This window comes from Streptomyces sp. NPDC005485 (assembly GCF_040606085.1).
In the GTDB taxonomy this organism is placed as follows: domain Bacteria; phylum Actinomycetota; class Actinomycetes; order Streptomycetales; family Streptomycetaceae; genus Streptomyces.
On the sequence record NZ_JBEXDZ010000014.1, the window covers coordinates 1 to 56,881 of the forward strand.

Genomic DNA, 56,881 nt, shown 5'->3' on the forward strand with positions numbered 1-56,881 from the left:
CCGGACGCCCCCTCCGGTTCCGCCGTTTCCTCCACGAATCCGTGCCGGGCGAGTTCGCGCAGATGATAGCTGGTGGCTCCGGTGTTGAGATCTTCGTGTTCGTGGTCGTGACGCTGCTGGTGGCACTCGGCATCGCGGCGGCTCAGGGATGCCAGGGCCCGGCGCGCGGACTGGGCGGCGACGACGTACGCAAGGACGTGCGACAGACGCAGCCGGACACCCGGCAGGGACAGGGACAGCAGAAGGGTTAGGCCTGTGGGCGGCCCGTCGCCACCGCGTAGAACGCGACCGCGGCGGCCGCGCCCACGTTGAGCGAGTCGACTCCGTGGGCCATCGGGATGCGGACCCATTCGTCCGCGGCCATCAGGGCGCGGGTGGACAGGCCGTCGCCTTCCGCGCCGAGCATCAGGGCCACCCGGTCCATGCGGTGCGGGGCCGCCTCGTCGAGGGACTTCGCCTTCTCGTCGGGGGTGAGGGCGAGGAGGCAGAAGCCGGCGTCGCGGACCGCTTCCAGGCTTCTCGGCCAGGAGTCGAGACGGGCGTACGGGACCGAGAAGACGGCACCCATGGACACCTTCACGGAGCGGCGGTACAGCGGGTCCGCGCAGTCGGGCGACAGCAGGACCGCGTCCATGCCGAGGGCGGCCGCCGAGCGGAAGATCGCGCCGATGTTGGTGTGGTCGTTGACCGACTCCATGACGACGACGCGGCGGGCGGTCGCCAGGAGTTCGTCCGCGGTCGGCAGCGGCTTGCGCTGCATCGAGGCGAGCGCGCCGCGGTGCACGTGGTAGCCGGTCACGCGTTCGGCGAGCTCCGGGCTGACGGCGTACACCGGCGCCGGGAGTTCGTCGATGACGTCGCGCATGACGTCGACCCACTTGGCGGACAGCAGCATCGAGCGCATCTCGTACCCGGCGTCCTTGGCCCGTCTGATGACCTTCTCGCCCTCGGCGATGAACAGTCCCTCGGCGGGTTCGCGCTTGCGGCGCAGCTCCACGTCGGTCAGGCCCGTGTAGTCGCTCAGGCGCGGGTCGTCGGGGTCCTCAACGGTGATGAGATCGGCCACAGGGTGATACTGCCTTGTCCTGGGTGTGGTGCCAACGGCTGGGAACGGGTCGGGTTACCCGGGGTTACGCGGAAGCCGTCGGCCCTACGGTCACGACCGGACCGATGACGATGACGGCCGGGGGCCGCACGTCCTCGACGCGTACGGTTTCGGCGACCGTCGCGAGGGTGGCGTCGACCCGGCGCTGCGCGGCGGTCGTGCCCTCCTGCACCAGGGCGACGGGGGTGTCGGGCGACTTGCCGTGCGCCACCAGCGTCTCGGCGATCCTGCCGATCTTGTCGACGCCCATGAGGATCACCAGCGTGCCGGTGAGCTTCGCCAGCGACGGCCAGTCGACCAGCGAGCGTTCGTCGTCGGGCGCCACATGGCCGCTGACCACCGTGAACTCGTGGGCGACCCCGCGGTGCGTGACCGGGATGCCGGCCGCGCCCGGCACCGAGATCGAGCTGGAGATGCCGGGGACCACCGTGCAGGGGATGCCCGCCTCGGCGAGCGCGTGGATCTCCTCCATGCCGCGGCCGAAGACGAAGGGGTCACCGCCCTTGAGGCGGACCACCGACTTGCCCTGCTTGGCGTGCTCGATCAGCGCGTTGTTGATGGCTTCCTGGGCCATGAACCGGCCGTACGGGATCTTCGCCGCGTCGATCACCTCGACATGCGGCGGGAGTTCGGCGAGCAGGTCGCGCGGGCCGAGCCGGTCGGCGATGACCACGTCGGCCTCGGCGAGGAGGCGGCGACCTCGGACCGTGATCAGGTCCGGGTCACCGGGGCCGCCGCCGACCAGGGCCACGCCGGAGGTGCGGGTGCGGTGGTGCGGGGCGACCAGGGTGCCGTCGCGCAGGCCCTCGACCACGGCGTCACGGATCGCGGCGGTGTGGCGCGGGTCGCGTCCCCGGGCGTCCGTGGTGAGGACGGCGACGGTCACGCCCTCGCTGTGGCCGGTCGCGGGGGTCCAGGCGGTGGCCGCGTCGGCGTCGTCGGAGCGCACGCACCACACGCGGTGGCGCTCCGCCTCGGCGGAGGCCGCGGTGTTGGCCGCGGTGTCGGCGGTGGCGATGAGCGCGTACCAGGCCTCGGCGAGGTCTCCGTCCTCGTACGGGCGCCTGATCCAGGTGATCTCGCCCGCGTCCGACATGGCCTCGACCGAGGGAGTGGCCTGCGGGGAGACGAGGTGGACGTCCGCCCCGGCCGCGATGAGCGCCGGGAGGCGGCGTTGGGCGACCTGGCCGCCGCCGAGGACGACCACTCGGCGGCCGGTGAGGCGGAGGCCTACGGGGTAGGCGGGGTGTTCAGCCATGGAGGTGCGGCTCCTCGTACAGGCGTGCGGTGGGCGCTACGGCTCTGGAGCTGCCCTGACGTGCGGATTTTAGACGTGGATCCAGCGTACGGCGGGGGTGGGGGGCGCGCAGGAACGCCCACCCGGCCCACCCCGCGTCGCAGGGCTACTTCTCGGTGACGCCCGCCGAGTCGAACGTGGCCACCTCGTGCATCGCCCGTGCGGCGCTCTGCACGACCGGGAGGGCCAGCAGGGCGCCCGTGCCCTCGCCGAGGCGGAGGTCGAGGTCGACCAGCGGGCGCAGGCCGAGCTTGTTCAACGCCGCCACGTGGCCGGGCTCGGCGCTGCGGTGGCCCGCGATGCACGCGGCGAGGACCTCGGGGGCGATCGCGCGGGCCACGAGCGCCGCGGCGCCGGCACTCACGCCGTCCAGGATCACCGGCGTACGCAGGGACGCACCGCCGAGCAACAGGCCGACCATCGCAGCGTGCTCCAGGCCGCCGATGGCCGAGAGGACGCCGATGGGGTCGGCCGGGTCGGGCTGGTGGACCTCGATGGCGCGGCGCACGACCTCGGTCTTGCGGGCCAGCGTCTCGTCGTTGATGCCGGTGCCGCGGCCCGTCACCTCGGACGGGTCGGTGTCCGTGAAGACGGAGATCAGGGCCGCGGACGCGGTCGTGTTGGCGATGCCCATCTCGCCCGTGAGCAGCACCTTGTTGCCGGCCGCCACCAGGTCGCGGGCGGTCTCGATGCCCACCTCGATGGCCGCGACGACCTCCTCGCGGGACATCGCGGGACCGGTCGTCATGTCGGCGGTGCCAGGACGGATCTTGCGCGGCAGCAGGCCCGGCGTTGCGGGGAGGTCGGAGGCGACGCCCACGTCGATGACGCAGACCTCGGCGCCCACCTGGTTCGCGAACGCGTTGCAGACCGCTCCGCCGCCCAGGAAGTTGGCCACCATCTGGGCGGTGACCTCCTGCGGCCAGGGGGTGACGCCCTGGGCGTGCACTCCGTGGTCGCCGGCGAAGATCGCGACGGCGGCGGGCTCCGGGATCGGCGGTGGGCACTGCCGGGACAGGCCGGACAACTGCGCGGAGATGATCTCCAGCATGCCGAGGGCGCCCGCGGGCTTGGTCATCCGCTTCTGGCGCTCCCAGGCCTCACCGAGCGCCTTGGCGTCCAGCGGGCGGATGTTGGCGACCGTCTCGGCGAGCAGGTCGTGCGGCTCCTCGCCGGGCAGCGCGCGACGGCCGTACGTCTCCTCGTGGACGACCCAGGACAGCGGGCGGCGCTTGGACCAGCCCGCCTGCATCAGCTCGGGCTCCTCCGGGAACTCGTCCACGTAACCGACGCAGAGGTAGGCGACGACCTCCAGGTGCTCGGGCAGGCCGAGGGCGCGGACCATCTCGCGCTCGTCGAAGAAGCTGACCCAGCCGACGCCGAGGCCCTCGGCGCGGGCCGCCAGCCACAGGTTCTCCACGGCGAGCGCGGAGGAGTACGGGGCCATCTGCGGCTGCGTGTGGCGGCCCAGGGTGTGGCGGCCGCCGCGCGTCGGGTCGGCGGTGACGACGATGTTCACCGGGGTGTCGAGGATGGCCTCGATCTTCAGTTCCTTGAACTGCTTGGCGCGGCCCTTGGGCAGCGACAGCGCGTAGGCCTCGCGCTGGCGCTGGGCGAGTTCGTGCATCGAGCGGCGTGTGTCGGCCGAGCGGATGACGACGAAGTCCCAGGGCTGCGAGTGGCCGACGGACGGTGCCGTGTGGGCGGCCTCGAGGACGCGCAGCAGCACGTCGTGCGGGATCGGGTCGCTGCGGAAGCCGTTGCGGATGTCGCGGCGCTCGCGCATGACGCGCAGCACGGCCTCGCGCTCGGCGTCGTCGTAGCCGGGCGCCGCGGGGCCGGTGGACTCTCGTACGTCTTCCACTACGGCCGTGCTCTCTTCCTGATCGGCGCCCTGGGTGTCCAGGTCGTCCGCCTGCTGTGTGACTACGACTGCGGGTTCCGGCTCCGCGACGGGCGGTTCCGGCACGACTTGTTCGAAGTCGTCCTGGGTTGCGGCTTGGGCCTCGACCTCGGCCTCGCGGGGTGCGGGCACGGGGGCGACGGGCTGGACTTCGGCGAAGGGCTGCTCGTCGGCGGGGAGCTGGGGACTCTCCTGCGGGGCGGGCGCTTCGGGCTCGGCGTCACGTTCCGCCGTGGGTTCCGGTGCTGGTGCGGGTGCGGCGGTCTCGGCCTGGGCTTCGGTCTCGGGCTCGGCCGGGGGCTCCGGCTCGGCCAGGGGCTCCGGCTCGGCCGGGAGCTCGGGCTCCGCGTGGCCGGCGACGACGGGCGCGGACTCGGCGACCGAGGGCTCCTCCACCGGGGGCTCCTCGGGCGCGGGCTCCTCGGCTGCGGGTTGCTGCTGCTCGGCCGGGGGCTGTTCCTGCGCGGGCTGTTCCTCGGCGGGCAGCGGCGGCACGACCATGGGGTGCGGCGGGGTCGGGGCGAGGTGCGGGGTCGTCGGCACCTGGCCCTCGACGGCCACGAACTGGCCGAGCGACTGGTCCGCCGGTACCTCCAGGGGTACGCCGGCCACGCGGGCCGCGTCACCGGGGTGCTGCTCGCCGGAGGCGTGGCCCACTGCGGCATGGGGCGCTGCGGCGTGCGCGGCGACACCGACGGGCACGCCGTGCGACGGCTGGGCGGCCGCGGCCCCGGCGGGGTTCGCGAACTGCTGGGCGAACTGCTGGGCCGCCGCCGCGTCGAGCCCGGGCACCGCCTGTCCGTAGGACGAGTCGGTGGCGAACGCGGCCTGGGCCTGCGCCTGCGCGGCGTCGAACTCCTCGTCCACGTCGTGCTCGGCCTCGGCGGGGACCGGATGCGGAACCTGGGCGGCCTCGACGGGGGCCACCGTGTCCGCGAACTGGACAGCGGCATCCGGGATATGGACAGCGGCTTCGGCAGGCTGAGCCTGGACCGGGGCGGCCGGGTGGGCGAACTGCGCCGCAGCCACGGGCGCCGTCTGCGGGTCCGGCGCGAGCTGCACGTGCTGGGAGTTCTGGATGTGCTCGCCGGGCGCGAGGCGCTCGGCGTCCGCCGGGACCGCTACCGGAGCGTCGGTGTGCGCCGGCTCGTGGGCCACCGGGAACGGCACGGCGTCAGGGGCCTGCTGGGCGTGCAGGTCGAGCGACACGTGGGCGGCGTCCGGAGCCTGCGCAAGGTCCGCGGCGGCATGGGGGTCGAGAACGCCGTCCGGCTCCTCCGGCAGGTGGGCGACCTGCGGGGCCTCGGGCGCTGCGGGGAACTCCGCGGCCTGGACGGCGTCCGGCGCCTGCGGCGTCCCGGGGACCTGGACCGGCTCGGGATCCTGAACGGCCTCAGGGGCCTGCGGCATCTCGCCGACCGTGCCGGGCTCGGGGAAGGCGCCGGGCTCGGGGAACGCACCGGGCTCAGGGAACGTGCCCGCCTCGGAGCCCTGCCCCTCCTGCGGAACGACCGTTTCTGCAATCTGCCCCTCGGAGCTCACCGGCGGGGCGCCCCACGGCACGGCTCCCTGCGGCGGGATCTCGCCGAGGTGCGACACGTCGAGGTACTCGGGTCCGCTCGTCGGCGGTCCCGCGTGCCGTACGGGGGTCACCGGGGCGGCGAGGGGCGCACCCGCCGGGCCGCGGTCGGCGAGCGAACGCACCGGGCTCGCGGAACCGTCCGGCGTGGGCGGGCCGAGGTGCAGCGGGCGGCGCGGGGCCACCGGCTGCGGGGCCGGAGCCGGCATGCGGACACCGCCGAGGTCGACCGAACCGCTGTCGCGGCCCGACGCCTCGTGCGGACCGGGCTCATGGACGAGGGGCATCGGGGCCGGCGGCGGCACCTCGTTGCCCCAGGCGCCCTGCGCACCCGGCGCGCCCGGCAGGAGGAGCAGGTCGTCGTCGTCCGCGGTGGTCTCGGAGGGGTCGAGGTAGGTGTACGCGACCGGGGCGGGGGCGCCCGGCTGCTCCACCATGCCTGCGTTCTCCGGCAGTCCCTCGCCCGGGACCTGGCCGGTGTCGGTCATGCGTACCCCTCGCCCATCGGTTAGTGCTTCTACGACCAGCTCGCCCGGGACGGCGCACCGACCGCCCCGCAGTGAAGAACGAGCGTGCGTGCCCAGCGGCACGAAACGACCCGCCAACAAAGACGACAAAGCCATTAACTGGCATTGTCGCGGTCGTCCCGCCGTCGCGACACCTTGATCCGCAACGGCCCGCTGTGGACTGCGCCACGTTGCGCGTCCTCCGGTTCTGCCGTACCACACCCACCCCAAAAGGGGCGTGTTTTCCGGACATTGACCGACGAAATATCGGACACCCGGGAGCGGTACAACGATCGGCCAGCCTACCGCGCGCAGTACGACAACAGGATCACGGGGCGCGATCCGGCAAACGGCCTGTGAGCAGGAACGCGACGCTCCGCTCCTTCTCCGTCCAGGCCCTTGTATCGAGTTCGACGGACTGAATGAGCGCGCACTCGACCCGGTATCCGTGCTCGGTCAGGTTCCTGCCGATGAGCTCGGCGGCGTCACGGGTCGCGGCGTGGGTGACGATGCGCTGCGGGCGGCGGTCGGCGACGGCCGAGACCACCGCCGCTCCCCCGCCCCCGACGCGTACGACATCGGGTTCGGGAAGGTTCTCCAGGATGTGCGGAGCGGTGCCCTGGACGATCTGCATCTGGACGCCGAAGCGGCGGGCGGAGTCCTCGGTGCGGGCGCACGCCCCCGGCTGCCGGTCGACCGCGATGACGGCGGCGCCGGTGCGCGCCGCCTCGGTGGCGAAGGCGCCGCTGCCGGAGCCGATGTCCCACACGAGGTCGCCGGCGCGCGGTCCCAGGCGGGCGAGTTGGGCGGCGCGCAGCAGGTCCGTCTCGCCCTCGCCGAGCGCGCCGCCGTACGCCTCGGCGGGCAGCGCCCAGCCGCGTGGTCCGGTGCCCGGGTCGCGTCCGGCGATCCACCCGCCGCCCTCGGCCGCGGCGACGAAGCCGCCGATGACGATGACGACGTTGGGGTCGCGCCAGGTGTGGTCGGCGGCCTTGTCCGAGGTGACGACGGTGACCTGCTCGCGCGCGGTGCCCAGTTCCTCGCAGATGACGAAGGTGCGGTGGACGCCTTCGAGGAGCAGGCCGAGTTCGGCGGGGCCGGCGCCTGGTGAGGTGAGAACGGCGACTTTGGTGTGGGCGCGGCACACATTCACCGCGCGTCGCAGGGTTCGGCGGTGTGCGACAACCACCTGTGCGTCGTCCCAGGGCATCCCGGCGCGGGCGAAGGCCGCGGCCACCGAGGAGACGGCGGGCACCACTTCGACCTCCAGGCCGAACTCCGGTGCGCGCAGGGTGCGTACGACCCCGAAGAAGCCCGGGTCGCCGTCGGCGAGGACGACGGCGCTGCCCCGGTGGCCCGCGATGCGGCGGGCGGCGAGAGCGACACTGCCGAGCCGGATGCGCTCGGCGGACACGGGTACCTCGGCGAGCGCCAGGTGGTGGGCCGCGCCGGCCACCAGTGTGGCGGCGGCGAGAGCCGAGTGGGCCGCGGCCGTCAGCGGCGAGCCGTCCCAGCCGATCACCGTGACCCGGTCGGCCATCGTCCTCAGTCTCCAGAAAGGTCTTCGCAGGTCGTCGGGGGCAGCCCTTGGGCGGGCTCCGTGAGGGTACCTGGTGACACCGGGGACTGCTCGGTCGGGTGGGAGCGGTCCCTTGAATTCAGTTCCAGTCCGAGAACGACGTGAAACCACCGCTGTCGGCCAGTTCCTCGCCGACGCCGTCGAGGTCCTCGGGCAGCAGGCTCCACACGATGAAGTCGCTGCGCACGTCGACCCAGGTGCCCTCCTCGGTGCGTGCGTGCACTATGCAGGCGTTGCGCAGGACGCCCTCGCTGATGCAGCCGATCTTCTGGGCCACCTGCTGGGAGGCGGTGTTGTCGGCGGCCGTACGGATCTCGATGCGCTCGAACTTCTGGTCGCCGAAGAGCCATTGGGAGGTGGCCAGTGCGGCCTCGGAGGCGTAGCCCTCGCCGCGGGCCCAGGGGGCGATGATGTAGGAGAGTTCGGTGGCGCGGATGTGCCAGTTCGTCCTGGTGAGCTGGATGATCCCGACCAGGCGCTGGGTGAGGAACTCGGTGACCGCGAGGTCGAGGCCGCGGCCCGCGGTGCGCTCGGTGGGCGCGTACTCGGTGATCCAGCCGCGGGCGCCGTCCTCGGTGTAGGGCTGGGGGACGTCGGTCCAGGCGGCGACCTGCTCGTCGTTCATCATGGCGGCGAGCGAGGGGACGTCGTCCTCGTCGAGCGGACGCAGCACCAACCGCTCCGTGCTGATGGAGATGTTGGGGAAGGTGCTCGTCATGCGCCGCTCCGTAACCTTCGAAACATTCAGGGCCTGCGAACTGCCCAGCATGCAGCATGAAACCACCGAACTGCACCACGGGGTCCGCTCGTTGTGAAGGAGCGGACCCCGTGCGTGGGGGCGGCTAGAAGGACGGGATGACCGAGCCGGCGTACTTGTCCTCGATGAACTTCTTCACCTCGGGCGAGGTCAGGAGCTTCGCGAGCTTCTTGACGCGCGGGTCGGACTCGTTGCCCTTCTTCACCGCGAGGAAGTTGCCGTACGGGCTGTTCTTCGCGGACTCCAGGACGAGGGCCTCCTTGGCGGGCTTGAGGCCCGCGGAGAGGGCGAAGTTGCCGTTGACGACCGCGGCGTCGACGTCGTCCAGGGAGCGCGCGGTCTGAGCGGCCTCGACCTCCTTGAACTCGAGGTTCTTCGGGTTCTTGGCGATGTCCTGCGGGGTCGCCTCGCTGCCGGCGCCGTCCTTGAGGGTGATGAGCCCGTTGGCGGCGAGCAGCTTCAGGGCACGCGCCTCGTTGACGGCGTCGTTGGGGATCGCGACGGTCGCGCCGCTCTTCAGGGTGTCGGCGCTCTTGACCTTGTGGGAGTAGAGGCCGAGCGGCTCCAGGTGCACCGTGACGACGGGCACGATGTGGGTGCCGCGCTTCTTGTTGAAGTCGTCCAGGTAGGGCTGGTTCTGGAAGTAGTTGGCGCCCACCGAGCCGTCCTCGGTCGCCGTGTTCGGCACGATGTAGTCCTGGAACTCCTTGACCTCCAGGTCGAGGCCCGCCTTCTTCGCCAGGTTCTTCTTGACGAAGTCGAGGATCTCGGCGTGCGGGGTCGGGCTCGCTGCGACGACCAGCGGTCCGCTGTAGTCGGAGGAGGAGGCGGAGTCGGTGCCCGAGCCGCAGGCGGTGAGCCCGAAGGTGAGGGCTCCGGCGGCGAGGACGGCGGTGGTGATCCTGGCGGTGTTACGCACGAAAAGTGCCTTTCCTGAGGGGTGGTGCTGCCCCGTCGTGGGTGGTGACGGGGAAATCCGTGGGTGGTGAGTCAGTGGGTCAGACGGTCTTGCCGGTCGCCGTGGACGCCTTCAGCAGGCGGAGCCTCGGCGCCGCGCCGGACCGGCCGCCGCGCCGGTGCAGTCCGCGTGCGGCGTAGTCGCCGGCGAACTGGATGACGGCGATCACGACCGCGAGGACGGCGACCGTGATCCACATCAGGCTGGTCTCGAAGCGCTGGTAGCCGTACCGGATGGCGATGTCGCCCAGGCCGCCGGCGCCGACGGTGCCGGCCATCGCGGAGTAGCCGATGAGGGCGACGATCGTGGTGGTGGCGGAGGAGATCAGCGAGGGCAGCGACTCGGGTACGAGGACCTTGCGGACGACGGTCCATGTGTTGCCGCCCATCGACTGCACGGCCTCGACGAGTCCGCCGTCCACTTCGCGGACAGCCGTCTCGACCAGGCGCGCGAAGAACGGGATCGCCCCGATCGCGAGGGGCACGATCGCGGCCTCACGGCCGATGGTCGTCCCGGTGATGGTGCGGGTGAAGCTCATCAGCGCGACCATCAGGATGATGAACGGCATCGAGCGGGCGACGTTCACGACCTGTCCGATGACCTTGTTGGCCACGACGTTCTGGAGGAGGCCGCCTCGGTCGGTCAGGACGAGCAGGATGCCGAGCGGCAGACCGCCCACGATCGCGATGAGGGTGGACCAGCCCACCATGTAGAGCGTGTCCCAACACGCCTGGGACAGCAGCGGCTGCATCTCGGACCAGGTCACTTGGCACCTTCCTTGAGCAGCACGGGCTCCTGGCCGAGGACGTCGATTCCCAGTCCCTGCTCGCGCAGGAAGCCGATGGGCACCACGTTGTCCTCGTAGCGGCCGGGCAGTTCGATGCGCATCCGGCCGACCTGCAGGCCGCCGACCGTGTCGATCGCGGCGCCGAGGATCGAGATGTCGATGTTGTACGTCCGCGACAGCTGGGAGATGACGGGCTGGGTGGCCGCCTCGCCCTGGAAGGTGACGTCGACGACGGTGCGGTCCTCGCCGGTGGCGTCGCCGCCCACCGGGAAGAGGGCCGCGGCCAGTTCCGAGCCGGGAGAGGCGAGGAGTTCGCTCACGGTGCCGGACTCGACGATCCGGCCGTTCTCCATCAGCGCGGCCGAGTCGCAGATCGTCTTGACGACGTCCATCTCATGGGTGATGAGCAGGACGGTCAGGCCGAGCTGCCGGTTCAGGTCGCGCAGCAGCTGGAGGATGGAGCGGGTGGTCTCGGGGTCGAGGGCGCTGGTGGCCTCGTCGGACAGGAGCACCTTCGGGTCGCCGGCGAGAGCGCGGGCGATGCCGACGCGCTGCTTCTGGCCGCCGGAGAGCTGGGCCGGGAAGGACCTGGACTTGTCGGAGAGGCCGACCAGGTCGAGGAGTTCGAGGGCCTTGCGGCTGCGCTCCCTGCCGGAGACGCCGAGGATTTCGAGGGGCAGCTCGACGTTGTCCTGGACGGTGCGCGAGGACAGCAGGTTGAAGTGCTGGAAGACCATCCCGATACGGCTGCGCGCCCTGCGCAGTTCCCGGCCGGCGCGCGGTCCGCGGCCGACGAGGGCGGTGAGGTCCTGTCCGGCGACGCTCACGGTCCCGGCGGTGGGGCGTTCCAGGAGGTTGACGCAGCGGATGAGCGAGGACTTGCCGGCGCCGGACTGGCCGATGACGCCGTAGACCTCGCCTTCGCGGACGTGCAGATCGACGCCGTCGAGGGCGGTCACCTCACGGCCGCGCGAGCGGTAGACCTTGGTGAGGCCCGTTGTCGTGATCACTGGGGTTTCCGTCACTGTCGTGTGCGGGGCGTGGGTGTGCCCGGGCACGGGTGCATGCGGTCGGGAACGCGGCACGGTTCTCGCGGTGGCGATGGAACCGGGGGAGAACGTGTGCGCGGGGCAGCCCGAGTCACGTACTTCGTACGGACATGGGGCGGCGGTCTCGCTTCGGGGCGCGAGGCCAGGCGGTGGTGCGGGGGCCCTCTAGAAGGCGCACATTCGACACATACAACGAGCACCGGGCGTCATGGTCGCCTCGGTCGCAAGGATGCGGCTGCTCGTCGTGGTCATGAAACGAGTAAAGCAGAAGTACAGCCGCGGGCCGTCATCGCTGTCCGCATTGCGGACAGCGATGGACACGGTCCGGCCCCGACGGGAGACCCCTGCTCCCCCGCCGGTGACCAGCGCCGACAGGGCGCGACGGCGCTCTCCACAGGAGTCGTGTGCGGCGCGGCCGCCTCAGGTGTTGTGGTCAAGACCACGACGGTCGCGCCGCGGGAGGCGCGGGGCGAGCGGGGGCCGACGGGGGCAGCCCGGGGGCGAGGACAGCAGGCCATTTGGACCGTAATAGGGTCACGGCATGCTTGATGCCCTGACGGTCGCGACGGCCGTCGCCGCGCTCGCGCTCGCCGCCTGGTGCGGCTGGGCCGCCTATCGTGATCAGCCGACCAAGGACTGGCACTTCATCGGCATGGCCGTGGTGTCGGCGCTCGCCCTGGTGCAGTTGGTCATCGGTGTCGTCCAGCTGGGTCGCGGCGAGAAGCCGGAACAGGGCACGACGATCTTCGTGGCGTATCTGCTCGGCGCGCTCGCGTGCATCCCGGCGGCCGGCTTCATGTCACTGGCGGAGCGCACGCGCTGGGGTTCGATCACCGTGGCGGCCGGCGGCGTCGTCCTCGCCGTCCTGGAGGTGCGGCTCTATGACATCTGGGGAGGCTGAGATGACGGCCCCGGAGGGGAAGCCGCGCAGGGTCCGGCTGATCAGCGGGCCGGGCATGCTGCTGGTCTGGTTGTACGGCGTGATGGTCGTCGGCGCGGTGTCGCGCTCGGCGGTGCAGATCTCGACGGAGTTCGACAAGGCCCCGCTGGCCTACTCGCTCTCCGCGATCGCGGGTCTCGTGTACGGCTTCATCACGTACTCGCTCGTGCGCGGCGGCGAGCGGGCCCGCAGGGCGGCGCTGGTGTGCTGCGCCGCCGAGCTCGCGGGCGTGCTGACGGTGGGGACGTGGACGCTGGTGGAGCCGTCCGCGTTCCCCGACGCCACGGTGTGGTCGGACTACGGGATGGGCTATCTGTTCATCCCGGTACTGCTGCCGCTGTCGGCGATGTACTGGCTGCGCAAGGCGCGTACGACCGCCGACAGCTGAGCCTCAGGGGCGTGAGGTGCGGGGCTGCTACGCGCTGGCCGCGTACGCGCTGGTGTCCGCGCCCTTGGCGAGGGTCACCAGGGTGAGGCGCTCGTCGACGCGCTCCGCGGAGACCTGCGTGTAGCCGTGCTTGCGGTACAGGCGCAGGTTGTGGTCGCTGCGGTGTCCCGTGAAGAGCTGGAAGGACTTGGCCGTTCCCTCCGCGCCGAGCTTCGCCTCGATCGCGGTGAGCAGGCGTCCGCCCAGCCCGTGGCGTTGCATGCGCGGGTGGACGATGAGCTTGTTGATGCGCGCCGTGCCCTCGACATCAACCGCTCCGCGTACGGAGGCCACCACCTCGTCCCCGAGCCGGGCCACCAGGACAGTGCCCTGGGCCAGCTCGGCCTTGAGGGAGTCGAGGGGCTGGGTGAGTGGCTCGATGCCGTAGTCGCCGTACAGCTCGGCCTCGCTCTGGTAGCAGAGGTACTGCAGCTTGAGGATCTGCTCGGCGTCCTGCTCCGTCGCTGCCGAGATGGTCACGCTCATGCCCATGTGTGCATGCCTCCCGCTCACCTGTTCCACCGGTTGTCCCTCACTCCTATCCCCGCGGTTCGCGAGCCGCAACCTCCGGCGCGAGCAATCGGCGCAGACATCCCAGGCATCTGGAACGTTCCGGACCCAGACTGCCCTGTGAGATACCCAACTCCCCTGCGATTTCGCGATAAGTGAGGTCCTTGGGGGACAACAGCGCCGCCATCAGCCGGGGGCAGCGGCCCGGCAGGCGTCGTACGGCGTCGTGCAGCGCCCGGTCGCGGGCGGCGGCGAGGGCCTGCTGCTCCGGGCCGGTGCCGTGGTCGTCGGCGGGCTCGGCGGCGTACGGCCGTTCGAGGCGGGCCGTGCGGCGGCTGCGGCGCCCTTCCGAGCGGACGGCCCGGCGCAGCCACCCGTGCGGGTCAACGGGTGGGCCGTCCGTGTCGAGGCGCTCCAGGAGGCGCAGCCAGACGGCCTGTTCCAGGTCGCTCTGCTCGGTGCCGGACGCGTGGGCCTCGGCGGAGGCCTCGGCGGCGAGCAGTGGGCGCAGCGCGGTGAGCATCTCGTGTGTCATATGCCCCATCACGCGGCCGCCCGGGCGGGAGGTTGCCGGGGCGGCCGGTTGTCACCCCAAACGGGGTGGCGGGGTCATCCGTTGACGAAGTCCTCGCGGGCGAGCAGCGCGGTGTCCGCGTTGTCGGAGAAGACGCCGTCGATGCCGGTGGCGAAGTACGTCCGGAACGCGCCGAAGGCGTCGCCGTAGGCGTTCGGGTCGGTGCCCGTGCGGAAGTTCGCGGGCAGGAAGGTGTTCTCGTTGCGCATCGTGTAGGGGTGCAGGATCAGGCCCGCCTTGTGCGCGTCGGCAACGAGCGTGGTCGGCGTGGTGAGGGCCCCGTTCGCGTCCTTGGGGATGACGAGGTCGAGGGTCGGACCGATGCCCTGCGCGTACGAGGCGATCCACTGCAGGCCCGCGGGCGTGACGAGGTCGGCGACCGTGCGCAGGTCACCGGCCGTCACGAAGTCCCAGGGACGGGTGTTCGCGGCGGACAGCAGCACGACGAGCGGGTTGCCGACGAGCTTGTCCAGCCGCTGGATGCTGCTCGGCTCGAAGGACTGGATGATGACCGGCGAGTTCTTCCGGTCCTTGCCGTGCTTGTGGAGGATCTTGGCGAGCCGCTCCTCCAGGCCGAGGCCGAGTTTGCGGAAGTACGTGGGGTGTTTGGTCTCGGGGTAGATCCAGACCTGCTTGCCGCGCTTGCGGGTCTGCTCGTCCTGCCACTGGAGCACCTCTTCGAAGGTGGGGATCTCCCAGCGGCCGTTGTAGAGGGTGTTGCGCTGGCGGTTGGCGGGGATGCGCTCGATCGCGCGCAGCGTCTTCAGCTCGGCGAGCGTGAAGTCCTCGGTGAACCAGCCGGTGGTGGCGACCCCGTCCAGCGTCTTGGTGGTCTTGCGGCCGGCGAACTCGGGGTGCGCGGCGACGTCGGTGGTCCCGCCGATCTCCGGCTCGTGACGGCATACGAGGTGGCCGTCCTTGGTGGGCACCAGGTCACCCGCCTCGACGACGTCGGCGCCCAGGTCGAGGGCCAGCTCGTACGACCCGAACGTGTGCTCGGGACGGTAGCCGCTGGCGCCGCGGTGGCCGATGACGGTCGGCTTCGGCAGGCTCCGGTAGCCGCCGGTGCGCTGCCCGTCGGCGCTCGCCACGCCCGGCAGTCCGAGGACCGCGCCCCCCGCACCGAGCACCGCGGCCCCGAGCAGCTTCCTTCGCGCCGTGCCCCGCCCCTGCTCGTTGGACCCCTGCGTCGCCATGAGCGCTCCTTCTCCGTACCGCCCTGCACCTGTCAAAGCGGGACGATCGTAGGTGCCCGCGGGTGACGGTGGGGAGACCCTCGGCGGAACTCGCGGGTGACGCTGGATGTCGTACGGAATACGGGTGTTGAGGCCGTGCGGGCGCGCGGATCACCCACCTCACGACCCCCGCTGTTCACGCGTCGGCCGGTAACCCGCGCGACGTCCGTCACATCTTCGCGCCCGCGTGACGGGCGCGAAACGGGGCGCCTTCGCAGGTAAACGTGCGTCAACACTGCGTATCCAGTCGGTGAACCCGATGTGCAATCACCCGGAAAGCGCGAGTATCGTCCTCACCTGCACAGACTTCATACCGATCCCTTGACAATGGAGGGCCCGTTGTCCCGCTTCGCGCTCATCAAGGCAGTGCTCGGACCGATCATGCGCCTGATGTTCCGCCCACGGGTGGAAGGCGTGGAGCACATCCCGGGCGACGGCCCGGTGATCCTGGCCGGCAACCACCTCACCTTCATCGACTCGATGATCCTGCCGCTGGTGTGCGACCGGCAGGTGCTCTTCATCGGCAAGGACGAGTACGTCACCGGCAAGGGCTTCAAGGGCCGCCTGATGGCCTGGTTCTTCACCGGCGTCGGCATGATCCCGGTGGACCGGGACGGCGCGAACGGCGGAGTCGCCGCGCTGATGACCGGCCGCCGCGTCCTGGAGGAGGGCAAGGTCTTCGGCATCTACCCCGAGGGCACCCGCTCCCCCGACGGCCGCCTCTACCGCGGCCGCACCGGCATCGCCCGGCTCACTCTGATGACGGGCGCCCCGGTCGTCCCGTTCGCGATGATCGGCACCGACAAGCTGCAGCCCGGCGGCGCGGGGATGCCGCGGCCCGGCCGCGTCACCGTTCGCTTCGGTGAGGCCATGGAGTTCTCGCGGTACGAGGGCATGGACCGTGACCGGTACGTGCTGCGCGCGGTGACCGACTCGGTGATGACCGAGGTCATGCGGTTGTCCGGGCAGGAGTACGTGGACATGTACGCCACGAAGGCCAAGGCCGCGTAGCGGCTCCGCCGGGGTGTGAGGAAGGTCGGGCGCGGTGCGCCCGGCCTTTTTTCTGGGGGCTCTGCCCCCAGGCCCCCGTAATCGGCCTGGACGGCCTCGTCCTCAAACGCCGGACGGGCTGAAATCTCTGCCTCTGCCCCTTCAGCGGGACGGGCTAATCTCCCAGCCTCTGGCCCTTCAGCTGGAACCATGCCGCCACCGCCGTGGCGAGCAGTACCGCCGCTCCGATTCCGGCCGCCAGGCCGAGGCCGTCGACGAAGGCCTCTCGGGCCGACGTCATCAGGGCGTCCGCGGTGTCGGCCGGGAGGCCGGATGCCACCTCGGCCGCGCCGCCGAGTGACTCGTGGGCCGCGGACGGGGTGCCCGCCGGGGCCGTGAAGTCGCGGTAGGCGCCGGTGACGATGGAGCCGAGCAGTGCGATGCCGAGGGCGGCGCCGAGTTCGTAGGCCGTCTCGGAGACCGCGGACGCGGCGCCCGCCTGCTCCTTGGGCACGCTGGAGAGGATCACGTCGGCGGTGACGGTGAAGGAGAAGCCCGCTCCGACGCCGACGACCAGGAGCGCGCCGCCCAGCAGCGGGTAGCCGGTGGACTCGCTGAGCAGGGTGAGTGCGGCCAGCGCCAGGCCCACCGCCGCGAGTCCGCCCGCGACCACGGCGCGTACGGAGAACCGCCGGGCGACCGAGCCCGCGATCAGGCCCGACACCACCGCGCCGACGGCGGCGGGGAGTTCGGCGAGACCCGCCTCCAACGGTCCTCTGCCCTGCACGAGTTGCAGGTACTGCGAGAGGAAGAAGATGAGGCCGGCCAGACCGAGGACGGTGAGCAGGTCGGCGAGCACCGCTGCGGAGAAGCCGCGGTTGCGGAACAGCCGCATGTCCAACAGCGGGGTGGGCAGCGTGAGTTGGCGGCGCACGAACCAGCAGAGCGCGCCGGCACCGAGCACACCGGCGAGCGCGGCTTCCCCGCTCACGCCGTGCGCGGCCGCCTCCTTCACCGCGTACACGAGGCCGATCATGCCGACGAGCGAGAGCACGACGCTGGTCAGGTCCCACGGACCGGGATCGGGATTCCGCGACTCGGGCAGCAGCTTGATGCCGACGAGGACGAGGACCGCCATCACCGGGAGGTTGATCAGGAAGACGGAGCCCCACCAGAAGTGCTCCAGCAGGAAGCCTCCGGCGACGGGCCCGACTGCCGTACCGGCGGAGGCAGTTGCTCCCCAGATGCCGATCGCGAGACTGCGTTCGCGCGGGTCGTGGAAGAGGTTGCGGATCAGCGCGAGGGTGGCCGGCATCAGCGTCGCACCCGCGACACCGAGCAGCGCCCGCGCCAGGATCATCAACTCCGGTGTCGTCGCATAGGCGTTGAGCACGGAGACCGCACCGAACGCCGCCGATCCGATGAGCAGCAGCTTCTTGCGGCCGATGCGGTCACCGAGGCTGCCCATGGAGACGAGCAGTCCGGCGATGACGAACGAGTAGACGTCACCGATCCACAGGAGCTGGGTGCCGGAGGGCTTCAGGTCCTCGCTGATGTACGGGGTTGCCAGGCCGAGGACGGTCGCGTCGACGGCCACCAACAGCACGGCCAGGACGAGGACGGAGAGCGCGAGCCAACGGCCCGGACGCTTCTCCAGCTCTGTCGTGGCGGCCGGCTGCAGGGTGCTGGTCATGATTCCTCTCTCCGTAGGGTGCCGCCGAGCAGCAGCTCGACGATCATGTGGTGGAAGTCCTTGCCGGCGACCCGGCCCTCGGCCACGGCCCAGACCCCGGAGGCCATCAGCCCGTAGAGGGCCTCGGTGAGCCAGGCGGGAGTGAGGTCGATACGGAACTCGCCGCTCTCCTGGCCGCGCCGGAACAGCGCGGCGATCCGGGCGTCGAGCCGCGCCCAGCCCTGGTTCTGCTCCGCGCCCTCGAACAGCTGGTTCTCGGTGTAGAGGAACGCGAGCAGTCCGGCGGCGCCTTCGAGCGCCCGCACCAGACGGCGTACGGCCTCCTGGGCGGCGCCCTCGTCGAGCCGCGCCGCATCGAGCGCCGCCTCGCACTCCGCGATGCCGAGCGACTCCAGCGCCCGTACGAGTGCGTCGCGCCCGGCGAAGTGGCGGTGCAGCGTGGCCCTGCTGATCCCGGCCGCCTTGGCGACCTCGTCCATGGTCGCGGTGGATTTCCGGGTCAGGAGGGCCGCGGCACTGCGCAGCACATGCTCACGGTCGACAGCCATGAGACAACCATAGCCCACATGAGACACTGTTGTCTCATTGTAGGCATAGACGTCTCACGTCTGATGCACAGACGGTCAGGGGCTCCGCTCGGCGCCGGGCTGCCCTGCCGCTGTCAGTGCCAGGGCAGCCGGCCGCGCCGCTCCCAGTACGCCCCCGGCTCCTCGGCGAGAGCCGCGAGCCGGGTGAGCTGCTCGTCGTCGAGGTCGACGACCGCCGCGTGCAGGTTCGAGGAGAGCTGGCCGGTGGTGGCCGCACCGGAGAGGACGACTCCGGCCCACGGCTGGTGCAGGACCAGGGCGAGGGCGACCGCGTCGGCGGCGACCCCGGCCCGCTCGGCGATCTCCCGAACAGCCTCCGGCGCCTGCCCGGCGGCAAGGCGCCCGTTGGCCATGCCCTCCTTGACGATCACCGTGAGCCCCGCGTCGTACGCCTCGCCGAGCGCGGGTGCGGCGGAGGTCTCCAGCACGTTGTACGTCGCCTGGACGGTACGGAAGAGGGGCTCGCCGTCGACCGTGACGGCGAGCGCGGTACGGATCGCGTCGGCCTGGGCGGGCCCGCTGGTCGAGAAGCCGATGCTCAGGCCCCCGGCAGCGGCCTCGGCCAGCCGGGCGTGGAGTTCCTTGTCGGTGAGGGCCGGGCTGTCCGGGGTCACCGAGTGGATCTGGTAGAGGTCGAGGCGGTCGCCGAGCAGTGCGGCGCTCTCGGCGCGCTGACGCTCGTACGTGGCGAGGGTGTGGTCCTTGACCTCGTGCGCCTCGGCGTCGGTGCGCCAGTCCGCGGTGTAGGTGTAGCCCCACTTGCTGCCGATGACCACGTCGTCGACGCCCGGCCGGCCGCTCAGCCAGCCGGCGAGGAACTCCTCGGAGCGGCCGTAGGAGCGCGCCGCGTCGAAGTAGCGCACGCCTTGCGCGTAGGCGGCGTCGAGGAGTTCGTGGGTGCGCTCGCGCAGGGCGTCGACGCTGCGCTCGGCGGGGAGGTCGTCCTCGCGGCCGAGGTTGATGTAGCCGGGGCGGCCGACGGCGGCCAGACCCAGACCGATGTGGCAGGTGGGGGTCGTTGCTGAGGCCAGTCGGGCGAAGGGCATCGCGAGCTCCGTTCGGTCGGCTCCTTGCGGCTCCCGACCAACGTAACCCGCGATGCCCCGGTGATTGGCGACCCGCTACTTGTTCTTGGCGGTGGCCCAGGCGTGCTGGGCCACGAGGTCCGCCTGCACCTCGGCCAGTTGCACGGCGACCGCGCTGGGCGCCGTACCGCCGCGGCCGTCGCGGGAGGCGAGCGCGCCCGGCACGTTGAGCACCGAGCGCACCTCGGGCGTCAGATGCGCGGAGATCTTCGCGAACTGCTCGTCGGTGAGCCCGTCCAGCTCGATGCCGTCGGCCTCGGCGACCTTCACGCACTCGCCCGCGACCTCGTGTGCGACACGGAACGGCACGCCCTGCTTGACCAGCCACTCGGCGATGTCGGTGGCGAGCGAGAAGCCGGCCGGGGCCAGCTCCTCCATGCGCTCGCGGTTGACGGTGAGGGTGGCCATCATGCCGGTGAAGGCGGGAAGCAGGACTTCGAGCTGGTCGCAGGAGTCGAAGACCGGCTCCTTGTCCTCCTGGAGGTCGCGGTTGTACGCGAGCGGGAGGGCCTTGAGCGTGGCCATCAGGCCGGTCAGGTTGCCGATGAGACGGCCGGACTTGCCGCGCGCCAGCTCGGCGATGTCCGGGTTCTTCTTCTGCGGCATGATCGACGAGCCGGTGGAGAAGGCGTCGTGGAGGGTGACGAAGGAGAACTCCTTCGTGTTCCAGATGATGACCTCCTCGGCGATCCGGGAGAGGTTCACACCGATCATCGCGGTGATGAAGGCGAACTCGGCGACGAAGTCACGGGAGGCCGTGCCGTCGATGGAGTTGGCCACGCTGCCGTGCTCGAAGCCGAGGTCCCTGGCGACCGACTCGGGGTCGAGGCCGAGGGAGGAACCGGCCAGGGCGCCCGAGCCGTACGGGGAGACCGCCGTGCGCTCGTCCCACTGGCGCAGCCGCTCGGCGTCCCGGGACAGCGACTGCACGTGCGCGAGGACGTGGTGGGCGAACAGGACCGGCTGGGCGTGCTGGAGGTGCGTGCGGCCCGGCATCGCGACGTCCGCGTGGGCCTCGGCGAGGCCGACCAGCGCGTCCTGGAGGTCGGCGATCAGTCCGCCGATGATCCGGGCGTGGTCGCGCAGGTACATCCGGAAGAGCGTCGCGACCTGGTCGTTGCGCGAACGTCCGGCGCGGAGCTTGCCGCCGAGGTCGGGACCGAGGCGCTCAAGGAGGCCCCGCTCCAGGGCGGTGTGGACGTCCTCGTCGGCGATCGTGCCCACGAACGAGCCGTCGGCCACATCGGCTTCGAGCCGGTCGAGTCCCTCCAGCATCCGGGAGAGCTCGTCGTCCGTGAGGAGGTTCGCCTTGTGCAGCACGCGCGCGTGGGCACGCGATCCGGCGATGTCGTACGGCGCGAGCCGCCAGTCGAAGTGGACGGACGCGGACAGCTTGGCCAGGGCCTCGGCGGGGCCGTCGGCGAAGCGGCCGCCCCAGAGCCGTACGTCACCGCTGTTGCTGCTCACTGCTCTGCTCCTCGGGAGGTGGGTGGATGTGCGACCGCCTCCCCACCGCGGACGGACGGGGAGGCGGTTGTCACGCTAGCGGTAGGTGACTACGCCAGGTCGCGCTTGGCCGCGATCTTCGACGAAAGGCTGTAGATGTCGATGAAGCCCTTGGCCGCGGCCTGGTCGAAGCTGTCGCCCGTGTCGTACGTGGCGAGGTTGAAGTCGTAGAGCGAGGTGTCGGAGCGCCGGCCGGTGACGACGGCGCGGCCGCCGTGCAGGGTCATCCGGATGTCGCCGTTGACGTGCTGGTTGGCCTCTTCGATGAAGCCGTCCAGGGCGCGCTTGAGCGGGGAGAACCACTGGCCGTCGTAGACCAGTTCGCCCCAGCGCTGCTCGACCTGGCGCTTGTAGCGGGCGAGTTCACGCTCGACGGTGACGTTCTCCAGCTCCTGGTGGGCCGTGATGAGCGCGATCGCACCCGGAGCCTCGTACACCTCGCGGGACTTGATGCCCACGAGGCGGTCCTCGACCATGTCGATCCGGCCGATGCCCTGGGCACCGGCGCGCTCGTTGAGCTGCTGGATCGCCTGGAGCACGGTGACGGGCCTGCCGTCGATGGCGACCGGGACGCCCTGCCTGAAGGATATGACGACCTCGTCGGCCTCGCGGGGCTCGGCCGGGTTGGAGGTGTACTCGTAGATGTCCTCGATCGGCGCGTTCCAGATGTCCTCCAGGAAGCCCGTCTCCACGGCGCGTCCGAAGACGTTCTGGTCGATGGAGTACGGGGACTTCTTGGAGGTCGCGATCGGGAGGTTCTTCTCCTCGCAGAACGCGATGGCCTTGTCGCGGGTCATCGCGTAGTCGCGGACCGGGGCGATGCACTTGAGGTCGGGGGCGAGGGCGACGATGCCGGCCTCGAAGCGGACCTGGTCGTTGCCCTTGCCGGTGCAGCCGTGGGCGACCGTGGTGGCGCCGTGCTTCTGGGCGGCGGCGACGAGGTGCTTGACGATCGTCGGCCGGGAGAGCGCGGAGACCAGCGGATAGCGGTCCATGTAGAGGGCGTTGGCCTTGATCGCCGGGAGGCAGTACTCGTCGGCGAACTCGTCCTTGGCGTCGGCCACTTCGGCCTCGACCGCACCGCAGGCGAGGGCGCGCTTGCGGATGACGTCCAGGTCCTCGCCGCCCTGACCGACGTCCACCGCGACGGCGATGACCTCGGCGCCCGTCTCCTCGGCGATCCAGCCGATGGCGACGGAGGTGTCCAGACCGCCTGAGTAGGCGAGTACGACGCGCTCGGTCACGGGTTTCTCCTCACGGTGCGTTCGCTGTCATGCATGAGTATGCAGAGTTCTGCATGATTCGTCAATCTCGACTGATGCCGAGGCTTTTTTCGAAGGCCGTTGAACGCACGAAACCGCTTTCGCGTACTCCCCACCGAACGCAGGCGCCGCGTTTGTACACCCACTCCTGACCCAAGTGAGGCATCCGCATGTCCAGGGCTCTTCCGAAGTACAACAAGCGCCGCGTCGTCATGATCGGCGGTGCCGCCGCAGTGGTGCTGTCCGGAGCGGTGATCGCCGGTTCCGCCCTGGCCGGGGAGTCCGGCAAGAGCAGCGCCAACAACGCCACGACCAAGGCCGCGCCCGGCACGGTGAACTGCCCGGCCGTCGCGCCGAGCCTCCCCGCTGTCCCCGCCTCCGCGAAGGCCGAGGTCGACCGCAACCTGGCCCTGCTGAACACGCAGATCGCGGAGGCCAACAAGCGGCTCGTCGACACGGTCGGCCAGGGCGGACCGAACTTCGTCCAGAACGCCATCCTCGGCCCCCTCAAGGACAAGCGCGTCGCCACCGTCAACCGCATCGCGACCGCCATCGGCCGCACGGCCGCCAAGCCGCAGGGTCTCGACGCACTGGCGCCCTGCAAGCTGAACACGGGCGGCGGCACGGCGACGGGCGGCGGCGCGGCGGCCGGTGGAGGCGCCGCCCCCGCGGCGCCGAGCGCGACGGCGACCGCGCAGGCGGGCGGCGCCGCGAACAACGCGGGGGGTGCGGCCGCGGCCGGCACCATCACCTGCCCCGACGTCGCCTCGCAGCTCCCGGCGGTCCCCGCCTCCGCGAAGGCCGAGGTCGACCGCAACCTGACCCTGCTCAACACGCAGATCACGGAGGCCAACACGCGACTGGTCAACACGGTCGGCCAGGGCGGACCGAACTTCGTCCAGAACGCGATCCTCGGCCCCCTCAAGGACAAGCGCGCCTCGACGATCGACCGCATCGCGATCTCGATCGGCCGTACGGCGGCCAAGCCCACGGGTCTGAACTCCCTCGCCACCTGCGCACTCAACAAGTGACGGGCCCCGTGGCCGCACCGATCGACGCCCCGCCCGGTGCGGCCACGGAACCCGCAATTCATTAGACAGGCGAAGGATTTTCGTCAATAATCGTTAGTCATGGGAAAGACCTATGAGCGCATAGACGGCCGCCTGCGTACCTTCATCGAGGCGCAGCCAATCTTCTTCACCGCGACCGCCCCGCTGGCCGGGGACGGCACGATCAACCTCTCCCCCAAGGGGCTCACCGGTTCCTTCGCCGTCCTCGACGAGCTGACCGTCGCCTATCTGGACTTCGCCGGGAGCAACGCCGAGACGATCGCGCACCTGCGCGAGAACGGCCGGATCACCCTCATGTGGTGTGCCTTCCAGGGCCCACCGAACATCGTCCGGGTGCACGGCCGCGGTGAGCCCGTCTTCCGCGACGACCCGCGCTTCAAGGAACTGCTCACCCACTTCCCCGGCATCGACCCGACCCCGCACGGGCTGCGCGCGATCGTCGTCGTGACGGCCGAACTGGTCCGCGACACCTGCGGCTACGCGGTGCCCTTCATGTCGTACGACGAGGACCGCGATCTGCACGGCAAGCGCTTCGCGCGCGAGGACGACGCCTCGCTGAGCGCGTACTTCACCAAGAAGGAGTACATCGCGACGAGCATGGACGGACTGCCCGGGCTGCCGTTGCCGCTGCCCCCCACTACCGTCTGAGCCATGCGCCCCGGTGTCGTCGCCCTCGCGTCCGCCTCCTTGCTCGTGCTCGGTGCCGCGCCCGGCGGCGGGGCCTGGGACGGGCTCCCCGCGCCGCCGCTGCCCGAGCGCATGGCGGACTCCGGCGGCGGCACCCAGCTGATCACCGCCCTGGCTCCGCGCGCGGACGCGACGTCCGGCACCGTGGCCTGGTGGGATCTGCGCGACGGCCGGTGGGTGAAGGCCGGTTCTGCCTCGGCACGCTTCGGCGCCAGGGGGCTCACCGAGGGCGCCTCGCGGAGGCAGGGCACGAACACGACCCCGACGGGGCTGTACGACCTGCCGTACGCCTTCGGCATCAAGGCCGCGCCCCACGGCACCTCGGCCCCCTACCGCCGGGTGCACCAGGACTCCTGGTGGTGCCAGGACAACGGCTCCCGCTCCTACAACCGCTGGACCGAGCCGCGTCCCGCCGACTGCCGCGCCACCGAGTCGGAGCACCTGATCGGATACGACACGCAGTACGCGTACGCCTTCGTCATCGGCTTCAACTACGAGCGGCCCGTGCACGGCCGGGGCGCGGGCATCTTCCTGCATGTCAACGGGCGTGGGCCGACGGCTGGTTGCGTGTCGGTGCCTGTGGCGGCGATGCGGCGGATCCTGAAGTGGGCCGATCCGGCGCGCGGGCCGCACATCGCGATCGGGACGGAGAGCGGCGCCACCGCGATCACCGGGTACTGACCGGGTTCGCCGTCGCGTTGTCGGTGCGCGATGCCATCATGTTTCCCTGCTGGTGGGAGGGGACATGGAACGGGCGCGCAAGGCCCTGCTGATCGGAGTCGGGCACGCACCCGCGACGGTGGGCCTGCTGGAACCGCTCGACGAGGTCGTCGAAGCGGATCTACGACTGATGAACACGGCGCTGGAAGCAGCCGGTTACGAGGTCGAGACGCTGCACGACGCCGGCCTCAGCCGGATCAAACCCAAGATCTACGAGGTGGCCCGCGACGTGCCGCCCGGCGGCACCCTCCTGCTGTACTTCACCGGACACGGCGTGCGGGTCGACGGCGTCGACCACCTCGTCCCCGCCGACGCCACCCCACCGAGGGACGGGGTGTGGCAGGAGCCGTACGTGGACTCCCTGTTACCCGCGCGCATCAGCCCCCTGCTCAAGGAGTGCCGGGCAGGCACGGTGCTCTGGCTCGTCGACGCCTGCCGCACGGTCATGGACGGCAAGGGAGTGGCCTTCGGCAACAGCATCGACAGCGGGCCTCCCGAAGGCGGCTTCGCCGTGCTGACGGGCTGTTCGGCCGGGGAGCAGTGCGGACACACCTCCGAGGGGAGCTTCTTCACCCGGGGGCTCGCCGACGCGCTGGGGCCGCTCGCCCCCGCCCGCACCGTGCACGAGGTGTTCACGGCGGCGCGAGCCCGGACGAAGGAGGCCGCCCGGCGGCACGGCCTCACCCAGACCGCCGGGATCCGCTACGGCACCAACGCCGAGGCGGAGACCAGGGAGAAGGAGATCTGCGGCGGCCGTCCGCTGCTGGAGGCCTGGCTGGAGGCGGCCCGTCAGACGCCGCTGTGGGAGCGGGTGAAGCCGGAGGACCAGGGCAGTGTTCCGGCCTTCCAGGACTCTCTCGCCGACTTCGTCGGGCAGTGCGCCCGTACCCTGCATCTCGCGCAGCAGCGCCTGCCGCATCCGGACCCCTGGGCCGACGACGCGTTCCCGGTACGGCTGCTGCGGGACCGGCTGCCCCTGCTGCTCCCCGAGGCGGCGACCCTGTCGGCGGTCGAGGTCGCGCTGCTCGTGGCGGCACCGTTCCTGCGCGAGGCCGCCTGGGCGGACCGGCTGAGCCAGGCCGCGGAGATCGACCCGTACGCAGGGGAGCGCCGCCCCGGCGCCGACGCCCACCGCAGGCACTACGAACAGATGGGCGACCAGCACGCGCGCGTGGCGCGGAAGGCGGCCCAGTGCCGGGCCCGTGACCGGGTGCAGGACGAGGCCGCCGTGACGATGTGGCTGGTGCACCGCTGGATCGCCGACCGGTTCGAGACGGACGACGAGGCGGTGCCGCCGGGTCCGGCCCAGGCTCTGGTCACCGCGCTGGGCGTGGCGCAGGACCGGGTGCACGAGTTGTCCGGCCTGCTGTGCGCACTGGCCTCCGGGATCGGCCTCGAAGACCTGCCGGGTGAACTGCCGGCCGCGTCCCGGGGCAAGGTGCTCCTGCCCGGCGGTCACCAGACCCTTCGGGTGCGCCCGCTCGCCGCGCTGCTCCGGCTCGCCGCCGCGCTGGCCGTGGACGTCCGGACCTTCCCCGAGGCGGTGGCCGAGCATCTGGCGGTCACCGACCCCGTCCTGCCCGAGCAGGTCATCGGCACGGCCCGCGACCTGGGCTGGGACCGGGACGGTGACGCCCTGCATCTGGACGCCCTCTGCCCCCACCAGGCCGTGCACGCGGCGCTCACCGAAGTGGTGGACCAGGCGGACCAACTCACCGCGCAGGTCATGGACCTGAGCGCCGAGCTGCCGGAATCGGAAGCCGCGCTGCTGACGGCCGTGCCCCGCCGTGTCACCGATCGGGGGCTTCGCCCGAGCCGGATCGGCAACCAGCCGTCGTACGAGGTCCCGTTGCTGCGCTTCCACCTCGCGCAGACCGAGGTGCGCGAGCTGCTCATGGGTGAGCAACTGTACGGCGGCGAACCCCAGTTGGCGCTGCGGGAGCTGTACCAGAACGCCATGGACGCCTGCCGCTACCGCGCGATGCGCTGGACCTTCCTGCACAGCAGCGGCGTACGGCCGGCCGACTGGACGGGCCGGATCACCTTCACACAGGGCGAGGACGAGCGCGGCCGGTACGTCGAGTGCCAGGACAACGGGGTGGGGATGAGCGCGGAGCAGCTCAAACACACCTTCACGCGCGCCGGCAGCCGGTTCGAGCGGTCGAAGTCGTTCCGCAAGGAGCAGTCGCGATGGCTGCGCCACGATCCGTCGCTGCGTCTGTATCCCAACAGCCGTTTCGGCATCGGGGTGTTCAGCTACTTCATGCTCGCCGACGAGATGACGATCGTGACCCGCCAGGTGAGCCCGGACGGCGTCCTGGCCGACCATGCGCTGCGCGTCGACATTCCGAGCAGCGGCAGCCTGTTTCGCATCCAGCGGCTCGGCGGGGCGCAGGACGGGCTCGCCGAGGGCGGGACGCGGGTGCGGCTGTATCTGCGGGACGGTGCCGGCGCGGCCGGGCTGTCCTGCGTGAAGGTGCTGCGCGAGCTGGTGCGGGTGAGCGAGTTCCGGCTGGAGGCGCGGGACGGGACGGGGTATGCGCACGACTGGGTGCCGGGCGCGCTGCAGTCACCTCCGGGGCCCGGGACGGGCTCCTCGTTGGAGGCGGTGCCCGGGGTGCTGTGGTGGGTGACCGGCGAGGGCGCGATCCTGTGCGACGGCATCGTGACGGACCAGGAGCCCTTCGGCTGTGTACTGAACCTGACCGGCCCGCATGCCGGAAAGCTGAGCGTCAGCCGCAAGGAGCTCCAGGAGTTCGACCAGCAGTGGGCGGACGAGACATGGCGGCAAGGAGCGAAAGCACTCGTCGACTGGCCCTCGTTGAGCCTGAACTGGCTGTGGGAACTGGATGCCCGCAACCTCTCCGTGGCCCAGGTACTCGACCAGGAGTGGCGCGGCAAGGGCGTCGAGGTGCGGGGGCGGAGCGGAAGGATGCCATCGCTCGACGTCGTCGGATGGTTCCATCTCGACCGTGACATGTACGACGACCAGCGACGCGGCAATCAGCGGCGCCTTTCCGCGGAGACACGCAGATTCCAGCCGTGGCGCACCGCAGCTCTGCAGATCCCCGCCGCGGCCGGCATGGCGGCCGCCCCGCTGAGCCTCTCGGGTCATCCTGTTCCCGCCCCCGGGGACGCGGACCTTGCGAACCGGGAGGTCCGCTCCTGGCACGAGGTGGTCTCCCATGCCGCCGGGCGGGGAATGACGGTCGCGGAGGTTCTGCTCCGCCTGCGGCGGCTGCGCATCGTGCACCCCGTCAATTCGCCTCCGCCCACGACGGGAGAGGACCTCGCCTGGGTCCCGGACGCGCTCGACGGTGAACTCGCGCAGGCACTGGAAGGCTGGGCCAAGACCCGTCGGTCGAGTGCCCGGGCGTTCGACGAGGGCGGTGTCGACGACTGCACCGCCCTGGTACTGGCATCGGCCCAACTGTCCATGCCCATGGGCCTCCTGGCTCGCCGCCTTGCCCGGTTCGCTCCCCTGCACTCCCTGACGGTTCCCGCTCCCCCCGAACACCACGAGAACTACGTCTGCACCGAGGACGACATCGCCGGCCTGTTCTCCGAGCCGTCCGACGCCCCCTCCAGAAGACAGCGTCGCGTGGACGGCGCCAGGCAGGTGCGTGAGATCTGCGGACGTACGGGGGAACCGCTGTCGGAGGTACTCCGCAGACTGTCCGATTTCAGCTGGCTCGGTTGGCGGGTGCCCTCTCCCGACGAGCTCTCCGCGTGGATGGAGCTCGACAGCGATGTCTTCGACGTCCTGGGCCTCTTCACGTGGGGCTTGCCCGATGGACGCCGATCCCTGTGCTGGGCGGCGACCATCAATTTCGCGGACATCGTGCAGGTCGATCTCGAAACCGCGGAGCGGGAGCTCGGCACGGTGGCCGCGCGTCTCGGCCTCGTCCATGAACCGCGCTACTCGAACGGTCTGCTGGACGGCCGCCACATCCCCTCCTACGACGCATCCCTTCTCCTGCGGCAACTGGCCGCCATCGGGGTGCGCTTGGAAGACGGCATCAATCTGGACTCGCTGGCCCTGGCGTCCCCGTCGTCCTCGGATTTCGATCTGGAGACAGCGCTGGAGGACCTGCGCGCGGCAGGAGTCCCGCTCCCCGACGGACTCGGCATCCTCACCTCCTGGAGAGAACTGCCGCTTCGAAGCCGTTCCGTGCTGTCGGGCAAGGACGTCTTCTTCGACGAGGAGGACTACGCGGCGGCCGGCATGACGTCTGCCGCTCTCCTCAACGCCGCTGCGGGTTTCAACGAACCCCTCCACGAGGTATGGCTTCTCGCCGCGCGCGAGGCCATCCGCTTCGGACTGGCCGTACCCCCTCTCCCGGAGACCGTCGCCGACTATCGGCCCCCGCAGCACGTGTGCTGGGCCCTCACCTCACGTCCCGATGACGCCTATGGAAATTCCGGCACGGCCATATGGCGTCGTCTGCCCCCTGAGGAACTGGTGAAGCACGCCCACCGGCAGCTCACCGACGCCCGGACGGCGTACGAGGAGTTCTGCCGACTGCGGGTCATCGGCGCCCTTGTCCCCGAGCTCCCGCAACATGCCGTGGACGCCTTGAGCGAGCACATACCGGACGGACACGATCTCATCGCCCTGTCGGCCGAATACCGGGTGTCCGACAGCGACACCCCTCCCACCCCTCTCGACCTGGTCAGCGTTGCGGGCCGGCTGGGCGAGCCGATCACCGACACCGTCCGGCGCATCACCCCCTACCTACCCTTCTGGTCCGGCGCCGCCGAGCTGCCGCCCGCGGCGGACACCATTCCGCTGTGGCAGGATCTCGCGCTGCTCAGCCGGCACTTCGACGGCCAACTGCCCGCCGTCTCAGGTCGGGTGACGCTCCATCACGTCAAGTGCGCGGCCGAATCCGTCGGCGAGAGCGAGGAATGGGTCAGGGAACGGCTCCGCCGCTACGCCGTCATGTTCGACCTGGACGTGGACGAGCCCGCGGTGGATGCCGAGGACGACGAACAGACCCGACACGAAAGCAAGAGCGATGACTGAACCTCCCCGCCCGGGTCACGACTTCACCGCGGTCTACGCCGAGGACGAACTGGGCCCGACCGCCCTGCCCTTCACCCGACGGGCGTCGGCCGACGGCCATGGCATCGTCGTCGAGGGCAACTGCCCGCGCTGTCACGGCAGGACGGCGACGGAGTACCACCACGGGCTGCCCGGAACGGGTACCAAGGGGCTGCTGACCTGGCTCACGGGTGCCGGACCCGAACCGGGCAACGACACGGCCGACCTCACCCGCGAGGTGCACTTCTGCGAATGCGGACACCCCCACCCCAACCTGCCGGCGGACGCCGCGTTCGTGGGCTGCGGTGCCAGTTGGCGGCTCACGGCGCTCAGCTCGGGCAACGCCACATGAGCGCGCAGTCGGACCGCCGCTGGGCCCAGCTCGCCCGAGAGCTGGAGTTCACCCAACTGCCCGAGCTGCGGCGGCAGGCGGAGGGCTGGCGGACGGGCCTCACCGGCCTGACGGCGCTCCTCGCGGTGCTCGTCACCCTCAAGGGGCGTGACGATCTGGCCGGGCTCCCGACGGCCGCCGGTGTGGCCGCGACGACACTGCTCGGCTCCGCGTTCCTGCTCTTCGTCATCGGCTCCGTCCTCGCGGTGCGTGCCGCGCACGGCCGCCCGGGCAGCCGGGTGCTCCTCGCGGGCCAGGCCCTGCGCCGCTGGACGGAGCAGGAGATCGTCCGGGTCACCCGCTCCCTGCGGTACGCCTCCGTGTGCTGTGTGGCGGGCGTGGCCCTGGCGGCCGTGGCGGTCGTCGTCGCCTGGGCGACCACCGAGACGCCCCCGGACCACCTGGTCCGGGTCACCACGACGACCGGGGAACGCTGCGGGGAGTTCGTCCGCTCCGGGCGCGGCGGCGTCGTCATCAGGACCGACGACGGAGACGGTCGCCGAATCGTCCTGCCCGCCCAGGCGGTGAGGTCGATGAAGCCCGTCTCCAGCTGTGACACGGCGAGTTGACCGGCACGGAGAAGGCATGACGGGAACAACCATGGGCTCAGGGACGGCAACAACCACCGGCGCGGGCCCAGGAGCAGGCACCGGACCGCGCATCGCGCTGCTGATCGGCGTGGCGAGCACACCGGATGCCGCACATCGCTTCGTCTCGCTCGAAGAGCCGGTCGCCGCGGACCAACGTCTGCTCGGCGCCTCCCTCCAGGCCGCCGGCTACGCGGTGGAGACGCTGTGCAACGCCACCCGCGCCGAGATCGCCACGCGGATCGACGAGGTCGCCCGCGAGGTCGTGGCGGACGGCACCCTGCTGCTGCACTTCTCCGGGCACGGGATCCGGATCGGCGACATCGACTACCTCGTGCCCTCCGACGCCCGCGCCCCGGGCGACGGCGACTGGCGGCCCTCGTACCGGGAATCCCTCCTGCCCGCCGACATCAGCCCCTACCTCGGCGAATGCCGTGCCGGGACGGTGCTGTGGCTGATCGACGCCTGCCGCGACCAGCCGTCCGGCGAGGAGGGCGTCTTCGGCAGCCGCATCCTCAGAGGGCAGCCGACGGGACGCTTCGCGCTGATGACGTCCTGCGGGGCCGGGCAGCGCTCCGGGTACACGGGAGAGGGCAGCTTCTTCACCCAGGGGCTGGCCGAGGCCTTCCGTCCCATGACGCAGGCCCGGACGGTGCAGGAGGTGTACGAGACGGCCCGGCAGCACACGCTGCGCTCGGCCCGGCAGCACCTCGGCGAGGTGCAGGAGGTGCAGGTCCGCTACGGCACGGAACTGGAGTCCGAGGCCCGCTCGGCCGTGGTCTGCGAGGGACGCAGGCTGCTGGAGGCCTGGCGGGAGGCGGTGTCGGAGACCACTTTGTGGGAGCGCGTCCCCGAGGAGGACTCCGCCTGTCTGCCGCGCTTGCGGGAATGCCTGACCGCGCTGGTCGAGGAGTGCGCGACCGTGGTGCACCATGCCCAGCGGCGCATGCCCGATCCATGGGCCGACGACGGCTTTCCCGTACGGGTCCTGCGTGACCGGCTGCCCGGCCTGATACCGAGGACGACGGCGCTCTCGGCGCTGGAAGCCACGGCCCTGGTCGCGGCGCCGTTCCTGTACGAGGCGGCACGGGCACGACGGCTGAGCCACGCGAAGGACGTCTCCCCGTACCACGTGTGGCACGAAGCGGACGGCGACACCTGGAGGCGCCACTACGAACAGGTCGCCGACCACCATCCGCACATCGCGAAGAAGCTCTCCGAGTGCTGGCTCAGCGCCCGCGTCGACGAAGCGCGCGGGGTGGCCCTGTGGCTGGTGCACCGCTGGATCACGGAGCGCTTCGAGACCGACGAGGAGGCCGTACCGCAGGCCGAGTCCCGGACTCTCGCCGCCGCTCTCCTGGACGCCCCCGAGGACCGCGGCTCCAGGACGGCCGAGCTGTCCCGGGTGCTGTGCGCCGTCGCCTCCGGCATCGCGCTCGGCGCGGCCCCCGAGGAGTCCTCCGCCGCGGACATCGCGTTCCCGGTGCCCGGCAGCGGCCGCCAGAGCGTGCGGTCGGCGGAGCTGGCCGCCCTGCTGCACCTGGCATCCGTACTGGCCCTCGACGCGCGCACGCTCCCCGACGTCCTGGCCGAACATCTCGCGGTCTCCGACCCTGTGCTCCCGCAGGATGCCGTGAACGCCGTGCACGACGCGGACTGGCACCCCGCCGACGACGAACTGCACCTGGACGCGGCATGCCGTCACCCCGCGGTGCACGCGGCCCTCGCCCAGGTCGTCGAGCAGGCCGACGAACTCGCCTGCGCGCTACGGGAGTCGGCGCGCAGGCTTGCGCCGCACCGCGCCGCCCTGCTGGCGGGCGCGCCCTCCCGGGTCACCGACCGCGACCTGCGCCCCGTCGAGGACCGGGGCCGCAGGACGTACGACGTGCCGCTGCTGCGGTTCCAACTGGCGCAGACGGAAGTGCGCGACCTGCTCATGGGCGAGCGCATCTACGACGGCGAGCCGGACCTCGCGCTGCGTGAGCTGTACCAGAACGCGATGGACGCCTGCCGGTACCGCGCGATGCGCCGCCGCCATGTCGAGGCCAGGGGCGGCAGGCCCGGTCCGTGGGCGGCGCACATCACCGTCGTCGAGGGCGAGGACGAGCGCGGCCGGTACGTCGAGTGCCGGGACAACGGCGTGGGCATGACCCTCGACCAGCTGAGGAACACCTTCACCAAGGCGGGCCGCCGCTTCGAGCAGTCCCGCGCCTTCCGGCAGGAGCAGGCGAACTGGCACCGCCAGGATCCGTCTCTGCGCCTGTACCCCAACAGCCGTTTCGGCATCGGGGTGTTCAGCTACTTCATGCTCGCGGACGAGATGGTGGTCATCACGCGGCCGGTGGGGACCGACGGGATCCCGGCGCGGAAGGCGCTGCGGGTCGAGATCCCCGGGAGCGCCAACCTGTTCCGGATCCGGGAACACGACGACACCGGGGACGGGCTCCTGGAGGGCGGCACGAGCATCCGGCTGTATCTGCGCGACTCGATCACCCTCTCCGGCGGCTTCTCACCCGTGGCGACGCTCCAACGGCTCGTCCTGGTCAGCGAGTTCGAGCTGGACGTCGAGGAGGCCTCGGGGAACCGGCACCACTGGGAACCGGGGGTGCTTCAGTACCCTTCCGGGGTGTCCGAGGGGGACGGGGCGGTGGAGGCCGTGCCGGGGATCCTCTGGTGGGTCGCCGACAAGGGCGCGATCCTGTGCGACGGCATCGGCACGGACCGGCAGCCGTTCGGCTACGTACTCAATCTGACCGGTGCGCAAGCGGGCAGGCTCAGCCTCAACCGCAAGAAGCTCCAGGCGTACGACACCGAATGGGAGCGCACGCAGTGGTCGCGCGGCGCGTCGGCACTGGCCGCGTGGCAGGGGCTCCATCTTGGGTGGCTCTGGCGCCTGGAGTCCGAGAATCTGGACGCGGCCCGCGCCGTCTGGGAGAAGTGGCGCGGTACGGGCGTGCTCGTCAGCAGGAAATCGTGGCGTCCGGCCGTGAATCTGGACAGCCTCGGCTGGTTCCACCACGACACGAACGCCGACAAGCCGACCCGCTCCGGCAGCATGCACCAGGAACGGGGTGAGCTGACGGAACCCTGGCGCAGAGCGGCGCTGAACTCCTTCACGCCCGGGTCGGGCCACTCCTCCATCGCCTCCCTCGCCGGGTACGCCGTCCCCGCCCCGGGGTGGGCGGGCATCTCCACGGGCTCGCCGCGATTCTGGGACAACGGCGTGACCGCCCCGAAGCGGCCCGACGACTGGCGTTCGGTGGTCGCGCTCGCCTACGACCAGAACACCACCGTCATCGACGTGCTCCGGGTGATGCGTGCCCTGCGCATCGCCCACCCCGCTCTCAGCCCGCCCCGCATCACGGAGGGGGACCTGGACTGGGCTCCCGACTACCACGACGTGCAGATCATGGAGGGGCTGCTCAGCCGTTCCCGCACCAAGAGGCGCTGGGAGTCCGAGGAACAGAACGACCACTGCCACGCATGGGACGACCTCGGCGGACTCGTGCGTGCCTCGGCCACCGCTCATCGAACACTGGGTCAGCTCGTCGAGGCGTGCGTCAAGTACGGCCCCTTCCTGCCGGGTCCGGTGCCGGCCGTGCCCGAGCACCACCGGGACCACGTCTGCGACGAGGCCGATCTCTCTCTGCTGTACGTCGATGACAACGGCTCCGGATGGCGTCCCACCCGCCGGCCGTGGGACGTCACCGGAGCAGCCGTGCGCCTCGGGATCCCCTGGGAGGAAGCCCTCCAGCGGCTCGCGCTTTTCGGCTGGCTCGGCTGGGCCGTCCCGGACGTGGAGTCCGTGCGGCGGTGGAGCCAGGTGCCGTGGGAGATCCTTTCGGTGCTGCGGGAGTACTGTCTGCCCGGCTCGAACGGCGGTTTCACGCTGCCCCGGGGCGCCACGTTCCAGCTCGCGGCGAACTGGGAGATCCCGCTGCGCAGGGCCGAGAAGGAACTGGCGCGCTGGGCGGGAGCGCTCGGCCTGGCGTACCACCGGCACCATCGCGAGAAGTCCGTCGCCGGCCGGGTCGAGCCCAGCTTGGAGACGGCGAACGTCGCGGGCGCCGCGCATGCCAACGGATTGCTGCTCGAGGACGGGCTCAGCCTCCGGGACCTGGCTTTCATCCGACCGGGGGTGGACAGAGAGGATCTTTCCTATGCGATGGAGGAGTTGAGACAGGCAGGCGTCGAGGTGCCCGCGGCCGACTCCCTGCTGCGTGCCTGGGACGACCTCCCCGTGCCCAGCCGGTACGCCTTCTCCGGGAGGGATCCCTCATGGGACGGGGCCGACTATCCGGTTCTGCCCACCGCGGACATCCTGTTCGCGTCGAGCGTCGAACTGCAGACCTCCTTGGCGACGATGTGGAAGACGGCCCGGCGGGAGGCCAGGAGGTTCGGTCTGTCCGTGCCCGACCTTCCCGCCGGACTACGGGAGTTCAGCCCCAAACGCCTGGAGAGCCAGGCCCTGATCGACTGGGGCGACCCCGATGAGTACGACGGCGAGTGGTTCGAGTCTCCCCGCTGGGCGCCCCTCACCGCCGAGCGGCTTGTCGACGCCGCGCGGGCTCAGCACCTGGGCGCCCGCGAGGCGTTCCAACGCCTGGCGCCGCTGCGCGAGTTGGGCGCCCTGATCCCGGAGCTGTCCCCCGCGCAGGTGGAGGGTCTGCCCGAGGAGGAGCCCGATGCCAAGGACGCCGTGGCTCTCGGCGCCGAGCACCGGGTCTCGCCGCCGAGCGAGCCCCTCTGTCCCCTGGATCTGGTGAGCCTGGCGGGCCGTCTGGGCGAACCGCTCGACCGCACCTGGCGACGGATCGTGCCCTACCTCCCCCTTCAGCCCGCACCCCGCTTCCCGTCGGACCCGGTGGCGGCCATCCCCGCCGTGCTGCCGCTCTGGCAGGACCTGATCGTGCTGTCCGTCCACGCGGACGGCGTACTGCCGGCGCTGCGCGGGCCGGTGACCGCGGAGCACCTCCGCTTCACCGCGCATGCCGTCGACGAGAGCGAGGACTGGGTGCGGGAGCGCCTCGGCCTGTATGCCGGGCTGTTCGAACTGGAGCTGTGACCGGAGCTGTGAGCGCCTGGTGCCCCCGCCGATCCGCTAGTCGGCCGCGCTGTCCGAGTCGGAGTCCGAGTCCGAGCCGTCTGCCGGCACCGCGCCCGGCAACCGCACCGTGAACGTCGTCGCACCCGGGCGGCTCTCCAGCGCCACGGTGCCGGCGTGCGCCTCCACCACCGCGGAGACGATGGAGAGGCCGAGACCGGCGCCGCCGCCTCCGCCCTCGGTGCGCCGCCGGTCCGCCCGGGTGAACCGTTCGAAGACGCCCGGCCGGACGTCCTCGGGGACGCCCGGGCCGTCGTCGTGCACTGCCAGGACGGCCGTGCGGGCATGTGTGCGGGCGTCGGTCTCCAAGGGGACGGTCTGTAGGGAGACGGTCACCTTGGTGCCAACAGGCGTGTGCAAACGCGCGTTGGCCAACAGGTTGGCCAACACCTGTTGGAGGCGGTGGCCGTCGCCGGTCACCGTCACGGGCTCCTCGGGGAGCTCCAGGGCCCAGCGGTGATCCGGGCCGGCCGCCCGGGCGTCGGTGACCGCGTCGAGGACCAGACGGGTGAGGTCGACGGGGAGCCGTTCCAGCGGGCGGCCCGCGTCGAGGCGGGCGAGCAGCAGCAGGTCGTCGACCATCTCGCCCATCCGGGCCGACTCGGCGGCGATGCGCTCCAGCGCCCGGGTCACCTTCGGCGGCACCGGGCCCGGGTGCAGCAGTGCCAGTTCCGCGTGGCCGCGGACCGAGGCGACCGGCGTACGCAGCTCATGGCTGGCGTCGGCGGCGAAGCTGCGCAGCCGCTCCTCGCTCGCGTGCCGTTTGGTCAGCGCGTCCTCGACATGGCCGAGCATCCGGTTGAAGGCGCCGGCGACCCGGCCCACCTCGCTGCGCGGGTCGGACTCGGGCGCACGCGGCGGCAGCGCCACCTCGCCGCTGGCGAGCGGGAGTTCGCTGACGCGGGTGGCGGTCGCGGCGACCCTGCTCAGCGGCCGCAGCGACCAGCGCACCCACAGCGCCCCGGCGACGCCGGTGACCGCGAGGGCCGCGCCGAAGACGCAGGCGGCGACGAGTTCCAGGCGGTGCACGGTGGCCTCGACCGGCTCCAGCGGAAGCCCGGTGACGAGGACGTCGCCGTCCTTGCCGGGAGTCGCCACCACGCGGTAGTCGTCGAGCGGCGACAGCTCGACCGAGTGCCCGCTGCCGTCGACCGGCACGGCGGCCAGCGTCCTGCTGTCGGCGGCGGTCAGGTCCACGGCCCGGTTGGCCGCGGCGGAGCCCGGGGGCACTACGGCGGCGTTGGTGGCCACGCCGTCGACCAGGCGGGCCCCGAACGTCCCGGTGGCCTGCTTGCGGGCGTCGCCGTGCTCTCCGTCGTGCTCGTCGCCGTCGTGGTCCGACGGTCTGGTGCCCGCATCCGGATGTTCCAGGCTCGCGGGGTAACGGCTGCCCGCCGCGGTGAGCTGCTGGTCGAGCCGGCCGGTGAGGAAGCCGTTGAGACCGACCACCGCGGCCACGCCCACGGCGGCGCAGCTGATCGCCAGCAGCACGACCAGCCCGGCGGTCAGCCGGGCGCGCAGCGTGTGCGGCCACGGCATTCGCGGACGCCTCCTCACCGGGCCGTCACCGGCTTGAGGACGTACCCGGCGCCGCGCACCGTGTGGATCATCGGCTCGCGGCCCGCGTCGACCTTCTTGCGCAGATACGAGATGTACAGCTCCACGACGTGGGCCTGGCCCCCGAAGTCGTAGGACCAGACGCGGTCGAGGATCTGCGCCTTGCTCAGCACCCGGCGCGGGTTGCGCATCAGGAACCGCAGCAGTTCGAACTCGGTCGGCGACAGCTCGATCAGGTCGCCGCCACGGGTCACCTCGCGGGCCTCCTCGTCCATGGCCAGGTCGCCGACGGTCAGCCGCGGGCCCTCGTCCTGCTGACGGGCCATGCCCGCGCGGCGCAGCAGTCCGCGCAGCCGGGCGACGACCTCCTCCAGGCTGAAGGGCTTGGTGACGTAGTCGTCGCCGCCCGCCGTGATGCCGGCGATGCGGTCCTCGACGGCGTCGCGGGCGGTGAGGAACAGGACGCACACCTCGGGCCGTACGGCGTGCAGGGAGCGCAGCACGGCGAAGCCGTCGGTGTCCGGGAGCATGACGTCGAGCACGACGGCGTCGGGCGCCAGCTCGCGCGCCTCGGCGAGGGCCGCGGCCCCGTCGCCCGCCGTGCGCACCTCCCAGCCCTCGTAGCGCAGGGCGCCGGAGAGGACCTCGGCGAGATCCGGGTCGTCGTCGACGACGAGGACGCGTACGGCGGTGCCGTCGGGCCGGGTGAGTGCGGGCCGGCCGGTGCCACGGGAGCGGGGAGTGTTCATGTCGTCATCCAGGATCGCCCCTGCCGGGAGGCGCGACGCCTCCTGCCACCTCTGAGTTTCCTCTGAGTCTCCCCGGCCCGCCCCTCTGACTTTCCTGTGAGTCGGCGTCGAGGAGCGCGTTTCAGAGCGTCCTCAGAAGTTGCCCGCGCACAGTTTCCTCCCGGACAGCCGGAAGGTTCCGGACAGCCGGAAGGACGGATACATGACGACGGTGTACGAGCGTCGGGCCGCGGTCCCGCGCCCCTCACGAGCCCGCAGGCGGCCACGGCCCTCTCCCGCCGCCCCCCTGCTGGCGCTGCTCTGGGCCGGGGCCGCCGCCGTCGTCGCCCTGTGGTGGTCCGACACGCGGTCGGTGGTGGGCACGGCGGGCCGGCTGACCGACGCAGGGCGGATCGCCGGGCTGCTGAGCGGCTACGGCTGCGCGGTCCTCGTCGCGCTGATGGCCCGCGTCCCCTTCCTGGAGCGGCGCATCGGCTCCGACCGGGTGGCCCGCTGGCACGCCATGGCGGGCCGCTACACGATCTGTCTGCTGGTCGCGCACGTCACCCTCATCCTGTTCGGGTACGCCGCCCAGGACGGGTCCGGCATCGTGCACGAGACCGTCAGCGTGGTCTTCGACTACCCGGACATGCTCAAGGCCACGATCGGTGGGCTCGTCCTCTTCGCCGTCGGGATCGTGTCGGCGGGCGCGGTGCGCCGCCGGGTCAGTCACGAGTTCTGGTACTACCTTCACCTGCTCACCTACGCGGCCGTGTTCCTCGCCTTCTTCCACCAGCTCACACTGGGCTCCGACTTCGTCGGCAACGCCTGGGCCCGGTCCGCCTGGTACGTGCTCTACCTGGGCACCGCCGCCCTCGTCGGATGGTTCAGGCTCCTCGCGCCCATCCGGCTCAACCTGCGCCACAGGCTGCGCGTCGAGTCCGTGCACCGCGAGGCGCCGGGGGTCTTCTCCGTCGTCGTACGCGGCGAGCGGCTGGACGAACTGGGCGCGCAGTCCGGGCAGTTCTTCCGCTGGCGGTTCCTCGCGGACGGGCTGCGGTGGACGTCGACGCCGTACTCGCTGTCGGCGCCGCCCCGGCCCGACCTGCTGCGGATCACCGTGAAGGCGCTCGGCGACCACAGCGCCGCCATCGGCCTGCTACGGCCCGGCACCCGGGTGTGGGCGGAGGGCCCGTACGGCGCCCTCACCGCCGAGCGGCGCACCGCACCCAAGGTGCTGCTGATCGCCGGCGGGGTCGGCATCACCCCGCTGCGCGCCCTGTTCGAGTCCCTCCCCGGCGGCCCGGGTGACGTGACGCTGCTCTACCGGGCGCGCACCGCCGAGGACCTCGCGCTCGGCGCCGAGCTGGAGGCGATAGCGAAGTGGCGCGGGGCGCAGGTCCTGTACGCGGTCAACGGCGCCGACGGCAGGCGCCCCCGGTTCACCGCCGAGTCGCTGCGGGCGGCCGTACCCGATGTCGCGGCGCACGACGTCTATCTGTGCGGGCCGCCCGCCCTCGCCCGCGACCTGTACGCGGCGCTGCACGCCGCCGGGGTCCCGGACCGCCGTATCCACCACGAGTCGTTCGAACTGTGAGAACTGTGAGGCCGCGTTGCACGCGCTGAAGAAGAACCGTCCGCTGCGCCGCATCACGATGGCGGCGGCGAGCACCGTCACCGGTGTCGTCCTGCTGCTGTCCCTGAAGCCGCACACGCCGCCGACCGTCACGAACGCGTCCTCGCCCTCCACCAGCCAGTCGCCGTCCCCCGAAAGCTCCTCCGGTTCGTCCGGTTCATCTGGTTCGTCCGGTGGATCGAAGAGCACCGGAACCAAGACCGCCACCGGGGAGACCGTGCAGACCCGTTGGGGTCCCGTGCAGGTGCGGGTAACGGTGCGGAACGGCAGGATCACGGACGTCACCGCGGTCACCTATCCGCAGGACAACCCGAAGGACCAGGAGATCAACAGCTACGCGATTCCGCAGCTCAGGCGGGAGGTGCTGGCCGCCCAGAGCGCCTCGATCGACTCGGTCTCCGGGGCGACGTACACCAGCGACGGGTACAAGCAGTCCCTCCAGTCCGCGCTGGACTCGGCGGGCCTCTGAACGGACAGCGGTCCTCGCACGTATCTCTGGGCCAAGGAGCCACTCCCCTCGCCCCCGTTCCCACGCAGGAACACGGAGGAACCGTGTCCACGATCGCCGGTGGTCGCGCCGCCCGGCGCCAGACCATGCGCCGCATCCGCCCTCGACGCTCGCCCGCCGTCCCGCTGCTGCTCGCCTTCTGGGCGGGCGCGGCGGGGGTGATCTGGCTGTGGTGGAGCAACACCCCGTCCATCGCGGACGACAACAGCAAGATCCTGAATGCGGGCCGGATCACCGGGCTGCTCGCCGGATACCTGATGGCGCTCGTGGTGCTCCAGATGGCCCGGGTGCCCGCCCTGGAACGTCGGGTGGGCTCCGACCGGGTGGCCCGCTGGCATGCCATGACCGGCCGCTACACGCTCTGTCTGGTCCTCGCCCACCTCGTCCTGACGATGTACGGCTACGCCCTGCAGGCCGGCAAGGACTTCGGCTCGATCGTCCAGCAGACCGTCGACTCCGTGCAGCAGCTGCCGGACATGGGCAAGGCCGCGATCGGCACCGGCCTGCTGCTGTTCATCGGGCTCATCTCGATCGGCGGGCTGCGGCGCAGGATCCCGTACGACCTCTGGTACCACGTGCACCTGCTGACGTACGCGGCCGTGTTCTTCACGTTCTGGCACCAGCTGTCCACCGGCAACGACTTCGCCGTCGAACCCACCGCGAAGACGGTCTGGTACGGGCTGTACGGGTCGGTGACCGCGCTGGTGGTCTGGTACCGCGTCCTCACGCCGATCCGGCTCAACCTGCGTCACCGCATGCGCGTCGAAGCGGTGGTCGAGGAGTCCCCCGGGGTCGTCTCGGTGCTGATCAGCGGGCGCAAGCTGCACCGCATGGGCGCGGAGGCCGGGCAGTTCTTCCGCTGGCGCTTCCTCGCGCCGGGCATGCGCTTCAGCTCCCACCCGTACTCGCTGTCGGCGGCGCCGCGCCCCCACATGCTGCGCATCACGGTGAAGGCGATCGGCGACCACAGTTCCGCCCTGCGCGACCTCGAACCCGGCACGCGGGTGTGGGCCGAGGGCCCGTACGGCGCGCTGACCGCGGGCAAGCGCAGCCGCGGCAAGGTGCTGCTGGTGGCCGGCGGCGTAGGGATCACCCCGATGCGGGCGCTGTTCGAGACGCTGCCCGCCGCCTCCGGCGACCTGACACTGCTCTACCGGGCCAACAGCACGCAGGATCTCGCCCTGTGGGACGAGCTGTCCTCCATCGCGGACGAGCGCGGGGCGCGGCTGATGTACGCCGTGAACAGCCCGGACGGCGAGCGTCCGGACATCTCGGCGGACAGTCTGCGCCGCAAGATGCCGGACATCGAGCGCCACGACGTCTTCCTGTGCGGGCCGCCCGGCTTCGCCCAGCAGGTGTACGAAGCACTGCGCGGCGCGGGGGTCCCCGCCCGCCGCATCCATCACGAGTCGTTCGAGATGTGAGCGACGGGAGTCGGGAGAGATGAAGAAGAGCCACCCCATTCGGCGTGCCGTACTCGCCGGTGCAGCCACCGTGTCCGGGATCGTCCTGCTGCTGTCGCTGAAGCCGGCGTCCGATCCGGCCGCCGCCTCGGCGCAGGGCGGGACCGCGGCGCAGCAGACGGCGGCCGCGCAGGAGTCGGCCCAGGGCGGCGCCGGGGCCCCGCAGGCCGGCACGGTCACCGGAAACGTGGCCCGGACCCAGTACGGCCCCGTGCAGGTGCGGCTGACCGTGAGCGGCGGGCGGATCACCAAGGCCGAGACGCTGCAGGCGCCCAGCGGCGGCCGCAGCACCACGGTCACCGCCGACGCCGTGCCGAAGCTCAACCAGGAGACGGTCGCCGCACAGAACGCGGACATCGACGCCGTGTCCGGGGCGACGTACACAAGCGCCGGCTACAAGCAGTCCCTCCAGTCGGCCGTGGACAAGGCGAAGGCGGCCGGAAGCCGGCAGACCGCTCCGTCGAGTCCCGCGTCCCCGTCGGCCCCGGCAGCCCAGCCGTCCTCGCCGGCCGGTGGTGCGGCGTCGTCGGCGCCGCCCGCCGCGCAGGCCCGTACGGTGACCGGGAACGTCGCGCAGACCCAGTACGGGCCCGTCCAGGTCCGCATCACCGTGAGCGGCGGCAAGATCACCAAGGCGGACGCGGTGCAGGCGCCCAGCGGCGGCCGCAGCACCCAGGTCACCTCGGACTCGGTGCCCAAGCTCAACCAGGAGGCGGTGGCGGCCGGAAGCGCCGACATCGACGCCGTGTCCGGCGCCACGTACACCAGCGGCGGATACAAGCAGTCCCTGCAGTCGGCCCTGGACAAGGCCGGTGGCTGAGTCCGCCGAGGTACCCCTGCCCGCGCTGCGTCACGCGGAGGAGGTGATGGGCACCGTCTTCTCCTTCGACGTGCGCGGCGGCGAACCCGAGGCCGTGCAGGCCGCGTTGGAGGAGGCGATCGCTCAACTCCACCGGGTGGACGAGCTGTTCAGCACCTACCGCGACGACAGCGAGGTCTCCCGGCTGGCCCGCGGCGAACTCACCGTCGCCGACTGCGATCCCGATGTCGCCGAGGTGCTCGGTCTGTGCGCGGAGGCCGAGCGGGTCAGCGACGGCTGGTTCAGCACGACGTACGAGGGACGGCTCGACCCGACGGGCCTCGTGAAGGGCTGGGCGACCGAGCGCGCCGCCCTCCACCTCACCGCCGCCGGAGCGAGTGGCGTGAGCGTGAACGGGGGCGGCGACGTCCAGTTGTGCGGCACACCCGGCACGCACCGCCCGTGGCGGGTCGGCGTCTCGGACCCGCTGCGCCCGGGCGGTTTGGCGGCGGTGGTCTCCGCGGCCGGTGTCGACGAGCTGGCGGTGGCCACCTCCGGCACCGCCGAGCGCGGCGCCCACATCGTCGACCCGCGCACCGGCCGCTCCGCGGTCACCGACCTGGTCGCCGTGACGGTGGTGGGGCCCCGGCTGACCTGGGTGGACGCGTGGGCGACGGCGGCTTTCGCGATGGGGTCGCGGGAGGCGCTCTGCTGGCTGGAGTCGCTCCCGGACATCGAGGCGCTGCTGATCACGGCGGGCGACGAGGTCCGGTGCACCGGAGGTCTCGCCGCCCGACTGGGATGACTCGCAAAGACCTCAGTGGTGGTTCTGGGCCAACCGCAGCAGGTGGTCGGCGAGCGCCTGACCACCGGTCGCCTCGCGGCTGATCAGCAGCAGCGTGTCGTCCCCGGCGATCGTGCCGAGGATGTCGTGCAGTTCCGCCTGGTCGATGGCGGAGGCAAGGAACTGCGCGGCCCCCGGCGGGGTACGCAGGACCACGAGGTTGGCGGACGCCTCCGCGGAGATCAGCAACTCCGACGAGAGCCTCCGCATCCGCTCCTCCTTCGCCGACTCGCCCAGCGGCGCGCGCGGGGTGCGGAAGCCGCCCTCGCTCGGTACCGCGTAGATGAGGTCGCCGTCGTTGTTGCGGATCTTCACCGCGTTCAGCTCGTCCAGGTCCCGGGAGAGCGTCGCCTGTGTGACGGTCAGCCCGTCGTCGGCGAGAAGCTTCGCCAACTGGCTCTGGGAGCGCACCGGTTGCCGGTTGAGGATGTCCACGATCCGGCGGTGGCGTGCGGTGCGGGTCTGCGGCACGGCAGGCCCTGCGTGCTCGTGATCCTGCGCCTGACTCATCGTCGTCGTCTCATTCTTTGGCTCGTCCGTCCCCGTTGGCTACCGCGTCGAGTACGCCGGGCAGCGCCTGGAGGAACGCGTCCACTTCGTCGTCGCCGAGGTTCAGCGGAGGCATCAGCCGTACGACATCGGGGGCGGGCGCGTTCACCAGGAGGCCGGCGTCCTGAGCCGCCTGCTGCGCCTGGGGCGCGAGCGGCTCGGTGAGCACGATACCCAGCAGCAGGCCCGCGCCACGGACATGGTCGATCAACGGGTGCCCGAGTGACTCGATTCCATTGCGCAGTTTCTCGCTCGCGCTCTTCACGTTGTCGAGCAGGCCCTCGGCCTGGATCGTGTCGAGCACGGCGAGTCCCGCGGCGCACACGACGGGGTTGCCGCCGAAGGTGGTGCCGTGGTGGCCGGGCTTGAGCAGTTCGGCGGCCCGGCCGAAGGCGACGGTCGCACCGAGGGGCAGTCCGCCGCCGAGGCCCTTCGCAAGCGTGACGATGTCCGGCAGGACACCCTCGTGCGCCTGGTACTCGAACCAGTGTCCGGTACGGCCGATCCCGGTCTGCACCTCGTCGAGGACGAGCAGCGCGCCGGTGGCGGCGGTGATCGCGCGGGCCGCCTTCAGATAGCCGGGCGGCGGCACGACCACGCCGTTCTCGCCCTGGACGGGCTCGATGATCACCAGGGCGGTGTCCTCGGTGACCGCTTCGGCCAGTGCCTGCGCGTCGCCGTAGGGAACGTGCGTGACGTCACCGGGCAGCGGCAGGAAGGGATCCCGCTTGCCGGGCTGGCCGGTGAGCGCGAGGGCGCCCATCGTGCGGCCGTGGAAGCCGCCCGTGGTGGCCACCATGTGCGACCGTCCGGTCAGCCGGCCGATCTTGAACGCGCCCTCGTTGGCCTCGGCCCCCGAGTTGCAGAAGTACACGCGGCCGTCACGGCCGAAGAGCTGGAGCAGCCGTTCGGCGAGCGCGACGGGCGGCTCGGCGACGAAGAGGTTGGAGACATGGCCGAGGGAGCCGATCTGCCGGCTGACGGCCTCGACGATCGCGGGGTGCGCGTGGCCGAGGGCGTTGACCGCGATACCGCCGACGAAGTCGAGGTACTCCTTGCCGTCGGCGTCCCACAGCCTGGTTCCCGCGCCGCGGACGAGCGGCAGCCGGGGGGTGCCGTAGTTGTCCATGAGCGAGCCCTGCCACCGCTCGGTGAGCTCTGCGTTTGTCGCGGTGCCGGTCATGCGTCGTCCCCCGCTTCCTCGTCGTCCGGCACGACCATCGTGCCGATCCCCTCGTCGGTGAAGATCTCCAGCAGGATCGAGTGCTGGACCCGGCCGTCGATGACACGGGCGGTGTTGACGCCGTTGCGCACGGCGTGCAGACAGCCCTCCATCTTCGGCACCATGCCGCTGGCCAGCTCGGGCAGCAGCTTCTCCAACTGGCCGGCGGTGAGGCGGCTGATCACCTCGTCGCTGTTCGGCCAGTCCTCGTAAAGACCCTCGACGTCCGTGAGGACCATGAGGGTTTCGGCGCCAAGAGCAGCAGCGAGTGCCGCAGCCGCCGTATCAGCATTGACGTTGTAGACATGGTGGTCGTCCTGGGAGCGGGCGATCGAGGAGACGACCGGGATACGGCCGTCGGCGAGCAGCGCCTCGATGGCACCGGTGTCGATGGCGGTGATCTCGCCGACCCGGCCGATGTCGACCAGTTCGCCGTCGATCTCGGGCTGGTGCTTGGTGGCGGTGATGGTGTGCGCGTCCTCGCCGGTGAGGCCGACGGCGAGCGGCCCGTGCTGGTTGAGCAGCCCGACCAGCTCGCGCTGCACCTGTCCGGCCAGCACCATGCGTACGACGTCCATGGCGTCCTCGGTGGTGACCCGGAGCCCCGCCTTGAACTCACTGACGATGCCGTGCCGGTCCAGGGCGGCGCTGATCTGCGGGCCTCCGCCGTGCACGACGACGGGCTTGAGGCCGGCGTGGTGCAGGAACACGATGTCCTGCGCGAAGGCCGCCTTCAGCTCCTCGTCGATCATCGCGTTGCCGCCGAATTTCACGACGACCGTCTTGCCGTTGTGCCGGGTCAGCCAGGGCAGCGCCTCGATGAGGATCTGCGCCTTGGGCAGCGCGGTGTGTCTGCGGGTGCCTCCGTGGCTCGGATTGCTCATGAGGAGTACGCGCTGTTCTCGTGGACGTAGTCGGCGGTGAGGTCGTTGGTCCAGATCGTGGCCGTCTCGTCGCCCGCGGCGAGGTCGGCGACGATGTGCACCTCGCGGTAGCGCATGTCGACGACGTCGCGGTCCTCGCCCACGCCGCCGTTCTTGCAGACCCACACGCCGTTGATGGCGACGTTCAGCCGGTCGGGCTCGAAGGCCGCGGACGTCGTACCGATCGCGCTCAACACCCGTCCCCAGTTGGGGTCTTCGCCGTGGATGGCGCACTTGAGGAGGTTGTTGCGGGCGATGGAGCGGCCCACCTCGACGGCGTCGTCCTCGGTCGCGGCGTTGATCACCTCGACCTTGATGTCCTTGCTCGCGCCCTCGGCGTCCCGGATGAGCTGCTGGCCGAGGTCGTCGCAGACGGCACGCACGGCCTCGGCGAACTCCGCGAATTCCGGGGTCACTTCGGAGGCTCCGGAGGCGAGCAGCAGCACGGTGTCGTTGGTGGACATGCAGCCGTCGGAGTCGACGCGGTCGAAGGTGGTCTTCGTGGCCGCCCGCAGCGCCTTGTCCAGCGTCTCGCTGTCCAGGTCGGCGTCCGTGGTGAGCACGACGAGCATGGTGGCCAGACCCGGGGCGAGCATGCCCGCGCCCTTGGCCATCCCGCCGACGGTCCAGCCGTTGCCGGTGGCCACGGCGGTCTTGTGGACGGTGTCGGTGGTCTTGATGGCGATGGCGGCCTTCTCGCCGCCGTGCTCGGAGAGCTGGGCAGCGGCCTGCTCGACTCCGGGAAGCAGCTTGTCCATGGGCAGGAGTACGCCGATGAGGCCCGTGGAGGCCACGGCGACCTCGCCGGCGCCCACGCCGAGGACGTCGGCGACCTTCTCCGCGGTGGCGTGCGTGTCCTGGAAGCCCTTGGGGCCCGTACAGGCGTTGGCGCCACCGGAGTTGAGGACGACCGCCGTCAACTCCCCGCTCTTCAGCACCTGCTCCGACCACAGCACCGGCGCGGCCTTCACACGGTTGGAGGTGAAGACGCCCGCGGCGGCGCGGCGGGGCCCGGCGTTGACCACGAGGGCCAGGTCCGGGTTGCCGTTCTCCTTGATCCCGGCGGCGATGCCCGCAGCCCGGAACCCCTGTGCTGCCGTGACGCTCACGGTGCGACTCCGATCGTGGAAAGACCCAGCTCCTCGGGGAGCCCGAGGGCGATGTTCATGCTCTGGACGGCACCGCCGGCGGTGCCCTTGGTCAGGTTGTCGATGGCGCTGATCGCGATGATGCGGTGCGCGGCTTCGTCGTAGGCGACCTGCACCTGAACGGCGTTGGAACCGTAGACGGACGCGGTCGCGGGCCACTGCCCCTCGGGCAGCAGATGGACGAACGGCTCGTCGGCGAAGGCCTTCTCGTACGCGGCCCGGACCGACTCGGCGGTGACTCCGTCCCGCGCCTTGGCACTGCAGGTGGCGAGGATGCCGCGGGGCATCGGCGCGAGGGTCGGCGTGAAGGAGACGGAGACGGGCTCGCCGGCGGCCGCGCCGAGGTTCTGGATGATCTCGGGGGTGTGCCGGTGACCGCCGCCGACGCCGTACGGCGTCATGGAGCCCATGACCTCGCTGCCCAGCAGGTGCGCCTTGGGCGCCTTGCCCGCGCCGGAGGTGCCGGAAGCGGCGACGATCACGGCCTCGGGCTCGGCGAGCCCCGCCGCGTACGCCGGGAACAGCGCGAGGGAGGCGGCCGTGGGATAGCAACCGGGCACCGCGATGCGCTTGGACCCCTCCAGCGCGGCGCGGACGCCCGGCAGTTCGGGGAGGCCGTACGGCCAGGTCCCGGCGTGCGCGGAACCGTAGAACCGCTCCCAGTCGGCCGGGTCCTTCAGCCGGAAGTCGGCGCCCATGTCGACGACGAGGACGTCGGGACCGAGCTGCTCGGCGACGGCGGCGGACTGCCCGTGGGGCAGCGCGAGGAACACGATCTCGTGACCGGCGAGCACGTCGGTCGTGGTCTCCTGGAGCACGCGGTCGGCCAGCGGCAGCAGGTGCGGCTGCAGAGCGCCCAGGCGCTGGCCCGCGTTGGAGTTGCCGGTCAGGGCGCCGATCTCGACCTCGGGGTGTGCCAGGAGCAGACGCAGCAGTTCCCCGCCCGCGTACCCACTCGCTCCCGCCACTGCTGCGCGTACCGCCATGGAACCCTCCTCTTGGATGGCATGACTATACGTTTCTCTGCACGTTTATGCAATCCGGTATGGCGGGGTCCAGGACGAGATCCTCGAGTCTCTGGGCTGAGCACAGGGCGCCGAGGCCTGCGGGGCGGGGCGGTGCTTCAGGCCGCGAGCCGGCCCCTGGACAGCAGCCAACGCCACCGCGGGCGCTCCGTGACGAGGGTGGCGGCGGCCAGCAGGGACACGGCGACCGCCGCCCAGGCGGGCCAGAGCAGCCACGAGGAGAGCACGGCGGCGGTGAGCTGGAGCAGCACCAGCAGGACGGTGACGCCGCCGGGCACCGGGATGATCACGTTGGCCTTGTCGCCCGGTGTGGAGAACAGGGTCGGCAGGCCGATCAGGACCACCAACGACAGGACGGCCAGGAGCCACGAGCGGTCGGCCAGGAGCCAGGGCGTGGCCACCCAGGCGACGAGTTCCGTCGCGAAGCGCAGGGCGGAGGCGGTGCGGTCGTCCGGTGGACCCAGAGGCGTCGGCCCGTCGGCGGCATCGGTCACCCGCGGACGATCTCACGGCGTGCGGGAGCATGTCAGCGGTTCGGCGAGGCCCGTCCCGCCGGAGTAACACCTGAGGCGCATCCCCGCGTGCTCCTACGCGCGCATCCCGAACAGGAACCGCGTCACCCGCGTACGCCGCACCAGCAGGTCGTACGCGGCCAGGGTCAGGACGAGCGAGGCCGCCACGATGACGACGTACTTGACGGCGACCGGCGCGTCCCAGCCCACCACGCCGTACGCGACGGCGACGACGATCGGCTGGTGCAGGACGTACAGCGGCAGCACGGCGGCGGCCAGGTAGCCGTACACCCTGGTGCGGCGGTCCGGCGGGCCCTCGGCCGCCGGCAGCGGCGATGCGTCGGTCCGCGCCGGGCGGCGGCCGCGCCGGTCGAGCAGCCCCAGGATCCCGACGAGCCAGCACCAGCCCGCCGCGCCGTACAGCGCCCGCGCCCCGATCGCGAGCGCCGTCCGGTCCGTGAAGGGATCGTCCGCGGCCAGGAACCCCGGCAGTGCGGCCAGGTACAGGACCAGGCCGAGCCCGGCGGCCCGGCCCGCGTCGCGGCGCATGGCCGTCCTGAACCGCTCGTCGGCGGCGACCACGAAGCCGTACAGGAAGAACAGCAGGTACGCCCAGCGGTGCCAGGCCGCGTAGTTCTTCTCCAGGCCCACCAGGGCGCAGATCAGCGCGACCGGGACGGTGGGCAGCAGGATCACGCCGCGCCGCCGGACCGCCCCGGCCAGGCGGTCGAGCGCCCGGCGGCCGAGACCGCGGGGAAGCCGCAGGACCAGCAGGGCCGGCACGAGCGAGAACACGAGCAGGAGCAGCACGAACCACAGGTGCCCGGTCTCGAAGTCCTCGCCCTGCACGACGAAGGGGAACTTGGCGGGCTCCAGGTGCACGTCGAAGAACCGCGGCCAGAAGTGCCGGTACGACTCGTGGTAGCCGGGGTCGGCGGCGCGCCGCCGCAGCCACTGCGGCACCGGGAGGAGGGTGACCAGCGCGAAGAGCAGCGGTACGCCGAGCCGCCTCAGCCGCTCGACGACGAACCCGGCGGGGCCGCGCCGGTGCAGCGAGTGCCATGCGCCGAAGCCCGCGACGAGGAACAGCATGGGCATCGCCCAGACCACCCCGAGCCCGCCGACGATCGTGGGCACGTCCGAGGTCTCGGCGTTCTTGACGTAGAAGTCGTCCTCGGTGTCGAACACCAACGCCGAGTGGAAGAAGACGAGCCCGATCACCACCAGCATGCGCAGGGCGTCGAGTTCCGGCCGCCGCTGCGGGCGCACGCCGTCCACCGCCGGCTCGACGCGTGCCTCCGCCATCCCGCCTCCCCCGTCCGTCCGGCTCGGGACAGCAGCAGTGTCCGCCCCGCCCGGCGCCGGGCGCTACGGCGCAATGCGCCACGGCACGGCGGCCCAGGCGCACTTCGGTGCCTGGGCCGCCGCTGACTGCCGTCCGCCCTGTCCGGTGCTCAGCCCTTCTTGATGCGCAGGAAGGTCACGGAGTTCGCCGGGAAGGTGTACGTGAAGTGGTCGGCGACCCCCTTGAAGGTGGAGGTGACCGGGGCGACCGCCGTGGCCGTCTCGCTGTTGACCGCCTCGGGCGCCGCGGCGAGCGTGGTCACGGCCGCCCTCGACGCGGTCCTGACCCCGCCGAGGTCGATGGCCGTACGGGCGTCTGCGGCCTGGGCGTTGACGACCTTGACGATCAGGTCACCGGTCTTCGCGTCCTTGGTGACGACCTGACGGAACGGCTCGGCGGGCTTGTCGTCGGTGAAGCTGCCCCACTCCTGGCCGTCGAGGTAGAGGGTGACCTGCCGGCCCCGCACCTTGACGTCGACGTCGTAGGCGCGGCCCGTCTCGACGGAACCGGGCTTGGCGAGAAGCGTCGACTTGCCGCCGTCCACGGCCTGTTCGACGGCGGACTGGGTGTTGTTCCAGCCACCGAGGTTCCACCAGTAGTAGTTGCCGGTGTCCTTGACGCCGAAGGCGACGAGGAAGCCCTCCTTGCCGGACTTCTTGGTGGCCTTCACATGCAGGTCGTAGTCGTGCCAGGCCGGGTCGCCGGCCGAGACCATGGTGTTCTCGGCGGCCACGTCGCTCTGCACGTACTGGCCGTCCTGGACGCTCCAGCTCCCGCCGCCCGTATGGGTCCACTTCGAGGCGTCGCCGCTGAAGTCGTCGCCGAACAGCGCGCTGCCGTCCTCGCCGGTCACCTTGACGTCGTCGTACGCCGCCGTGGTCGCCCACGTCGACAGGCCCACGGCGCCGGAGATGGGCGCGGTGAGGGACGGTGTGCCGGTGGCGGTGCTGGGCACCACACGGTCACCGACGTTGGTCATGAAGAGCTTCTGGACCTCGTAGTCCGCGGAGTTCCATGAAGCGTGGTTGTTGAACCAGATCATGTCGGGGCGCCACTGCACGTAGTCCTCGTTGGCGAGGAGCGGGGCGTACGAGGCGAGCTTCACGACGTCGGCGTTGCGCTCCAGGCCGGTCATGTACGCGGCTTCGGAGAGGGCGTTCTTGAAGGTGTTGCCGCCGGAGGCGTACTCGCCGAGGAAGACCTTGGGGCCGTTCCTGTCGTAGGAGTCGTAGCGGTCGTTGTTCTGCAGGAACCACTGCGGGCTGTTGTAGTAGTGCTCGTCGACCATGTCGACGTTCGCGTCCTTGTTGAGCTTCCAGGCGGTGTCGAAGGTGGTCCCCGAGTCGTCGGGGCCGGCGTTCGAGATCACCTTGATGTTCGGGTACTTGGCCGCGATGGCGGTGCGGAACTGTGTGAAGCGCGCGAAGAACTCGGTCGGCAGGTTCTCCTCGTTGCCGACCTCGATGTGGGTGAGGTGGAAGGGCTTGGGGTGGCCCATCTGTGCGCGCTTCTTGCCCCACTTGCTCGTCACGGGGCCGTTGGCGAACTCGATGAGGTCCAGGGTGTCCTGGATGTGGCGCTTGAGCAGGGCGTCGTCGTCGGTGGCCTTGTTCTGGCCGCAGCCGGTGACGAGGGCCGGCACGACGGGCAGCGGCATCGCGCCGATGTCCTCGGAGTACTGGAAGTACTCGTAGTAGCCGAGGCCGTAACTCTGGTTGTAACCCCAGAAGTTGGAGTTGGTGGCGCGCTGCTCGACCGGGCCGACAGTGTCCTTCCACTGGTACGAGCGCTTGCGCTGGTAGCCGGACGCCTCGTCGTAGCCCTGCATGCTGCCGGTGTTGACCAGGCAGCCGCCGGGGAAGCGCACGAAGCCCGGGTGGAGGGCGGCGATCTTCTGGGCGAGGTCCTTGCGCAGGCCGTTCGCGCGCCCCTTGTAGGTGTCGCGCGGGAAGAGCGAGACCATGTCGAGGGCGACGGGACTGTCCGCGGCGACGGTGAGGCGGCCGGTCGTGCTGCTGCGGGTCGCGGTGAACTTCGCGGTGTACTTGGCCCAGCCACCGCGTGCGGTCACCTTGCGGGCCTCGGCGAGCGCGCCGTCCGCGTCGTGCAGCGTCACCGTGAGGGGCGCGGCGGCGTCGGCGCGGGCCCAGACGGAGAAGGCGTAGGCCTTGCCGCTCTCGACCCTGATGCCGGTGTTGTAACCGGAGTTGGTGACGGACGCGCCGCCGTCCAGGGCGAGATACGTCCGGTTGCGGGCGTTGAGTCGCCCGTCGTCGTTCAGGGCCTTCGCCGTGCCGGTGGTCGCCCAGGAGGTGAGCGGTGTGTAGGAGTTGTTGTCCGCGGTGCTGTACTCGAAGGACCGGTTCTGGACCAGCTCCGCGTACAGCCCTCCGTCCGCGGCGCGGTTGATGTCCTCGAAGAACACTCCGTACATGGTGTCGTCGATCTTGGCGCCCGAGGCCTTGGGGGCGACGTTGATCGCGTAGTCGGTGACGTCCGCGGCGGCGGCGTTCGAGGGCACGGGAAGGACGGCCGAGGCCACCAGGAGCGTGGTGGCGGTGAGGCCGAGTCTCCAGCGGGTGCGGGTGCGTGACATGGATACTCCGCGGCTCTGTAGTGTGAAATTGTTCGAAATACCAGACGGTGGTCAGGACTTCGAACGGCAAGATAGGGAGGAGGCAGGAGTGCGTCAATGGATCGCGCAGTATCGGGTGGGGCGGAGGACGGGACGATGAACGATTTCTGGCCGGTAATCGACGTACTCGCCCACCTGACCGGGAGTTGGCGCGTACGACGCTCGGTGCGGGACCTCGCGAGCGGCGCCGAGGGCGAGTTCACCGGGGGGACGGTCTTCCGGCCGTTCGGCGAAGGTGAGGACGGCGACGGCGACGGTGGCAGTGGCGGTGGCGGTGACCGGGCTCGCCGCGGCGGCGCCGGCCACAGTGGCCCCGGCCTCCTGCACCGCGAGTCCGGCACGTTCCGCTGGCAGGGCGTCACCCGGCCCGCGCAGCGCACGTTGCGCTTCCTGCCCGGTGAGCGTCCCGGCACGGCGAGCGTCCGGTTCGCCGACGGACGCTTCTTCCACGACCTCGACCTGACCGACGGGCGATACGTCGCCGACCATCCCTGCGCGGCCGACCTCTACCGGGGCGAGTTCAGCGTGTACGACGAGGACCGCTGGCGCTCGGTGTGGCGCGTGGGCGGCCCCGCCAAGGACCTGGTTCTGACGACCGACTACACGCGCCTGAGCTGAGAGCCGACCGGCTCACACGCGCTGCAGCCCGGACTCCAGCCGGAAGTTCCAGCGCCCGCCGTGGCCCGCGAGGGTGACCGTCGACAGGGGGCGCACATCGATGTTCCAGTACGTCGACGGCGGGGCCTTCAGCGCGTAGACGAGCGCGGCCCGCACCACCGAGGGCTCGGCCACGGCCACGATGCGGCTGCCGTCGTCCGCGGGGCGCGTGTCGAGCCAGTTGCCGACGCGCTGAATGAAGGACAGCAGGGACTCACCGCCGTGCGGCGTCGAGCGCGGATCGGCGAGCCAGGCGTCCACGGCCGCGGGCTCCCGTGCCATCGCCTCGCCCAGGGTGAGGCCGCGCCACCGACCCATGTCGCAGTCCCGCAGCGCGAGCTGGACCAGCGGCGCATAGCCGAGGGCGTCGCCCGTGGCCCGGCTGCGGGGCGTCGGCGAACAGTAGCGCAGCTCGGCCGCCGCCAGCGGCACCAGCTCGTGGGCAGCGCGCTGCACCTCGTCCCAGCCGGCCTGGTCCAGCGGCCGGTCGTCCTCGAAGCGCTCAGCGAGCAGCGACGAGCTGCGCGCGGCGGCTACGAATGTGACCCGAAGATGCATGCGCAGATCGTGGAGGGAGAGACTCCGCAGGTCAAGGGGGGGTCCCGTAGGTTACTCAGAGTGCATACGGGCTCACGCGGCCGTGATCCACTACGTTCGCCCAGGGGACCCCCCTGCCGAGCCGAGCGCCTCGTCCCACGCCGCCCTCAACCGCCGTACCCCCTCACCGATCTCCTCCGTCCCCCCGACCGCGGCGAAGCTCAACCGCACGTGCCCGGCAGGCGGTTCGGCGCTGAAGTACGGGCGGCCGGGGGTGACGGAGACGCCCGCGCGCAGGGCGCCCGCCACGAGGGCGGACTCGTCCCCGCCGTCCGGCAGCCGCAGCCACAGCTGGTAGCCGCCGAACGGGATGTGCGGCAGGGCGAGTTCGGGGAGCCGCAGACGCAGCGCGGCGGTCATCGTGTCGCGCCGGGTCTTCAACTCGGCCGAAACGGATCGGAGATGACGGGGCCAGGCGGGCGAGCCGACGAGTTCGAGCGCAGCCTCCTGAAGAGGGCGCGGCACGAAGAAGGTGTCGACGACCTGGATGGCCCGCAACCGCTCCAGGACCGGACCGCGAGCCGCCAGGGCACCCACCCGGAAGCTCGGCGAGGTCGCCTTGGTCAGGGAGTTGACGTGCACGACGACCCCGTCGGGATCCTCCGCGGCGAGCGGACGCGGCAGCGGACCCGCGTCCTCGTGCACCAGACGCCGTACGAAGTCGTCCTCGATCACGAACGCGCCGGCCTCGCGCGCGATCCGCAGGACCTCGCCCCGGCGCTCGGGCGCGAGCACGGCGCCGGTCGGGTTCTGGAACAGCGGCTGGCAGACGAAGACCCGGGCGCCGCTCGCCCGGAAGGCGTCGGCGAGGAGCCGCGGCTTCACACCGTCCGCGTCCACCGGCACCGGGACGGGGCGCAGGCCGGCCGCGCGGGCGATCGCCAACATGCCCGGGTACGTGGGCGATTCGACGAGGACCGGGGCACCCGGCGCGGCGAGCGCGCGCAGCGCGGTGGTCAGCGCGGACTGGCCGCCCGCCGTGATGAGCACCTCGGCGGCGGTGACCGCGCCGCCGATCCCGCGCGCGAACCAGTCCCGCAGTTCCGTGATCCCCTCCACGGGCGGCCGGGTCCACGCACCCGGGCGGCGTCCCGCCCGGGACAGGGCCGCGCCCATCGCCCGCTCCGGCTGCAGCGACGGGTGCAGGTAGCCGCCGTTGAACTCGACGACACCGGGCGGCGGCGCCGCGAGCGTGGCGAGCACCCCGGAGGCGTCCACGGTGCGCGGGACGAGTTCGCCCGCGGCGTCCGCGCTCAGCGCGACCTCCTGCCAGGAGGTGTCCCCTTCGGGCGCGGTGGCGGCACGCGGCCGCGCCCGGAAGGCGCCCGCTCCGGGCCGGGTGACCACCAGTCCCTCGGCGGCCAGCTGCGCCAGCGCCCGCGACACGGTCACCGGGCTCACCCGGAACCGCTCGACGAGCGCCCGGCTCGACGGCAGCTTTCCACCTGGAGAGTAGCGATTCAGCTCCCTTCGCAGCTGACCTGCCAGGTCATCGACACTGCTACGCTCATGCATGAGAGCACACGATAGCGCTACTGTCCGGACCTCGATAGCGGTCAGCACGTCCCGCCGGGTGACCGACGGCACGGAGCCCGCCGCGTCCGTCCGCCGGTCCGGGACCCTTCAGGCAGCCCTCGGCGTGACCGCCTTCTCCCTCACCTTCCCCGCCACCGCCTGGGGCCTGGAGGGCTTCGGCCCCTGGTCCCTGGTGGCCGTGCGCAGCGTGCTCGCGGCGGTCATCGCGGGCGGCTGCCTCCTCGCCCTGCGCGTCCGCGTACCGGGCCGGGCGCACTGGGCCGGGCTCGTCGTCGTCGCCGCGGGCGTGGTCGTGGGTTTCCCACTGCTGACGACGCTGGCCCTGCAGACATCCACCACGGCCCACGCGGCCGTGGTCGTCGGCCTGCTGCCGCTCACCACCGCACTGCTCTCGGCGCTGCGCACCGGGGCGCGGCCCTCCCGGACGTTCTGGATCGCGGCGGTCGCGGGCGCGGCAGCGGTGATCGCGTTCACCGTGCAGCAGAGCGGCGGCGCCCTGACCGGCGCGGACGCCTATCTCTTCGGCGCGCTGCTGATCTGCGCGGCGGGCTACACCGAGGGCGGGCGGCTGGCCCGGGTGATGCCGGGCTGGCAGGTCATCGGCTGGGCGCTGGTGCTGTGCCTGCCGCTCGCGCTGCCGGGCGCGCTCGTCGCGCTCTCGCACGAGCCCGTGCGGCTGACCGCGCACAGCGTGACCGGGCTGCTGTGGGTGGCGGCGGGGTCGCAGTTCCTCGGCCTGGTCGTCTGGTACCGGGGCATGGCCGCGATCGGCATTCCCAAGGCCAGCCAGTTGCAGTTGGCGCAGCCGCTGCTCACACTGGTGTGGTCGGTGCTGCTCCTCGGCGAGCACCTCACACCGGCCGCACCTCTGACGGCTGCCGCGGTCCTGGTCTGCATCGCGGCCACCCAGCGGGCCCGAAGCTGACCGGTTCCGCACGGCCCGGGCCAACGGGCGCCCCCGGCCGTAGACTTGCGACCAGGGACCACTACTCCGCGCGCGACGAGGAGGCCCTTCAGATGCGAGCGACTGTGGGCGACAAGCTGGTGCAGCACGGCAGGATCGTCGGGCAGCACGACAAGGTCGCAGAGATCGTGGAAGTGATGGGTGCGGAAGGCACGCCGCCGTACCGCGTCCGCTTCCAGGACGGGCACGAGGCGGTGTGCTCACCCGGCCCGGACTCGGAGATCCGGCACCCCGAGGGCGGCGGGCAGTAACGCGCCGCCGCCCGGCACGGGATCAGCGCGGGGGCCTGGCCGGCCATCGG

At 71.5% G+C, this 56,881-nt stretch carries 47 protein-coding genes and 1 pseudogene (1 of these 48 cut by a window edge); 19 read left to right on the top strand and 29 right to left on the bottom strand.

Annotation, left to right across the window (positions count from 1 at the left end):
• Nucleotides 1-251 (top strand): annotated as a pseudogene (locus ABZS97_RS07555) (hypothetical protein); the annotation flags it as partial.
• On the opposite strand, the gene ABZS97_RS07560 reads toward ABZS97_RS07555, so the two are convergent.
• The 8 genes from ABZS97_RS07560 to ABZS97_RS07595 form a co-directional block, all read right to left on the bottom strand.
• Complete coding sequence (locus ABZS97_RS07560) at nt 248-1,066, bottom strand: RNA methyltransferase (protein ID WP_356134699.1); 819 nt, start codon at nt 1,064-1,066, stop codon at nt 248-250. The pseudogene ABZS97_RS07555 and the gene ABZS97_RS07560 overlap by 4 nt on opposite strands.
• A 64-nt stretch (nt 1,067-1,130) precedes the next feature.
• Nucleotides 1,131-2,363, bottom strand: a complete 1,233-nt coding sequence (gene cobA / locus ABZS97_RS07565) for a uroporphyrinogen-III C-methyltransferase (RefSeq protein WP_356134701.1) — start codon at nt 2,361-2,363, stop codon at nt 1,131-1,133.
• Between the two features lie 145 nt (nt 2,364-2,508).
• On the bottom strand, nt 2,509-6,372 hold the full coding sequence (gene cobT, locus ABZS97_RS07570; protein ID WP_356134703.1) for a nicotinate-nucleotide--dimethylbenzimidazole phosphoribosyltransferase: 3,864 nt from the start codon (nt 6,370-6,372) through the stop codon (nt 2,509-2,511).
• Between the two features lie 346 nt (nt 6,373-6,718).
• Complete coding sequence (cbiE, locus tag ABZS97_RS07575; protein WP_356134705.1) at nt 6,719-7,930, bottom strand: precorrin-6y C5,15-methyltransferase (decarboxylating) subunit CbiE; 1,212 nt, start codon at nt 7,928-7,930, stop codon at nt 6,719-6,721.
• Nucleotides 7,931-8,048: 118 nt separating this feature from the next.
• The gene (locus tag ABZS97_RS07580; RefSeq protein WP_356134707.1) at nt 8,049-8,687 is read right to left on the bottom strand and encodes a GNAT family N-acetyltransferase; all 639 of its coding nucleotides are present in this window, start codon (nt 8,685-8,687) and stop codon (nt 8,049-8,051) included.
• Nucleotides 8,688-8,811: 124 nt separating this feature from the next.
• Complete coding sequence (locus ABZS97_RS07585) at nt 8,812-9,645, bottom strand: MetQ/NlpA family ABC transporter substrate-binding protein (RefSeq protein ID WP_356134709.1); 834 nt, start codon at nt 9,643-9,645, stop codon at nt 8,812-8,814.
• 79 nt (nt 9,646-9,724) lie between these two features.
• Complete coding sequence (locus ABZS97_RS07590) at nt 9,725-10,450, bottom strand: methionine ABC transporter permease (protein WP_356134711.1); 726 nt, start codon at nt 10,448-10,450, stop codon at nt 9,725-9,727.
• Nucleotides 10,447-11,481: an ATP-binding cassette domain-containing protein gene (locus ABZS97_RS07595; protein WP_356134713.1), complete on the bottom strand. Its 1,035-nt coding sequence runs from the start codon at nt 11,479-11,481 to the stop codon at nt 10,447-10,449. Before ABZS97_RS07595 ends, ABZS97_RS07590 begins: the two co-directional genes overlap by 4 nt.
• Before the next feature lie 580 nt (nt 11,482-12,061).
• On the opposite strand from ABZS97_RS07595, the gene ABZS97_RS07600 reads away from it, so the two are divergent.
• On the top strand, nt 12,062-12,421 hold the full coding sequence (locus tag ABZS97_RS07600) for a hypothetical protein (RefSeq protein ID WP_356134715.1): 360 nt from the start codon (nt 12,062-12,064) through the stop codon (nt 12,419-12,421).
• 1 nt (nt 12,422) lies between these two features.
• Nucleotides 12,423-12,848, top strand: a complete 426-nt coding sequence (locus ABZS97_RS07605; protein ID WP_356134717.1) for a hypothetical protein — start codon at nt 12,423-12,425, stop codon at nt 12,846-12,848.
• A 27-nt stretch (nt 12,849-12,875) separates the two neighbouring features.
• Here ABZS97_RS07605 and ABZS97_RS07610 read toward each other — a convergent pair whose 3' ends face one another.
• The 3 genes from ABZS97_RS07610 to ABZS97_RS07620 form a co-directional block, all read right to left on the bottom strand.
• A complete protein-coding gene (locus tag ABZS97_RS07610; protein WP_356134719.1) occupies nt 12,876-13,379 on the bottom strand; it encodes a GNAT family N-acetyltransferase in 504 nt (167 codons plus the stop codon).
• Nucleotides 13,380-13,425: 46 nt separating this feature from the next.
• Complete coding sequence (locus ABZS97_RS07615; RefSeq protein ID WP_356134721.1) at nt 13,426-13,932, bottom strand: sigma-70 family RNA polymerase sigma factor; 507 nt, start codon at nt 13,930-13,932, stop codon at nt 13,426-13,428.
• 74 nt (nt 13,933-14,006) lie between these two features.
• Nucleotides 14,007-15,167, bottom strand: coding sequence for a glycerophosphodiester phosphodiesterase (locus tag ABZS97_RS07620; protein ID WP_356134723.1), 1,161 nt, complete (start codon nt 15,165-15,167; stop codon nt 14,007-14,009).
• A 378-nt stretch (nt 15,168-15,545) separates the two neighbouring features.
• Here ABZS97_RS07620 and ABZS97_RS07625 point away from each other — a divergent pair, with 378 nt between their 5' ends.
• Nucleotides 15,546-16,217: a lysophospholipid acyltransferase family protein gene (locus tag ABZS97_RS07625; protein WP_351698901.1), complete on the top strand. Its 672-nt coding sequence runs from the start codon at nt 15,546-15,548 to the stop codon at nt 16,215-16,217.
• Between the two features lie 154 nt (nt 16,218-16,371).
• Here ABZS97_RS07625 and ABZS97_RS07630 read toward each other — a convergent pair whose 3' ends face one another.
• The 5 genes from ABZS97_RS07630 to ABZS97_RS07650 form a co-directional block, all read right to left on the bottom strand.
• Nucleotides 16,372-17,889 (bottom strand): MFS transporter, encoded by a 1,518-nt coding sequence (locus ABZS97_RS07630; RefSeq protein WP_356134726.1) that lies wholly within the window; start codon nt 17,887-17,889, stop codon nt 16,372-16,374.
• Nucleotides 17,886-18,437, bottom strand: coding sequence for a helix-turn-helix domain-containing protein (locus ABZS97_RS07635; protein WP_356134728.1), 552 nt, complete (start codon nt 18,435-18,437; stop codon nt 17,886-17,888). Before ABZS97_RS07635 ends, ABZS97_RS07630 begins: the two co-directional genes overlap by 4 nt.
• 113 nt (nt 18,438-18,550) lie before the next feature.
• On the bottom strand, nt 18,551-19,522 hold the full coding sequence (locus ABZS97_RS07640; protein ID WP_356134730.1) for an aldo/keto reductase: 972 nt from the start codon (nt 19,520-19,522) through the stop codon (nt 18,551-18,553).
• 75 nt (nt 19,523-19,597) lie between these two features.
• The gene (argH, locus tag ABZS97_RS07645) at nt 19,598-21,028 is read right to left on the bottom strand and encodes an argininosuccinate lyase (protein ID WP_356134733.1); all 1,431 of its coding nucleotides are present in this window, start codon (nt 21,026-21,028) and stop codon (nt 19,598-19,600) included.
• Between the two features lie 89 nt (nt 21,029-21,117).
• Nucleotides 21,118-22,311, bottom strand: coding sequence for an argininosuccinate synthase (locus tag ABZS97_RS07650; RefSeq protein ID WP_356134735.1), 1,194 nt, complete (start codon nt 22,309-22,311; stop codon nt 21,118-21,120).
• Between the two features lie 188 nt (nt 22,312-22,499).
• On the opposite strand from ABZS97_RS07650, the gene ABZS97_RS07655 reads away from it, so the two are divergent.
• The 7 genes from ABZS97_RS07655 to ABZS97_RS07685 all read left to right on the top strand — a co-directional run bounded on the left by ABZS97_RS07655 (nt 22,500) and on the right by ABZS97_RS07685 (nt 35,893).
• Nucleotides 22,500-23,360, top strand: coding sequence for a hypothetical protein (locus ABZS97_RS07655; protein ID WP_356134737.1), 861 nt, complete (start codon nt 22,500-22,502; stop codon nt 23,358-23,360).
• Nucleotides 23,361-23,459: 99 nt separating this feature from the next.
• Complete coding sequence (locus tag ABZS97_RS07660; protein ID WP_356134740.1) at nt 23,460-24,047, top strand: pyridoxamine 5'-phosphate oxidase family protein; 588 nt, start codon at nt 23,460-23,462, stop codon at nt 24,045-24,047.
• A 3-nt stretch (nt 24,048-24,050) separates the two neighbouring features.
• Nucleotides 24,051-24,767, top strand: coding sequence for a L,D-transpeptidase family protein (locus ABZS97_RS07665; protein ID WP_356134742.1), 717 nt, complete (start codon nt 24,051-24,053; stop codon nt 24,765-24,767).
• Nucleotides 24,768-24,831: 64 nt separating this feature from the next.
• The gene (locus ABZS97_RS07670) at nt 24,832-29,832 is read left to right on the top strand and encodes a caspase family protein (protein ID WP_356134744.1); all 5,001 of its coding nucleotides are present in this window, start codon (nt 24,832-24,834) and stop codon (nt 29,830-29,832) included.
• The gene (locus tag ABZS97_RS07675) at nt 29,825-30,202 is read left to right on the top strand and encodes a hypothetical protein (RefSeq protein ID WP_356134746.1); all 378 of its coding nucleotides are present in this window, start codon (nt 29,825-29,827) and stop codon (nt 30,200-30,202) included. The genes ABZS97_RS07670 and ABZS97_RS07675 overlap by 8 nt, the downstream gene beginning before the upstream one ends.
• Entirely contained in the window at nt 30,199-30,810 is a 612-nt protein-coding gene (locus ABZS97_RS07680) for a hypothetical protein (RefSeq protein WP_356134748.1), read from the top strand. Before ABZS97_RS07675 ends, ABZS97_RS07680 begins: the two co-directional genes overlap by 4 nt.
• Before the next feature lie 16 nt (nt 30,811-30,826).
• Nucleotides 30,827-35,893 carry a caspase family protein gene (locus ABZS97_RS07685; RefSeq protein WP_356134750.1) on the top strand — a complete coding sequence of 1,689 codons (5,067 nt, stop codon included), beginning with the start codon at nt 30,827-30,829 and terminating at the stop codon, nt 35,891-35,893.
• Between the two features lie 36 nt (nt 35,894-35,929).
• On the opposite strand, the gene ABZS97_RS07690 is transcribed toward ABZS97_RS07685, so the two are convergent.
• Entirely contained in the window at nt 35,930-37,471 is a 1,542-nt protein-coding gene (locus ABZS97_RS07690) for a HAMP domain-containing sensor histidine kinase (protein WP_356134752.1), read from the bottom strand.
• 14 nt (nt 37,472-37,485) lie between these two features.
• Nucleotides 37,486-38,238: a response regulator transcription factor gene (locus ABZS97_RS07695; protein ID WP_356134754.1), complete on the bottom strand. Its 753-nt coding sequence runs from the start codon at nt 38,236-38,238 to the stop codon at nt 37,486-37,488.
• 202 nt (nt 38,239-38,440) lie between these two features.
• Here ABZS97_RS07695 and ABZS97_RS07700 point away from each other — a divergent pair, with 202 nt between their 5' ends.
• From ABZS97_RS07700 to ABZS97_RS07720, 5 genes are all read left to right on the top strand, one after another.
• Nucleotides 38,441-39,814 (top strand): ferredoxin reductase family protein, encoded by a 1,374-nt coding sequence (locus ABZS97_RS07700; protein WP_356134756.1) that lies wholly within the window; start codon nt 38,441-38,443, stop codon nt 39,812-39,814.
• Nucleotides 39,815-39,830: 16 nt separating this feature from the next.
• On the top strand, nt 39,831-40,322 hold the full coding sequence (locus ABZS97_RS07705) for an FMN-binding protein (protein ID WP_356134758.1): 492 nt from the start codon (nt 39,831-39,833) through the stop codon (nt 40,320-40,322).
• 125 nt (nt 40,323-40,447) lie between these two features.
• Nucleotides 40,448-41,785, top strand: coding sequence for a ferredoxin reductase family protein (locus tag ABZS97_RS07710; RefSeq protein WP_356134837.1), 1,338 nt, complete (start codon nt 40,448-40,450; stop codon nt 41,783-41,785).
• 19 nt (nt 41,786-41,804) lie between these two features.
• Nucleotides 41,805-42,644, top strand: coding sequence for an FMN-binding protein (locus ABZS97_RS07715; RefSeq protein ID WP_356134760.1), 840 nt, complete (start codon nt 41,805-41,807; stop codon nt 42,642-42,644).
• A 46-nt stretch (nt 42,645-42,690) separates the two neighbouring features.
• A complete protein-coding gene (locus tag ABZS97_RS07720; protein WP_356134839.1) occupies nt 42,691-43,428 on the top strand; it encodes an FAD:protein FMN transferase in 738 nt (245 codons plus the stop codon).
• Nucleotides 43,429-43,440: 12 nt separating this feature from the next.
• Here the strand turns inward: ABZS97_RS07720 and ABZS97_RS07725 are convergent, their stop codons facing one another.
• From ABZS97_RS07725 to ABZS97_RS07760, 8 genes are all read right to left on the bottom strand, one after another.
• Complete coding sequence (locus tag ABZS97_RS07725) at nt 43,441-43,977, bottom strand: arginine repressor (RefSeq protein WP_356134762.1); 537 nt, start codon at nt 43,975-43,977, stop codon at nt 43,441-43,443.
• A 10-nt stretch (nt 43,978-43,987) separates the two neighbouring features.
• Nucleotides 43,988-45,199 carry an acetylornithine transaminase gene (locus ABZS97_RS07730; protein ID WP_356134764.1) on the bottom strand — a complete coding sequence of 404 codons (1,212 nt, stop codon included), beginning with the start codon at nt 45,197-45,199 and terminating at the stop codon, nt 43,988-43,990.
• Entirely contained in the window at nt 45,196-46,122 is a 927-nt protein-coding gene (argB, locus tag ABZS97_RS07735; protein ID WP_356134766.1) for an acetylglutamate kinase, read from the bottom strand. The genes ABZS97_RS07730 and argB overlap by 4 nt, the downstream gene beginning before the upstream one ends.
• On the bottom strand, nt 46,119-47,270 hold the full coding sequence (argJ, locus tag ABZS97_RS07740; RefSeq protein ID WP_356134768.1) for a bifunctional glutamate N-acetyltransferase/amino-acid acetyltransferase ArgJ: 1,152 nt from the start codon (nt 47,268-47,270) through the stop codon (nt 46,119-46,121). Before argJ ends, argB begins: the two co-directional genes overlap by 4 nt.
• On the bottom strand, nt 47,267-48,295 hold the full coding sequence (gene argC / locus ABZS97_RS07745; protein WP_356134770.1) for an N-acetyl-gamma-glutamyl-phosphate reductase: 1,029 nt from the start codon (nt 48,293-48,295) through the stop codon (nt 47,267-47,269). The genes argJ and argC overlap by 4 nt, the downstream gene beginning before the upstream one ends.
• A gap of 137 nt (nt 48,296-48,432) precedes the next feature.
• Nucleotides 48,433-48,798: a hypothetical protein gene (locus tag ABZS97_RS07750; RefSeq protein ID WP_356134841.1), complete on the bottom strand. Its 366-nt coding sequence runs from the start codon at nt 48,796-48,798 to the stop codon at nt 48,433-48,435.
• Nucleotides 48,799-48,921: 123 nt separating this feature from the next.
• A complete protein-coding gene (locus ABZS97_RS07755) occupies nt 48,922-50,151 on the bottom strand; it encodes an acyltransferase family protein (protein WP_356134772.1) in 1,230 nt (409 codons plus the stop codon).
• 149 nt (nt 50,152-50,300) lie between these two features.
• A complete protein-coding gene (locus tag ABZS97_RS07760) occupies nt 50,301-52,787 on the bottom strand; it encodes an alpha-L-arabinofuranosidase C-terminal domain-containing protein (protein ID WP_356134774.1) in 2,487 nt (828 codons plus the stop codon).
• Between the two features lie 135 nt (nt 52,788-52,922).
• On the opposite strand from ABZS97_RS07760, the gene ABZS97_RS07765 reads away from it, so the two are divergent.
• Nucleotides 52,923-53,444: a DUF6314 family protein gene (locus ABZS97_RS07765; protein WP_356134776.1), complete on the top strand. Its 522-nt coding sequence runs from the start codon at nt 52,923-52,925 to the stop codon at nt 53,442-53,444.
• 12 nt (nt 53,445-53,456) lie between these two features.
• Here ABZS97_RS07765 and ABZS97_RS07770 read toward each other — a convergent pair whose 3' ends face one another.
• Together ABZS97_RS07770 and ABZS97_RS07775 are read right to left on the bottom strand one after the other, a co-directional pair.
• Nucleotides 53,457-54,041: a histidine phosphatase family protein gene (locus ABZS97_RS07770; RefSeq protein ID WP_356134778.1), complete on the bottom strand. Its 585-nt coding sequence runs from the start codon at nt 54,039-54,041 to the stop codon at nt 53,457-53,459.
• 90 nt (nt 54,042-54,131) lie between these two features.
• On the bottom strand, nt 54,132-55,595 hold the full coding sequence (locus tag ABZS97_RS07775) for a PLP-dependent aminotransferase family protein (protein ID WP_356134780.1): 1,464 nt from the start codon (nt 55,593-55,595) through the stop codon (nt 54,132-54,134).
• Here ABZS97_RS07775 and ABZS97_RS07780 point away from each other — a divergent pair.
• Both ABZS97_RS07780 and ABZS97_RS07785 read left to right on the top strand, forming a co-directional pair.
• The gene (locus tag ABZS97_RS07780) at nt 55,594-56,541 is read left to right on the top strand and encodes a DMT family transporter (protein ID WP_356134782.1); all 948 of its coding nucleotides are present in this window, start codon (nt 55,594-55,596) and stop codon (nt 56,539-56,541) included. The two genes, ABZS97_RS07775 and ABZS97_RS07780, sit on opposite strands and share 2 nt — an antisense overlap.
• Nucleotides 56,542-56,633: 92 nt before the next feature.
• Entirely contained in the window at nt 56,634-56,831 is a 198-nt protein-coding gene (locus tag ABZS97_RS07785) for a DUF1918 domain-containing protein (protein ID WP_356134784.1), read from the top strand.
• A gap of 22 nt (nt 56,832-56,853) precedes the next feature.
• On the opposite strand, the gene ABZS97_RS07790 is transcribed toward ABZS97_RS07785, so the two are convergent.
• Nucleotides 56,854-56,881 carry the 3' end of a family 10 glycosylhydrolase gene (locus ABZS97_RS07790; protein WP_356134786.1) on the bottom strand. It continues 1,229 nt past the right edge of the window, so the window shows 28 of its 1,257 coding nt (coding positions 1,230-1,257); the start codon falls outside the window, past its right edge — the gene reads right to left on this strand; the stop codon is at nt 56,854-56,856.

Bases quoted from the DNA above. Each gene is read 5' to 3' on its own strand.
- cobA (WP_356134701.1), bottom strand. From the start codon at position 2,363: ATGGCTGAACACCCCGCCTACCCCGTAGGCCTCCGCCTCACCGGCCGC.
- cobT (WP_356134703.1), bottom strand. From the start codon at position 6,372: ATGACCGACACCGGCCAGGTCCCGGGCGAGGGACTGCCGGAGAACGCA.
- cbiE (WP_356134705.1), bottom strand. From the start codon at position 7,930: ATGGCCGACCGGGTCACGGTGATCGGCTGGGACGGCTCGCCGCTGACG.
- ABZS97_RS07580 (WP_356134707.1), bottom strand. From the start codon at position 8,687: ATGACGAGCACCTTCCCCAACATCTCCATCAGCACGGAGCGGTTGGTG.
- ABZS97_RS07600 (WP_356134715.1), top strand. From the start codon at position 12,062: ATGCTTGATGCCCTGACGGTCGCGACGGCCGTCGCCGCGCTCGCGCTC.
- ABZS97_RS07605 (WP_356134717.1), top strand. From the start codon at position 12,423: ATGACGGCCCCGGAGGGGAAGCCGCGCAGGGTCCGGCTGATCAGCGGG.
- ABZS97_RS07610 (WP_356134719.1), bottom strand. From the start codon at position 13,379: ATGGGCATGAGCGTGACCATCTCGGCAGCGACGGAGCAGGACGCCGAG.
- ABZS97_RS07615 (WP_356134721.1), bottom strand. From the start codon at position 13,932: ATGACACACGAGATGCTCACCGCGCTGCGCCCACTGCTCGCCGCCGAG.
- ABZS97_RS07620 (WP_356134723.1), bottom strand. From the start codon at position 15,167: ATGGCGACGCAGGGGTCCAACGAGCAGGGGCGGGGCACGGCGCGAAGG.
- ABZS97_RS07630 (WP_356134726.1), bottom strand. From the start codon at position 17,889: ATGACCAGCACCCTGCAGCCGGCCGCCACGACAGAGCTGGAGAAGCGT.
- ABZS97_RS07635 (WP_356134728.1), bottom strand. From the start codon at position 18,437: ATGGCTGTCGACCGTGAGCATGTGCTGCGCAGTGCCGCGGCCCTCCTG.
- ABZS97_RS07640 (WP_356134730.1), bottom strand. From the start codon at position 19,522: ATGCCCTTCGCCCGACTGGCCTCAGCAACGACCCCCACCTGCCACATC.
- ABZS97_RS07655 (WP_356134737.1), top strand. From the start codon at position 22,500: ATGTCCAGGGCTCTTCCGAAGTACAACAAGCGCCGCGTCGTCATGATC.
- ABZS97_RS07660 (WP_356134740.1), top strand. From the start codon at position 23,460: ATGGGAAAGACCTATGAGCGCATAGACGGCCGCCTGCGTACCTTCATC.
- ABZS97_RS07665 (WP_356134742.1), top strand. From the start codon at position 24,051: ATGCGCCCCGGTGTCGTCGCCCTCGCGTCCGCCTCCTTGCTCGTGCTC.
- ABZS97_RS07670 (WP_356134744.1), top strand. From the start codon at position 24,832: ATGGAACGGGCGCGCAAGGCCCTGCTGATCGGAGTCGGGCACGCACCC.
- ABZS97_RS07675 (WP_356134746.1), top strand. From the start codon at position 29,825: ATGACTGAACCTCCCCGCCCGGGTCACGACTTCACCGCGGTCTACGCC.
- ABZS97_RS07680 (WP_356134748.1), top strand. From the start codon at position 30,199: ATGAGCGCGCAGTCGGACCGCCGCTGGGCCCAGCTCGCCCGAGAGCTG.
- ABZS97_RS07685 (WP_356134750.1), top strand. From the start codon at position 30,827: ATGACGGGAACAACCATGGGCTCAGGGACGGCAACAACCACCGGCGCG.
- ABZS97_RS07690 (WP_356134752.1), bottom strand. From the start codon at position 37,471: ATGCCGTGGCCGCACACGCTGCGCGCCCGGCTGACCGCCGGGCTGGTC.
- ABZS97_RS07695 (WP_356134754.1), bottom strand. From the start codon at position 38,238: ATGAACACTCCCCGCTCCCGTGGCACCGGCCGGCCCGCACTCACCCGG.
- ABZS97_RS07700 (WP_356134756.1), top strand. From the start codon at position 38,441: ATGACGACGGTGTACGAGCGTCGGGCCGCGGTCCCGCGCCCCTCACGA.
- ABZS97_RS07710 (WP_356134837.1), top strand. From the start codon at position 40,448: ATGCGCCGCATCCGCCCTCGACGCTCGCCCGCCGTCCCGCTGCTGCTC.
- ABZS97_RS07715 (WP_356134760.1), top strand. From the start codon at position 41,805: ATGAAGAAGAGCCACCCCATTCGGCGTGCCGTACTCGCCGGTGCAGCC.
- ABZS97_RS07720 (WP_356134839.1), top strand. From the start codon at position 42,691: ATGGGCACCGTCTTCTCCTTCGACGTGCGCGGCGGCGAACCCGAGGCC.
- ABZS97_RS07725 (WP_356134762.1), bottom strand. From the start codon at position 43,977: ATGAGTCAGGCGCAGGATCACGAGCACGCAGGGCCTGCCGTGCCGCAG.
- ABZS97_RS07730 (WP_356134764.1), bottom strand. From the start codon at position 45,199: ATGACCGGCACCGCGACAAACGCAGAGCTCACCGAGCGGTGGCAGGGC.
- argB (WP_356134766.1), bottom strand. From the start codon at position 46,122: ATGAGCAATCCGAGCCACGGAGGCACCCGCAGACACACCGCGCTGCCC.
- argC (WP_356134770.1), bottom strand. From the start codon at position 48,295: ATGGCGGTACGCGCAGCAGTGGCGGGAGCGAGTGGGTACGCGGGCGGG.
- ABZS97_RS07755 (WP_356134772.1), bottom strand. From the start codon at position 50,151: ATGGCGGAGGCACGCGTCGAGCCGGCGGTGGACGGCGTGCGCCCGCAG.
- ABZS97_RS07760 (WP_356134774.1), bottom strand. From the start codon at position 52,787: ATGTCACGCACCCGCACCCGCTGGAGACTCGGCCTCACCGCCACCACG.
- ABZS97_RS07765 (WP_356134776.1), top strand. From the start codon at position 52,923: ATGAACGATTTCTGGCCGGTAATCGACGTACTCGCCCACCTGACCGGG.
- ABZS97_RS07770 (WP_356134778.1), bottom strand. From the start codon at position 54,041: ATGCATCTTCGGGTCACATTCGTAGCCGCCGCGCGCAGCTCGTCGCTG.
- ABZS97_RS07780 (WP_356134782.1), top strand. From the start codon at position 55,594: ATGAGAGCACACGATAGCGCTACTGTCCGGACCTCGATAGCGGTCAGC.
- ABZS97_RS07775 (WP_356134780.1), bottom strand. From the start codon at position 55,595: ATGCATGAGCGTAGCAGTGTCGATGACCTGGCAGGTCAGCTGCGAAGG.
- ABZS97_RS07785 (WP_356134784.1), top strand. From the start codon at position 56,634: ATGCGAGCGACTGTGGGCGACAAGCTGGTGCAGCACGGCAGGATCGTC.